46 protein-coding genes and 1 pseudogene (2 of these 47 cut by a window edge) are annotated in these 57,671 nt (G+C 65.2%); 22 read left to right on the plus strand and 25 right to left on the minus strand.

Features of this window, described 5'->3' with window-relative positions; genetic code table 11:
- Positions 1–2,950, plus strand: partial view of a type I restriction endonuclease subunit R gene (locus BLIN9172_RS08965; protein ID WP_101554761.1) — the 3' portion only. It extends 272 nt beyond the left edge of the window; the window shows 2,950 of its 3,222 coding nt (coding positions 273–3,222); its start codon lies beyond the left edge, outside the window; it ends in the stop codon at positions 2,948–2,950.
- Positions 2,951–2,966: 16 nt separating this feature from the next.
- Here the strand turns inward: BLIN9172_RS08965 and BLIN9172_RS17900 are convergent, their stop codons facing one another.
- Complete coding sequence (locus tag BLIN9172_RS17900) at positions 2,967–4,190, minus strand: hypothetical protein (RefSeq protein ID WP_145997943.1); 1,224 nt, start codon at positions 4,188–4,190, stop codon at positions 2,967–2,969.
- Positions 4,191–4,497: 307 nt separating this feature from the next.
- On the opposite strand from BLIN9172_RS17900, the gene BLIN9172_RS08980 reads away from it, so the two are divergent.
- Positions 4,498–4,914 (plus strand): VOC family protein, encoded by a 417-nt coding sequence (locus BLIN9172_RS08980; RefSeq protein ID WP_101554829.1) that lies wholly within the window; start codon positions 4,498–4,500, stop codon positions 4,912–4,914.
- Here BLIN9172_RS08980 and BLIN9172_RS08985 read toward each other — a convergent pair.
- From BLIN9172_RS08985 to BLIN9172_RS09020, 7 genes and pseudogenes are all read right to left on the minus strand, one after another.
- Positions 4,892–5,801 (minus strand): IS5 family transposase gene (locus BLIN9172_RS08985; RefSeq protein ID WP_205751037.1). Its coding sequence is split into 2 segments (ribosomal slippage): positions 4,892–5,428 and positions 5,430–5,801, totalling 909 coding nucleotides; the frame shifts between segments, so codons are not numbered across the junction. The genes BLIN9172_RS08980 and BLIN9172_RS08985 overlap by 23 nt on opposite strands.
- Before the next feature lie 484 nt (positions 5,802–6,285).
- Positions 6,286–7,086, minus strand: a pseudogene (gene erm / locus BLIN9172_RS08990) (23S ribosomal RNA methyltransferase Erm); the annotation flags it as partial.
- Positions 7,087–7,555: 469 nt separating this feature from the next.
- The gene (locus BLIN9172_RS09000; protein WP_101554766.1) at positions 7,556–9,058 is read right to left on the minus strand and encodes an inorganic phosphate transporter; all 1,503 of its coding nucleotides are present in this window, start codon (positions 9,056–9,058) and stop codon (positions 7,556–7,558) included.
- Between the two features lie 356 nt (positions 9,059–9,414).
- Entirely contained in the window at positions 9,415–10,011 is a 597-nt protein-coding gene (locus tag BLIN9172_RS09005) for an HdeD family acid-resistance protein (RefSeq protein ID WP_101554767.1), read from the minus strand.
- A gap of 65 nt (positions 10,012–10,076) precedes the next feature.
- Complete coding sequence (locus BLIN9172_RS09010; protein ID WP_101554768.1) at positions 10,077–11,006, minus strand: slipin family protein; 930 nt, start codon at positions 11,004–11,006, stop codon at positions 10,077–10,079.
- A 96-nt stretch (positions 11,007–11,102) separates the two neighbouring features.
- The gene (locus tag BLIN9172_RS09015) at positions 11,103–11,885 is read right to left on the minus strand and encodes a glutamate racemase (RefSeq protein ID WP_101554769.1); all 783 of its coding nucleotides are present in this window, start codon (positions 11,883–11,885) and stop codon (positions 11,103–11,105) included.
- Entirely contained in the window at positions 11,882–12,559 is a 678-nt protein-coding gene (locus tag BLIN9172_RS09020; protein ID WP_170286873.1) for an HAD domain-containing protein, read from the minus strand. The genes BLIN9172_RS09015 and BLIN9172_RS09020 overlap by 4 nt, the downstream gene beginning before the upstream one ends.
- A 133-nt stretch (positions 12,560–12,692) precedes the next feature.
- Here BLIN9172_RS09020 and BLIN9172_RS09025 point away from each other — a divergent pair, with 133 nt between their 5' ends.
- Positions 12,693–13,454: a helix-turn-helix domain-containing protein gene (locus BLIN9172_RS09025; protein ID WP_101554770.1), complete on the plus strand. Its 762-nt coding sequence runs from the start codon at positions 12,693–12,695 to the stop codon at positions 13,452–13,454.
- Positions 13,455–13,558: 104 nt separating this feature from the next.
- On the opposite strand, the gene BLIN9172_RS09030 is transcribed toward BLIN9172_RS09025, so the two are convergent.
- From BLIN9172_RS09030 to BLIN9172_RS09055, 6 genes are all read right to left on the minus strand, one after another.
- Entirely contained in the window at positions 13,559–13,966 is a 408-nt protein-coding gene (locus BLIN9172_RS09030) for a VOC family protein (RefSeq protein WP_101554771.1), read from the minus strand.
- Between the two features lie 181 nt (positions 13,967–14,147).
- Entirely contained in the window at positions 14,148–14,543 is a 396-nt protein-coding gene (locus BLIN9172_RS09035; protein WP_101554772.1) for an acyl-CoA thioesterase, read from the minus strand.
- 137 nt (positions 14,544–14,680) lie between these two features.
- Complete coding sequence (locus BLIN9172_RS09040) at positions 14,681–15,685, minus strand: electron transfer flavoprotein subunit alpha/FixB family protein (protein ID WP_101554773.1); 1,005 nt, start codon at positions 15,683–15,685, stop codon at positions 14,681–14,683.
- Complete coding sequence (locus BLIN9172_RS09045) at positions 15,682–16,494, minus strand: electron transfer flavoprotein subunit beta/FixA family protein (RefSeq protein ID WP_101554774.1); 813 nt, start codon at positions 16,492–16,494, stop codon at positions 15,682–15,684. The genes BLIN9172_RS09040 and BLIN9172_RS09045 overlap by 4 nt, the downstream gene beginning before the upstream one ends.
- 1 nt (position 16,495) lies before the next feature.
- On the minus strand, positions 16,496–19,009 hold the full coding sequence (locus tag BLIN9172_RS09050; protein WP_101554775.1) for a GcvT family protein: 2,514 nt from the start codon (positions 19,007–19,009) through the stop codon (positions 16,496–16,498).
- A gap of 238 nt (positions 19,010–19,247) precedes the next feature.
- The gene (locus tag BLIN9172_RS09055) at positions 19,248–20,024 is read right to left on the minus strand and encodes an IclR family transcriptional regulator (RefSeq protein ID WP_101554776.1); all 777 of its coding nucleotides are present in this window, start codon (positions 20,022–20,024) and stop codon (positions 19,248–19,250) included.
- 118 nt (positions 20,025–20,142) lie between these two features.
- On the opposite strand from BLIN9172_RS09055, the gene BLIN9172_RS09060 reads away from it, so the two are divergent.
- The gene (locus BLIN9172_RS09060) at positions 20,143–20,892 is read left to right on the plus strand and encodes an IclR family transcriptional regulator (RefSeq protein WP_101554830.1); all 750 of its coding nucleotides are present in this window, start codon (positions 20,143–20,145) and stop codon (positions 20,890–20,892) included.
- 115 nt (positions 20,893–21,007) lie between these two features.
- Here the strand turns inward: BLIN9172_RS09060 and BLIN9172_RS09065 are convergent, their stop codons facing one another.
- Entirely contained in the window at positions 21,008–21,868 is an 861-nt protein-coding gene (locus BLIN9172_RS09065) for a methylenetetrahydrofolate reductase (RefSeq protein WP_101554777.1), read from the minus strand.
- Positions 21,869–22,012: 144 nt separating this feature from the next.
- Between BLIN9172_RS09065 and BLIN9172_RS09070 the strand changes: the two genes are divergently transcribed.
- Entirely contained in the window at positions 22,013–23,317 is a 1,305-nt protein-coding gene (locus BLIN9172_RS09070; RefSeq protein WP_180956959.1) for a glycine cleavage T C-terminal barrel domain-containing protein, read from the plus strand.
- Between the two features lie 234 nt (positions 23,318–23,551).
- Here the strand turns inward: BLIN9172_RS09070 and BLIN9172_RS09075 are convergent, their stop codons facing one another.
- Positions 23,552–25,006: an APC family permease gene (locus BLIN9172_RS09075; protein ID WP_101554779.1), complete on the minus strand. Its 1,455-nt coding sequence runs from the start codon at positions 25,004–25,006 to the stop codon at positions 23,552–23,554.
- 169 nt (positions 25,007–25,175) lie between these two features.
- Between BLIN9172_RS09075 and BLIN9172_RS09080 the strand changes: the two genes are divergently transcribed.
- Positions 25,176–26,510, plus strand: a complete 1,335-nt coding sequence (locus BLIN9172_RS09080) for a TrkH family potassium uptake protein (protein WP_170286874.1) — start codon at positions 25,176–25,178, stop codon at positions 26,508–26,510.
- Positions 26,511–26,537: 27 nt separating this feature from the next.
- Entirely contained in the window at positions 26,538–27,275 is a 738-nt protein-coding gene (locus BLIN9172_RS09085) for a potassium channel family protein (RefSeq protein ID WP_101554780.1), read from the plus strand.
- Positions 27,276–27,392: 117 nt separating this feature from the next.
- On the opposite strand, the gene BLIN9172_RS09090 is transcribed toward BLIN9172_RS09085, so the two are convergent.
- Positions 27,393–27,689, minus strand: a complete 297-nt coding sequence (locus BLIN9172_RS09090; RefSeq protein ID WP_101554781.1) for an antibiotic biosynthesis monooxygenase family protein — start codon at positions 27,687–27,689, stop codon at positions 27,393–27,395.
- Positions 27,690–28,009: 320 nt separating this feature from the next.
- Positions 28,010–29,362, minus strand: coding sequence for a site-specific DNA-methyltransferase (locus BLIN9172_RS09095; protein ID WP_101554782.1), 1,353 nt, complete (start codon positions 29,360–29,362; stop codon positions 28,010–28,012).
- Between the two features lie 37 nt (positions 29,363–29,399).
- Between BLIN9172_RS09095 and BLIN9172_RS09100 the strand changes: the two genes are divergently transcribed.
- Together BLIN9172_RS09100 and BLIN9172_RS09105 are read left to right on the plus strand one after the other, a co-directional pair.
- Positions 29,400–31,052 (plus strand): FAD-dependent oxidoreductase, encoded by a 1,653-nt coding sequence (locus BLIN9172_RS09100; protein WP_240812002.1) that lies wholly within the window; start codon positions 29,400–29,402, stop codon positions 31,050–31,052.
- 35 nt (positions 31,053–31,087) lie between these two features.
- Entirely contained in the window at positions 31,088–32,341 is a 1,254-nt protein-coding gene (locus BLIN9172_RS09105; protein WP_145997944.1) for an alpha/beta hydrolase, read from the plus strand.
- A gap of 93 nt (positions 32,342–32,434) precedes the next feature.
- On the opposite strand, the gene BLIN9172_RS09110 is transcribed toward BLIN9172_RS09105, so the two are convergent.
- Positions 32,435–33,790 carry an ImmA/IrrE family metallo-endopeptidase gene (locus BLIN9172_RS09110; protein WP_308297806.1) on the minus strand — a complete coding sequence of 452 codons (1,356 nt, stop codon included), beginning with the start codon at positions 33,788–33,790 and terminating at the stop codon, positions 32,435–32,437.
- On the opposite strand from BLIN9172_RS09110, the gene BLIN9172_RS18100 reads away from it, so the two are divergent.
- The 4 genes from BLIN9172_RS18100 (at position 33,767) to BLIN9172_RS09125 (ending at position 37,763) form a co-directional block, all read left to right on the plus strand.
- Positions 33,767–34,075, plus strand: coding sequence for a hypothetical protein (locus tag BLIN9172_RS18100; protein ID WP_170286870.1), 309 nt, complete (start codon positions 33,767–33,769; stop codon positions 34,073–34,075). The two genes, BLIN9172_RS09110 and BLIN9172_RS18100, sit on opposite strands and share 24 nt — an antisense overlap.
- Positions 34,068–35,378, plus strand: coding sequence for an isocitrate lyase (gene aceA / locus BLIN9172_RS09115; RefSeq protein WP_101554785.1), 1,311 nt, complete (start codon positions 34,068–34,070; stop codon positions 35,376–35,378). The genes BLIN9172_RS18100 and aceA overlap by 8 nt, the downstream gene beginning before the upstream one ends.
- A gap of 242 nt (positions 35,379–35,620) precedes the next feature.
- The gene (gene aceB / locus BLIN9172_RS09120; protein WP_101554786.1) at positions 35,621–37,228 is read left to right on the plus strand and encodes a malate synthase A; all 1,608 of its coding nucleotides are present in this window, start codon (positions 35,621–35,623) and stop codon (positions 37,226–37,228) included.
- A gap of 145 nt (positions 37,229–37,373) precedes the next feature.
- Positions 37,374–37,763 carry a universal stress protein gene (locus tag BLIN9172_RS09125; protein WP_101554787.1) on the plus strand — a complete coding sequence of 130 codons (390 nt, stop codon included), beginning with the start codon at positions 37,374–37,376 and terminating at the stop codon, positions 37,761–37,763.
- 87 nt (positions 37,764–37,850) lie between these two features.
- Here the strand turns inward: BLIN9172_RS09125 and BLIN9172_RS09130 are convergent, their stop codons facing one another.
- A complete protein-coding gene (locus BLIN9172_RS09130) occupies positions 37,851–40,973 on the minus strand; it encodes an FAD-binding and (Fe-S)-binding domain-containing protein (protein WP_240812004.1) in 3,123 nt (1,040 codons plus the stop codon).
- A 227-nt stretch (positions 40,974–41,200) separates the two neighbouring features.
- On the opposite strand from BLIN9172_RS09130, the gene BLIN9172_RS09135 reads away from it, so the two are divergent.
- The 7 genes from BLIN9172_RS09135 (at position 41,201) to BLIN9172_RS09165 (ending at position 48,987) form a co-directional block, all read left to right on the plus strand.
- Positions 41,201–41,476 (plus strand): hypothetical protein, encoded by a 276-nt coding sequence (locus tag BLIN9172_RS09135; RefSeq protein ID WP_145998890.1) that lies wholly within the window; start codon positions 41,201–41,203, stop codon positions 41,474–41,476.
- 526 nt (positions 41,477–42,002) lie between these two features.
- Positions 42,003–42,968: an inositol monophosphatase family protein gene (locus BLIN9172_RS09140; RefSeq protein ID WP_101554790.1), complete on the plus strand. Its 966-nt coding sequence runs from the start codon at positions 42,003–42,005 to the stop codon at positions 42,966–42,968.
- 197 nt (positions 42,969–43,165) lie between these two features.
- Positions 43,166–44,155 carry a siderophore ABC transporter substrate-binding protein gene (locus BLIN9172_RS09145; protein ID WP_101554791.1) on the plus strand — a complete coding sequence of 330 codons (990 nt, stop codon included), beginning with the start codon at positions 43,166–43,168 and terminating at the stop codon, positions 44,153–44,155.
- Positions 44,155–45,261 (plus strand): ABC transporter permease, encoded by a 1,107-nt coding sequence (locus tag BLIN9172_RS09150; protein WP_101554792.1) that lies wholly within the window; start codon positions 44,155–44,157, stop codon positions 45,259–45,261. The genes BLIN9172_RS09145 and BLIN9172_RS09150 overlap by 1 nt, the downstream gene beginning before the upstream one ends.
- Entirely contained in the window at positions 45,262–46,476 is a 1,215-nt protein-coding gene (locus tag BLIN9172_RS09155) for an iron chelate uptake ABC transporter family permease subunit (protein WP_240812005.1), read from the plus strand.
- Complete coding sequence (locus BLIN9172_RS09160; protein ID WP_101554793.1) at positions 46,473–47,228, plus strand: iron ABC transporter ATP-binding protein; 756 nt, start codon at positions 46,473–46,475, stop codon at positions 47,226–47,228. Before BLIN9172_RS09155 ends, BLIN9172_RS09160 begins: the two co-directional genes overlap by 4 nt.
- Before the next feature lie 700 nt (positions 47,229–47,928).
- Positions 47,929–48,987: an RAP domain-containing protein gene (locus BLIN9172_RS09165; protein ID WP_101554794.1), complete on the plus strand. Its 1,059-nt coding sequence runs from the start codon at positions 47,929–47,931 to the stop codon at positions 48,985–48,987.
- A 325-nt stretch (positions 48,988–49,312) separates the two neighbouring features.
- Here the strand turns inward: BLIN9172_RS09165 and BLIN9172_RS09170 are convergent, their stop codons facing one another.
- Positions 49,313–49,804 carry a hypothetical protein gene (locus tag BLIN9172_RS09170; RefSeq protein ID WP_101554795.1) on the minus strand — a complete coding sequence of 164 codons (492 nt, stop codon included), beginning with the start codon at positions 49,802–49,804 and terminating at the stop codon, positions 49,313–49,315.
- A 180-nt stretch (positions 49,805–49,984) separates the two neighbouring features.
- Here BLIN9172_RS09170 and BLIN9172_RS09175 point away from each other — a divergent pair, with 180 nt between their 5' ends.
- Positions 49,985–51,937 (plus strand): amidohydrolase, encoded by a 1,953-nt coding sequence (locus BLIN9172_RS09175; RefSeq protein ID WP_101554796.1) that lies wholly within the window; start codon positions 49,985–49,987, stop codon positions 51,935–51,937.
- Between the two features lie 100 nt (positions 51,938–52,037).
- A complete protein-coding gene (locus tag BLIN9172_RS09180; RefSeq protein ID WP_101554797.1) occupies positions 52,038–53,351 on the plus strand; it encodes an acyltransferase family protein in 1,314 nt (437 codons plus the stop codon).
- Positions 53,352–53,460: 109 nt separating this feature from the next.
- On the opposite strand, the gene fabG is transcribed toward BLIN9172_RS09180, so the two are convergent.
- The 4 genes from fabG to BLIN9172_RS09200 all read right to left on the minus strand — a co-directional run.
- Positions 53,461–54,270, minus strand: a complete 810-nt coding sequence (gene fabG, locus BLIN9172_RS09185; protein ID WP_101554798.1) for a 3-oxoacyl-ACP reductase FabG — start codon at positions 54,268–54,270, stop codon at positions 53,461–53,463.
- Positions 54,271–54,416: 146 nt separating this feature from the next.
- Positions 54,417–55,580: an acyl-CoA dehydrogenase family protein gene (locus BLIN9172_RS09190; protein ID WP_101554799.1), complete on the minus strand. Its 1,164-nt coding sequence runs from the start codon at positions 55,578–55,580 to the stop codon at positions 54,417–54,419.
- A gap of 152 nt (positions 55,581–55,732) precedes the next feature.
- Positions 55,733–56,968 carry a CaiB/BaiF CoA transferase family protein gene (locus BLIN9172_RS09195; protein WP_101554800.1) on the minus strand — a complete coding sequence of 412 codons (1,236 nt, stop codon included), beginning with the start codon at positions 56,966–56,968 and terminating at the stop codon, positions 55,733–55,735.
- A 273-nt stretch (positions 56,969–57,241) separates the two neighbouring features.
- Positions 57,242–57,671 carry the 3' portion of a DUF1990 domain-containing protein gene (locus tag BLIN9172_RS09200; RefSeq protein WP_101554801.1) on the minus strand. The gene runs 260 nt beyond the window's last position, so 430 of the gene's 690 nt are visible here — the last part of the coding sequence; its start codon lies off the right edge, out of view; its stop codon occupies positions 57,242–57,244.

Below are 57,671 nucleotides of genomic sequence, written 5' to 3' on the forward strand. Positions count from 1 at the left end.
CCATGGCTATCGCGGCATCTCCTACATCGATGCCGACGGAACCGAACAGAACCCGACGATCCGCCTCTTCAGCCACCGTCCCGAGGACAACTCCTACCTGGCGATCAACCAGGTGACGATCCGCAACCGTGAGATCGAACGACGCTTCGACATCGTTCTCTACGTCAACGGGTTCCCGCTGGTGATCATGGAGATCAAACGGGCCGGCGACGCGAACACAGGCGAACGAGAGGCCTACGCGCAACTGCAGACGTACCTGCGGGAATTCCCCGACGCTTTCTCCTGCTGCGCCCTCACCGTCGTCAGCGACGGAGTGAACGCGAAATATGGGACCCCATTCACCCCCTTCAACCACTACTCACCATGGAATGTCGACGACGACGGCGCGGTGGTTGCACTCGGCCGCGACCACACGGATACGGGAGCGAGCCTCGGCAGCGAAGTGCTCATCGACGGGGTGTTCAATCAGGAGCGATTCGGACAGATCATCCGCAACTTCGTGGCCTTCGACGAAGGCGCGGACGGTCTGGCCAAACGGGTCGCCAAACCGCACCAGTACTTCGCGGTCACCAAGGCGGTCGGCACTACCGTCGAGGCGGTGCGCAGCGACGGTCGTGCGGGGGTCGTGTGGCATACGCAGGGATCGGGCAAGTCCATGGAGATGGAACTGTACGCCCATCTCGTCGCGATCCGACCCGAACTGAAGAATCCGACGATCGTCGTCGTCACGGACCGAACCGAACTCGACTCCCAGCTGTTCGAAACCTTCGACCGCTCCCAACTTCTAGCCGAAAATCCGGTCAAGATCTCCTCCCGGCGGGAACTCCGGGAGGCGCTGACCCATAAGGCCACGGGTGGGATCTATTTCAGCACGCTGCAGAAGTTCGGTCGCACCGACAGCGAACGCGCCGACGGGCTCGACCACCCGGAACTGAGCAATCGCCGGAACATCATCGTCATTGTCGATGAAGCACATCGGTCCCACTATGACGAGCTCGACGGCTTCGCCCGACACATTCGCGACGCCCTGCCCAGAGCCTCATTCATCGCATTCACCGGCACCCCGATCTCCTTCGCCGACCGCAACACCCAAGAGGTGTTCGGCGATGTCATCGACACCTATGACCTCTCCCGGGCCGTCAGCGACGGCGCCACGGTCCCGGTCGTCTACGAGCCGCGCCTGATCGAGATGGGACTGGGGCAAGAGGTCTCCGAAGACGACCTCAACACCTCGGCCGACGAGGCGACCGCGGGCCTCGACGATGTCGAACGCACCCGCGTGGAGCAGTCGGTCGCCGTGATCAACTCCGTCTACGGCAACCACGAACGGCTGCAGCTGCTGGCCGCCGATATCGTCGAGCACTGGGAACAGCGTTCGGAATCGATGCGGCCATTCATCGCCGCACCCGGCAAGGCGATGATCGTCTGCGCCACGCGTGAGATCTGCGCCCGACTCTATGAAGAGATCATCGAATTGCGCCCGGACTGGCACAGCGACGACGTCGACGCCGGCAGGATCAAGGTCGTCTACTCATCGAATTCGTCGGATTCCGGACTCATCGCGAAGCATCGCCGGCGGCAGGGGCAGAACAAGACGATTCAGAAGCGCATCAAAGACGTCGACGACGAACTCGAACTCGTCATCGTCAAGGACATGATGCTCACCGGCTTCGACGCCCCACAGCTGCACACGCTGTATCTGGACAGGCCTCTGAAGAACGCGCTGCTCATGCAGACCCTGGCGAGAGTGAATCGCACCTATCGGGGCAAAACCGACGGACTCATGGTCGCCTATGCTCCGATCGCGAACAACCTGCGCAACGCGCTGGCCGAATACACGGCGCGTGATCAGGAAACCGAACCGATGGGGCGCAAATTCGACGATGCTGTGCGAGTTGTTCACGAGTTTCTTGATGCTTTGGACACTTTGTGCGCCGGATACGACTGGCGGGCGAAACTCGACGGACAGCCCGGCAGTCACATCAAGGCTGCACTGGGCCTGACGAACTATCTGCGCGATCCCGCGCATGCGGATGTGACGCTGGCACAACACCCTCGAGGGCTCGACGACGGCACCGAGAACTCTTCGGGCACGAATGCACCTGAGGGGTCGGGACTGGCTGAGAACTATCGGCGCCTGTCCGGAAGTCTGGCACGAGCGTGGGCACTGGCCCGCGGCGCCGACGAACTCAAAGACAGGCGAGCGGACGCGCAGTTCTACGAAGAGGTGCGCGTGTGGATGGCGAAGTTCGACGCGCAGGAGCGGCAGGCCTCGGGGCGCCCGGTATCCGAGGACGTCGAGCTGATGCTCGCGGGCCTGCTGGAGGAGTCGACCCATGCTGGGGAGATCGTTGACATCTATGAGGCCGCTGGGCTCTCGAAACCGTCGCTGCAGGACTTGACCCCGGATCTCACCCACCAAGCCCAGAAGTCTCCGACTCCCCACCTGGCCATCGAAGCACTCAGGGATGTCCTCACCGACCGGGCGACGCAGCTGACGAAGAGCAACCTCGTGCGGCAGAAGGCATTTGCCGAGCGGATCCGAGAGCTGATGAACAGGTATACGAATCAGCAGTTGACCTCGGCCGAGGTGATCGCAGAGCTCGTGGAGCTCGCGCGCGAGGTGGCCGACGAAGGCAACCGTGGTCAGCAGTTCGATCCGCCTCTGGATTGGAAGGAGCTGGCCTTCTATGATGCGGTGGCGGAGAACGAATCCGCAGTGCAGAGCCAGGGCGCGGACACATTGGCGCAGATCGCCCGGGAACTCGTGGGAATTATGCAGCGTGATGTCAAGACCGACTGGACTGTGCGCGACGACGTTCGTGCCAAGCTGCGGACATCGGTGAAGCTGCTGCTCATCCGGCACAAGTACCCGCCGGATCGGCGCAAAGAGGCGATCCAGCTCGTCATCGATCAGATGGAGGAGCTGGCGAAGGTGCAGGCGGCATGATCGCGATCGAACAAGATCACCCACCGCGCTGATGTGCTTTGACCCGATAGTCGACGCCGCGAACCCGCCGGGTGTGGCCCCGGACGTCGTGTCGTTTGGACTCCGAATGAGGGGAGTTTCCGCGAACCCTCGAGTGGACACCGATGTCAGCCATCGAGCTTGCCGTTTTGATTCGGTAGACGGAAGAGATCGCAAAGTGAGCTGACGAAACTGTGAATGCAAGACTTAGGTCTTCAGCGGAATGGGACTTCTTGAGCTTGCGATTGGCGTTGAAGATATAGAGAAGGATCAGGCCGACGCTCTGTTTCGGGCCGTCGGGGATAGGGGTCTGAGAACGAATCAGTGAACGTTGGAAGTTGATGCGATCGACAATCGCGGAACCGAGCCAAAGGTCCGCGACCAGCCCCTTCTCCTGCACGCGGATTCTGATGCTATCGACGACTGTCGAGGTGCTGACGCGAACCCGCTCTGGGAACCTGATGATCCATCGTTGGTGAACGCTCAGCGCTTCGGCAAGAAAATAGGTGTCAGCCGAGATGACACGCCAACTGCCTGTCTCCACGCGGTGTTTGATGTTCGCGAAGATCGAATCGTCGAATACAACCAGCGCTCCGCCCGATTCTCGGGCCGCTGGGGCAGGCGGTGGAGATTCCGGCTCTTGCCTTCGGGCTGGAACAGCCGTGCTCATCACTGTCTTCTCGGTGGTGAGGCGGTTGTTCTTCTTCCTCTTCGGCGAAGAGCGTTCGTCGATCCGCGGAAGGTTGAGGGCCTTAATCTGATCCGGAGAATACAAAGACTGCCCTCGTCCCTTTGACGCCGCGTACGGCAGCCCCTCAAGCCACTGCGACGTTTCCTTCCATCCGACACCTCTGAGTACGGCAAGCTGAAAAGGTCGGGCCTGCTTGGTCAAGCGAGCTTTTCGGACAAGCGCCTTCTGAGCATCCACGCGACGCTCACCAGGCGTGCATACCTTTGCTTGCCGCATCACCGCCTGAACCTGAGGGATCGCGAGGCTGTTGAAACCAAGAAGTCGTCTCGCGACGAAGTCGACTTGGTCGGGCCACGGAGACTCTCGAGCGTAAAGGGTCAGCCCCTTAAGTACGACTTTCTTAGCTTCAGGCGATTTCAGCTCCTCGGCTTCTTTCAGGGTTCGAAAGAACTGATCGTGGTGGAGCGCATATGCCACGAGGCGTGGCAAGCGGTCGACCAGATCAGCTCGGTGCCGAATGTCCGCAGCCATTCTCTTGACCTGAGGGCGGAAGAGACCTCGGTGCTCAAGGAACGTAGTCACGCTGGCAAAGAGATGCTGGTGATTTCCCTCGCGTTTGATCTTTCGCGGCAACCATGCCCCCCTTGCTCTGGAGTCAACCAACCATTCGAACTACCGATGTAACATATTCTGCTTCTTTTGGTGGAGGTGCACAAAGCATCGCTCTGTTCGGCTCAAGCTTTGAGACCCGAAGGTTCTGCGGAGAGAAAACTTAGCCAGGCGAGGCAACTAGGGCGTGTCTCCTATTTCCTCGGGATCTGTTTGCGAGACTTACATGATGGCTGGTTTTCATCACATCGAAGTCTGGGTCGCCGATATCGAGGAGGCTTCCGTTGAGTGGGGATGGCTACTGAGCCGCCTCGGGTTCACACTCACAAGCACCTGGACGCAGGGACAAACGTGGACAGGAGGTGGCGCGTACCTGACGTTGACAACGTCACCGAACACGACTGCAGAGACCCATGATCGGAGACGACCAGGGGTGAATCATCTCGCGTTCAAAGCCGGTAGTCCCGCCAGCGTCGATACGATCATGACAGACGCCGCAGAACACGGGTGGAGGCCCCTCTATCACGACCGATACCCCCACGCGGGCGGACCGGACCATTACGCCGGTTGGTTAGAGAACTCTGCAGGCTTCAAAGCTGAAGTCGTCGCAGAACTGTCTGCTGTTAACGCAGCCACGTCAGGATAGCGCTGATCACGACCGCTGCTCGATAGACGATCGCGAGTTTGTCATACCTGGTGGCCAGTCCTCTCCACTGCTTGGCATAGGCGAATGATCGCTCGACGACATTGCGATTCCGATAGGCAACGGCATTGAATGCTGGTCGACGTCCACCACAAGTCCCACGGTTTCTCCTGGCAGTGATTTGGGTGCTCTTCTCCGGGATCACCGCCTTGACCCTACGGGTCCGCAGATACTCTCGATTGGCTCTGGACCCATAAGCACGGTCAGCCAGAACCGAGTTCGGACGGGTCCGTGCACGGCCAGGACCGACTCGGGGAACTCGGATATCTGCCAACACTTCAGGCATTATCGCTCCGTCATGGCGCTGGCCGCCGGTGATCACGATCGCCAACGGTCGACCTTTACCGTCGACGGCGTGATGGATCTTCGTCGTCAGCCCGCCACGAGACCGTCCGATGCCATGCCCGGCTGGCTCAGTCTCCTGATCGGTCAGATTCTTGTAATTCGAGGTAGCCCCCTGTGTCTTGGTCAGGGCGGGACGTGTTCGTTGCGTGCTGGTGGGCACGATTGATCGTGCCATCGACGGAGACGTTCCAATCGATGTCGCCGGCAGCGTCGGCATCAGCGAGAATCTGGGCGAGGACGCGGTCCCAGGTGCCGTCGGAGGCGTAGCGGCGGTGTCGTTTCCACACTGTTTGCCAGGGGCCGAAGTGTTCTCGTGGAAGGTCGCGCCAGGCGATGCCGGCCCGGTATCGGTAGGCGATGCCCTCGACGATCCGACGGTTGTTTTCGAAGGGTCGAGCTCTTTTGCCCTCGTTGGAAGGTAGGAGTGGTTCGATGCGTGACCATTGTTCATCGGTGAATACGTGGTGTCTTTGATCTGTTGTCACACATTCACCGTGTCAGTGATGAAATCGTCAATAAAGGAGACACGCCCTAGATGCGGCGAACGTAGCCGTGAATTTCGCTCCATGAGCTCGTATTCGCCCGCGAGCTCACCGGTGGGCGATCAGGGACGACCACCTCGGCGATGTCGAAACAACATTCGCCGAGGCGGCCCTTCGCCCCGCTCGGATCTCACCTGCGCGGCAGATTCCACCTCGGCTGGGGCTGCTGCGGTTTCTGATGCTGATTCATGAAACCGCGTTCGGCCTGCAGATGGCCTTTGTCATGGCTCTTCGCCTTCGGACCTGTGCCCGGGATGGGTGCCTGCAGCTTCTCGGTCGCCGGTTGGGCGCCGACGATGGGCACCTCCCCGGTGATCAACGGTGTCTGCGGGGCCGCCTCGGTGATGGGGTTCTTCTTTCCTTTGTTGTTTCGCATGGTCGATCCCTTCTTCGCATTCGTCTGATCTGATTCGCCGGCCAGTTCGGTGAACAGTCCGGTCCACTGGTCGGGGGTGAGGTCTTTGGGCAAGGTGTCTCCTCTGATGTCGTTGCGGTCCATGGTCGATTGCAGGCTGCGGTGATCGGTGATGCTCATCTTCGAGAGGATTCCTTTCATTCCTCGCCCGCGACCGGTGAAGACCGCACGGACGAATTGCTGATAATCGGATCGAGCCTTGGCCGGTATCGATCCGGTGGGACAGCGATCGATGGTGAGGATGCCGCCATCGACGCTGGGCTTCGGGGTGAACGCATCGGCGGGGACGCGTGTGACGAGGCGGAAGTCGAACCACGGAGCCCATTGCGCGGTCATCATGGTCGATCCGCCGATTCCTGCGCGTTTGCGGGCGACCTCCCACTGCGTGAGCAGGATGGCCCGCTGCCAGCGTCCGGAGCGCAGCAGCCTGCGGAGGATGGCAGTGGTGAGGTGGAACGGCAGATTGCCGACGATGACCGGCCGGTCGAGCCGAGTGGTCAGGATGTCGGCGTGCCGGACCTCGGCCCGCGGGTACGTGTCTTCAAGGTGATCCAACCTCGTTTCGTCGAGTTCGATGAGCGTGAGCTCTCGCCCGAGCCGGTAGAGCTCGGCGGTGACTGCCCCATCACCCGGACCGATCTCCATGATCGGTCCGGAGGTGGAACGAGCCAGGCCCGCAATCGTTGAGATGGTGGTGGATGAGCGCAGAAAGTTCTGGCCGAGTTCATGCCGTCCGCCGTGCTGTGACCGCGGGGCCGAGTGCGAATGGGACTGTCTGCGTGTCGAATGGTGTCGTGGTGTGCGGGATCGCAATGGGATGTGCTCCAAGAATCAGATGGAGGCACCCGAGGCAGCGCAATGGTGGTGAGTCAGATCGATCCGGAATGACCTGGTCGATCACTGATGATCGCAGTGGTCAGGGGATCGGAATGGGATCAGCCGATTGCCGCATCGCCCGGATGCCGAGGGCTCTCCGGGAGGACAACGCGCTTGCAGAGGTGATCAGGGTGACCGTCGTCGGTCAGCCGATCGCAGAAGAATCCGTCCGGCGCGCTGTCAGGCGCTGCGGAGACGAATGAAGAAGCAAGGCGCAGTCATTGCGCTGCTGTTCAATGTTCCCATGCCGAACAAGATAGCACAGGGAGTTTTGCCGAGACCATGGTTCGGACGAAAAACGCCCCGCCGATTTCGCGTGGAAGCCGGCGGGGCGAGGAGCGGATCCGTTCGACATGATGTCTCGAACGCGGTCCGGCGGACGCGTGCGAGCGTTCGTGTCAGTGGGTCAGCCCATCATGGTGCGCAGGGTGATGACGCCGATCGAACCGATGGCCGCGGCGGCCGGAAGGGTGATGATCCATGCCAGCGCGATCGGCTTCATGAGCTTCCAGTTCGCCGAACGGTTGACCAGACCGACGCCGATGATCGCACCGATGAGGATATGCGTCGACGACACCGGCAGACCACTCACCGAGGCGGCCATGACGATTCCCGCGGCAGCGAGCTCCGCGGCGAATCCGGAGGCCGGGTGGATCTCGGTGAGTTTCGTGCCGACGGTGGCGATGACCTTGCGGCCGATGAACCAGAGACCGACGATGAGTGCGATGCCGCAGGTGAGCATGGCCGCGAACGGCACGGTCGTCTCGCCGCTGATGCTGTCGGTGCGGAGCACATCGAGGACGGCGGCGAAGGGGCCGACGGCGTTGGCGATGTCATTCGACCCGTGGCTGAAGGCGAATGCGGAGGCGGTGAACACCTGCATCCAGGAGAACAGGATGTAGGTGGCACGGGGAACCGTCTGCTTGCGCAGGGTCTTGGCGAAGACGAACACGGCCAGCCACACGGCCGCGCCGATCATCGCCATGATGAGCAGGCCGCCGACTGTGGTCACGCTCATGTCGAGGTTCTTCAGACCCTTGAACAGCAGCATCGCAGTGATGATGACCGCGCCGGCGGCGGCGATGAGGGGAACCCACCGCTGCAGAGCCGAATGGGTGCCGATCGATCCTTCGCCGGTGGGGGCATCCTCGGTGGCGGTGTCGATCTGTGCGTCGACGGATCCCTCAGCTGCGGAGACCGGGGCGAGCATGTGCGGCTTGAGCGTGTGCGACAGTGTCGTGCCGAGCACGTACTTCTTGATCAGCCCGTAGATGACGAACGCGGCGAGTCCGCCGAGGGCGGGGGAGAGCACCCAGGAGATCGCGATCTGACCGACCTCGGACCACTGCACCATGGCGAGTCCGCCGGTGCCGGTGACGAAGCCGATCGTCAGAGATGCGCCGATGATGCCGCCGATGATCGAGTGCGTCGTCGACACCGGCCAGCCCATCCGAGTCGCCACGAGCAGCCACACCGCGGCGCCGAGGAGGGCCGCCATCATGATGAAGGCGAAGTCCATCGGATTGATCGCCACCCCGCTGAGGTCGACGATGCCGCTCTTGACCGTGTCAGTGACATTCCCGCCGGCCAGCAGGGCGCCGCTGACCTCGAAGATCGCGGCCACGAGCAGTGCCTGCTTCATCGTCAGGGTGCCGGCGCCGACGGAGGTGCCGAAGGCGTTGGCGACATCGTTGCCGCCGATGTTGAACGCCATGAAGGCGCCGAAGATGACCGTGGTGACGAGCACCATGCGGGGAGCGTCCCGGCCCACGAAGTCGAAGGACCACAGGGTGAAGGCGATGAGGGTGATCGCCAGCAGCCCACCGAAGGCCAGATGCCAGAGGCGGTCGTTGCTGCGGCCGACGGCCGGCGGCGGAGTGTGGCGCTCCGGGGCCAGAACCTGGGTCATTCGTTCTCCTAGCGGGATTCAGTCGATGAGGCAGTGTCTGTCTGCCTCCATGATTCGCAGGTCGAATGACCGCCAGGTTACGGCGAAAGTGAACGGACGGTGAACACCGCGTCCGAGAGTCACGAAGTGCTCATGCACAGTCGGTAGGTTTTGCCGTGTGTTCACGTGATGTTCCAGGTCAGGTGCTATATCGGCGGGCCCTGTCGGAAGGTGGCACAGGGGTGTGCCGGGGACCAAGATTCGCTGTGTGACAATGACCACTGTAGCCCGAAACGCGGGTAAGACCGAGCCCGGATCCGCATCTGCGCGGACCCGGGCTCAAATGAAGTGGGAGAAGCTCGCCGAGGCGGCCGGAGTCAGTCGATGATCTCCCCGCGGATGACATCACCGCCGTCGTCGTCGGGACGGTTGCGGTGAGGGTCGGATTTCATCTGCCTGTCGACCTTGCGCAGGCGACGGCCGAGAGCGATGAGGGCGATGCCGACGAGGATGATGAACCCGGCGAGGGTGAAGATCAGCGCGGTCACTCCGGCGCCCGGTGCGAAGAGGAAGAAGCCGCCGAGGATGATGCCGAGGACGCCGATGACGGTGAGCGCCCACCAGGTCCTGACGCCCATCCGACGGATGAAGAAGGACATCGTGAGGGCGAGGAAGCTGAAGAAGATGATTGCGAATCCAGTCAGCACGGTGACCATGGAGGCGAACAGCATCGGGGTGAAGAAGATGAGCGCGGCGAGGAGGATGAGTAGGACCGCGCGTGTGACCATGCTGCCGGTGCGGCCTCCCGGCGGTGCGAAGACGAGGGAGGAGATGGCGATGACGGCGAGCCAGCAGGCGAAGATCCGCACGACCACCTCGGCGGAGGTGCCTGGCCAGACCATCATCAGCGCACCCATCACGAGGGCGATGACGCCGTTGACGATGACTGTTCTTCCAGTGCGCTTGAGGTCCATGCGCACAGCCTAGTCCTCGGGTTTGGACAGACGCTGAAGACGGCAGGCGAGGTCGGCGGGCAGGTTCAGGCGTGCCCGAAGTGCTCCTCCTGGTCGGCAGTGTCGGACCGTGCGGCCGAATCCGAGGTGGTCCGCTCCTGCTCCGGCATGTCCGAGGTGACGCGTTCCTGCTCGGGCATCAGCCCGGTGAGTTTGAGCGATTCGGACATGGCCTGGACGATGGCCTCGAGGTCGGCGGGGACGTTTGACTTCGTGTCCGATTCGGACTGGTCGGCCGCCTCGGCGGGGGTGTCCGTGGTGGGTGTGACTCCTGCTTCCGTGGTCGACTTCGCTCCCGCCTCGGTGGTGGGAGGAGCGGCCGGAGTGTGGGCCATGGCCTCGGACGCCTGGGCGAGCTTGTTCGATGCCTGCAGCTCGCCGTCGGCGATGATGACGCGGGAGCGACGTTCGCGTTCGGCTTCGGCCTGGCGCGACATCGAGCGTTTCATCGTCTCCGGCAGGGCAACGTCCTTGATCTCGACGCGGTCGATGTGGACGCCCCAGTCGACGGCGGGGCTGTCGATCATGCTCGCCAGACCCTGATTGAGGCGTTCGCGGTTGGTGAGCAGATCGTCGAGTTCGCTCTGGCCGATGATCGAACGCAGCGAGGTCTGGGCGACCTGACCGACGGCGAGCTGATAGTCCTCGACGTCGATGACTGCCTTGCACGGGTCGACGACCTTGAAATAGGTGACGGCGTCGACGCGGACGGTGACGTTGTCGCGGGTGATGCCCTCCTGCGCGGGGATCGGCATGGTCACGATCTGGAGGTTGACCTTCTCGAGTTTGTCGACGAAGGGGACGATCGCAGTCATCCCGGGCGGACGGGGCTCGGAATTGACTCTGCCGAGGCGGAAGACCACCCCGCGCTCATACTGCTTGACGATCTTCAGGCTGTTTCCCAGCGTGATTGCTCCGAGTGCGACAACTGCGGCGAGGATACTGAGCGCCAACATGTCGAATCGCCTCCTTTGACGATTGACTGTCCACCCCATTTTACGCCTGCGCGGCGTGGAAAGACCGGGCTCGGAGGGAACGCGGAGGCGGGGTGCTCAGGCCTCGCGGGCGAGCAGTCGTTTGCCGGCCGGGTAGGCCTCCAGCGCCTGGGGGAGGCTGACGCGTCGGCCGGAGGCGAAGGTCGCGAGCACGTGTCCGGTGTCCGAACGCTCCTCGCCGATTCCGGCGGGTTCGAGGCCGATGCGACGCAGCGTCTGTTTGGCCACCGGCATGGGGGAGTCGAAGACGGTCAGCGCTCCGGCGCGAGCGGCCATGATCCGGTCGGCGACGAGTCCGTAGTGGGTGCAGCCGAGCACCACGGTCTCCATTCCCGGTCCCATCTGGGTGAAGGCATCCTCGATGGCGGTGTCGATCTTGTTCAGATCGGCGGCGTTGATGGCCTCGGCCAAGCCGGGGCAGGCGACCTTGGCCACGTGCAGGTCGGCGGCGAAGGAGTCGATGAGGTTCTGCTGATACTCGCTGCCCGTGGTTGCTGGGGTCGCCCAGATCGCGAAGTCCTGCCCGGTGCCGGCGGCCATCTTCACCGCAGGGACGGTGCCGATGACGGGGATGGTCGGTTCGTAGCGGGCACGGACGGCTTCGAGGGCCTGCACCGAGGCGGTGTTGCAGGCGATGACGATGGCGTCGGGTTCCCATTCGGCGAGCACCCCGGCCGACTGCAGGGCCCGCTGTTCGAGGGTGTCGGTGCTCAGGCTGCCGTAGGGGGTGAAGTCCGGGTCCATCGCGAGGACGAGATCTGCGTCGGGAGCGAGGTTGAACAGTGCGTCGGCGGTGCCGAGGAGTCCGAGTCCGGAATCGAGCAGGCCGATGCGCGTCATGAAGTCCCCTTCAGGTCGGATGTCGTCGGAACGTCGGTCTTGGCTTCGCTGGTCTTCGAATCGCCGGCGTTCGGGCCGCCGGGCTTGGTGTCGCCGGTCTTCGGAACGCCAGTCCTCGGGTAGGCGAACTCCCGGATCTCCTTGAGATGGGCCTTCGTCAGGCCGTGGGAGAAGTCCGGGGCGATGAGTTTGAGGCGGTTGGACGAGTAGTTCTCGAGGAAGTACTTGCGGGTGGCAGGCCACGCCAGGTCGTCATCGATCCAGATCGCGCGCCCGTGTTCGTGCGTGGCCAGCCAGTCCTCCATGGCACGAGCTTTCCACCACTGCTGCGGATCGTGAGCGAAGCGATTGTGGGTCTTATCGGGCATTTCGATGACGTCGAAGGAATTGCGCAGACCGAACTTCGGTTCGAGTTCGGACTTGCACCGCTGCGACCAGGTCGACAGCCAGACGACATCGACCTCGTGGGTCTCGACGATGCGGTCGAAGAATTCGACGACGGACGGCCGGTAATGGAGTTCGTAGTGCCACGCGTGCAGCTTCTTCCGCCCCTCGGCCATGCCGCGCAGCTTTGGCACAGGATAGGAATTGAGGACGCCATCGACATCGAGGAAGACAGTGACATGGCGAGCCTGCCTGCGCGCCGATACCGGCGCCGAGGATGCTGCAGCCATCATTCCTTCCCGTGAGCTTGGGCGTTCGACCCTCTATCGGGCCATTCGCGCGTTATTCTGGGGGCAGATCGCGCCGCTCGCACCAGATGAACACAGACGAGTTTACCGCCGAGAGCGTCAGGAGGCCGAGTCCGTGTACCGCGAAACCCGGATCCCACGTCTGCGGGCGAGCCTGTGGGTCTCCGTTCCCGACAAGGCCGATTCCCTCACCGAGGCGGCAGACCCTGATCGTGGGAACACTGCCGCCGGTCTGGCTTCCGGGCCGACTGTCGCACCTGCCGCGGCTCCATCGCTCATCGTTCCCGACGGGTGCATGGATCTCATCGTCATCGATTCTCAGGTACTCATCGCCGGCGCCGATTCCACGGCACGGATGTTCCACGGTTCGGCTGCACCGACGGTGGGCCTGCGATTCGACTCCGGCGTGCTTGCGCAGCTGTTGACCACCTCGGCGGGGGAGCTTGCCGATCGGGTGACGCCCCTCGACGCTGTCATCGGCGGCAGCCATGCCAGTGGCGGGAAAGTCGGTGAGGGCGGGCCCGCTGCGGTGATGGGAGTTGCCCGGGTGCTGCTTGATACGGCCGGCGGTCTGACGGACCGAGCCATGCTGGATCCGCGTCCGATGGCCTTGGCCCGGGCCTTGGATGTGCGCTCGAATTCGCCGGCCCAGACCGTCACCGAGGCGGCCGCACAGTTCGCGTATTCACCGCGGCAGCTGCGCCGGCTGAGCGCGGAATGGTTCGGCTACGGGCCCAAGCATCTGGCGAAGATCCTGCGCTGGCAGGCCGCACGAGACCTCATTGATGCGGGCCGGTCGCGGACAGCGGCCGCGGCCGAAGTCGGGTACGCCGATGCTGCTCACCTGCGAAGGGACGAGCGCTCGCTCATCGGATGAGGGTGCGCTCTAGGCGTTCGTCCCACCAGTCCGCCCGCCCATTTACTACCTGACGGGGGCCCAGCAACCTCGCGCGAGGTTGCTGGGCCCCCGTCAGGTAGCAATTAGGAGTTGAGGGCGGCGAAGAGGTCGACCTTGTTGCCGTCGGGATCGGAGACCACGGCGTAGCGCTGCCCCCAGAATGCGTCCCAGGGTTCGTGGACGACTCCGGCCACGGGGGCGGAGTTCTCAGCGCCACGGCCGGTGAGCCGGGCGAATGTCGCATCGACCGCCTCGGCGGTGGAGCAGTCGAAGGCCAAGGACATCGTGTGTCCGCCCGTCGGCCGGGTCCATTCGGGATCGATGCCGAGGACGACCGCCTCGGTGTCGAGGAGGATCCGCAGGGATCCGGAGGAGAACTCGGTGTGTGGGGCGTCCGGGCCGCCGTCGGCGAGCTCGAGGCCGAGCGCGGAGTAGAAGGTGATGGCGGCGGGCATGTCTGAGGTGATGATCGAGATCGCGTCGAGTTTCATGACTTCAGACTATGTGGACGTGCAGGGAGTCGGCTTGAACGAATCGGCCATGATCGCGCGTCCCCCCGGGAGGTGCTCGCTGCTGTCGGGCGGGCGATAGGCTCATACTGGGTGAGCTGAATGGTCACGCCCGGAGCCGATTCTCGTGACTATTTCTCCCACCTACGCCAATGGTCGGGCCTCAGCCCTGCAGGTAGGGTTCGAAGACTGCGCGCAGCTCGGGCGTCAGCGGGGTGGGCTTCTGCGAGTCCCGATCGATGTGGACGAGCACGCAGTCGTGGTCGAAGACCTGCTGTCCGTCCTGGTCACCTCGGGTGTTGATGGTGAATGAGGAGTTGCCGAGCTTCTTCACCGTCACGGTCATCTTCAGTTCGGGGCCGTACATGACGGGCACGAGGTAGTCGATGGTCTGGCGGGCCACGAGCAGTCCGCCTCCGGTGATGTGTCCGGCCCGGATCTCGTGCATCCAGCGCACGCGGCATTCCTCGATGAGGGTAATCATCCGTGCGTTGTTGACGTGGCCGAGCAGGTCCTGATCCGACCAGCGCACTTCGGGTGAGAGTTCGAAAGTGGCCATGACTGCCTCCGGGAGCTGATTGGGAACGAGGTCTGAACGATCGTTCCATAGTTAATCAGGTGGCCCGCGCCAACGGAAATTCTCAGTGCTTTGTTACTCTCCGAAGTGGCCTTGGCGGAGCCCGGGCCCAACTGCGCTCAGCCGCGACGGCGGACGATCTCCTCGTTGACGGCTCCGACCACCTCGTGGAGGTCGCCGATGATCGCGTAGTCGGCCCGCTGGACCATCGTCGCTTCCTCGTCGGTGTTGATGGCCACGAGTGTCTTCGCGCCTTCGATCCCGGCCATGTGCTGGATCGCTCCGGAGATCCCGCAGGCGATGTAGACGTCAGGGGAGATGCGACTGCCGGTCTGACCGACCTGTTCGGCGTGCGGGCGCCAGCCCAGACCCGTGACCACGCGGGAGACGCCCAAGGCCCCGCCGAGGTGGTCGACGAGTTCGAGGACTTCTGCGAATCCGTTCTCCGACCCGACTCCGCGACCGGCCCCGACCACGGCCCTGGCCGAGGTCAGTCCGGCCGCATCATCGGCGGCCTCGACCTCGGTGCTCTGGGCACGGGTGGCCAGGTCCGCCTCGGCGACGGTGAGGTCGTAGTCGTAGACCTCCGGGGTCACCGGGGTCGTCTCTTCGGGAGTGCAGGCGTGGCCGGCGATCGTGAGCACCTGCAGATCCCCGTCGAGGCGGAGGCGTTCGAAGGCGGTGCCGCCGTGGACCTGACGCAGCAGACCATCCTCGTCGGCGGCCATGACATTGGCAGCCATGCGGGCGCCGGTGCGGACAGCGGCGTGGGCCATGAGCTCCATGCCGCGCGGGGTGCCCGAGGCCAACAGTGTGCCGGACTCCGGGGCGACGTCGACGATCGCCTGCGCCCAGGCCGCCGCGGAGTACTCGGCGAGATCCGGGTGGTCGAGATGGTGGATGACGCTGACCCCGAGTCGCCCGAGCGCCGCGATGGCGGCACCGCTGAGCGGGCCGATCACCACCCCTTCCGTGCTACCTGACGGGGGCCCAGATACCTCGCGCGAGGTTGCTGCGCCGCCGTCAGGTAGTAATTGGGGGGTTTTGCGGGCGAAGGTGAGGGCTTCGGCGGAGGTGAGTGTGACCTCGCCTGCCGGGTCCGTTTCGACGAAAACCATGGTCATGGCCGGATCACTCCGATCTCTTCGAGCACATCGACCAGGGCGGGAGCCGCGTCAGGCCCCTCGCCGAGGATGGTCACCGAACTCGCCTTCACCTCGGGCAGTTCGAGTCGGACGCGGAGGCTGCCCGTCCCGGGTTCGGGGGCGTCGTATTCGACGACCTGCGCCTTCTTCGCCTTCATCCGCCCGGTGATCGAGGGGTAGCGCGGGTCGACCCCGCCCTCATGGACGGCCACGACCGCGGGCAGACCGAGTGAGAAGATCTCCGTTCCCGCCGGCCCGATCCCGCGCGCCTCGATGCGACCGGAGCCGGGGTCGCCGCCGGGCCCGCCGCCCTCATCCGTCCCACCGACACTGATCGTCTGGATGTTCGTCAGCACCGGGTACTCGAGGTCGTAGGCCAGGCGGATCCCGACCTGGAAATCGCCGGTGTCGGCGGCATCGTCGCCGGTGAGGACGAGATCGAAGGTCTGTCCCGCCTCGGCGCGATCGCGGATGACATCGCCGATGATCTGCGCGATGTCCTCGGGTGCGAACACGGACGGGTCGGCCGCCTCGACGAGGATGCCGTCGTTCGCACCCACGGCCACGGCCGCTCGCAGCTGTTCGACCGCCTCGGCGGGACCGACCGTGAGCACCGTGACCGTCCCACCGGTGGCGGCCGCGGTCTGGATCGCGAGCTCGACGGCGCATTCCTCATGCGAGGACATGGTGTGGCCGAGCCCGGAGTCGTCGATCCCGGTGCCGGTGGCATCGACGGTGACGGAGCCGGCGATATCGGGGACGCGTTTGATGCACACGAGGATGTTCATCTCATCTCCTGATGCACTCGTTGTCGGGGTCGAACAGCGGCGTCGAATCGACCGATGCCACCGTGACGGGATAGAACTCCTCCATGTACACGACCTGCAGACGGTTGCCCAGCACCGCCTCGGCGGGTGGGAGGAACGCCATGAGCACGTGTCTGCCCAGGCTGGGAGCCGACCCCGCCGAGGTGACATAGGAGGTCCGGCCGTGCCCGTCGATCAGCGGATCGCCGTCGGCAGAGACGATGGGTTCCCCGCCGAGCATGTACCGCATCTGACCGCTGGCGCTCGTGTGGTCATCGACGGTGAGTGAGCACAGGACCGTCTTCGGCTCCTCCTCGCGGTGGCGCAGGTGTGCGGCCCTGCCGACGAAATCCTGGGACTTCACCTTCGGTCTGCTCATCCCGACCTCGACGACGCTGCGTTCGGAATCGAGCTCGGCCCCGAACGCGCGGTAGCCCTTTTCGATCCGACCGGTGGTGCCGTAGACGCCGAGACCGACGGGGAGGAGTCCGTGACCTCGGCCGACGTCCATGAGCGCATCCCAGAGCGTCAGCCCCGATTCCATCGGCACGTAGAGCTCCCAGCCGAGGTCGCCGACATAGGAGATGCGGGAGGCGAGCACCTCGAGCGAACCGATCTCGATGACCCGGGCGGTGCCGAACCCGAACCCCTCATGGGAGACATCGGCGCTGGTGAGCTCGCCGAGGATGTCGCGGGCTCGCGGTCCCCACAGCCCGATCGTCGTCCACGAACTCGTGAGATCGGCGATCTGCGCGCCCGTATCGGGCAGGCGATCGGCGAACCATTTGAGATCGACCATTCCGTGGGCGGCGCCCGTGACGACGCGGAAGCGGTCGTGTGCCAGTCGCATGATGGTCAGGTCGGAACGGAACCCGCCGTTCTCATCGAGGATCGGGGTGTAGACGACCCGACCGACGGCCACATCCATCTGCGCCAGGGCGATGTGCTGGACCGCGTCGAGGGCGGCGGGGCCGAACACGTCGAAGATGACGAAGCTCGAGAGGTCGACGAGTCCGGCGCGCCTGCGCATCGCCAGGTGCTCGGCATTGATGATCGGCGACCACCAACGGGAATCCCATTCGGCGCTGCGATCCATCACCGCGTCGCCGAACTCGTCGAGCAGTCCGGCATTCGACTCGAACCACTGCGGTCGCTCCCACCCGCCGGCTTCGAAGAACACCGCCCCGAGCTCGACCTCGCGCTGCCACATCGGTGAACGGCGGACGTCGCGATCGGAACTCCACTGCTCGCCGGGATGGACGATCCCATAGGTCTTGTTGAAGGCCTCCGAGGTGCGCGCCGTCACGTGGGCGCGGGTGCGCTGGTGAGAGTGGAAGCGTGCGATGTCGGCACCTTGCACGTCGATCTCGGGCAGGCCGTTCGTCATCCATTCGGCTACGGCCCGACCGACGCCCGACCCTTCCTTCACCCACACGGCCGCCGCCGACCACAGGCCTTTGACCTGGGGTGATTCGCCGAGGATGGGTGCCCCGTCCGGGGTCAGCGAGAGCAGACCGTTGATGGCATAGCGGATTTCGACGTCCGGATTCGACAGCACTTCGGGCATGAGTTCGACGGCCTGTTCGAGCTGCGGATCGAAATCCTCGTCCGTGAACGGCATCTCCGTGGGGGAGAGCTTCGCCGCCTCGATCGAGGGGATCTCATCCGGGTCGTGGAGGATCGGCCGGTGGGCGTAGGAGCCGATCTCCATGTCGGAGCCGTGTTGGCGCTCGTAGCAGAAGGTATCCATGTCCCGCACGATCGGAAACGAGATCTCACCGGGACGTTCGGCCAGCTGCGGGACGGGTCCGACGCTGATCATCTGGTGGACGGCCGGAGTCAGCGGGATCGCGGCACCGGCCATGGCCGCGATGCGCGGAGACCACACACCGCAGGCGACGAGGATGCGGTGCGTTGCGATCTCACCCTTCGTCGTGTGCACGGCCGTGATCTGCCCGTCTTCGACATCGATGCCGGTCACCTCGGTGTTGGGCGAGACCGTGAGCGCACCTGTCGATTCGGCGGATTCGCGCATCATCGTGCCCGCCCGCACCGAATCGACGACGCCGACGGTCGGAGTCCAGAACGCGCCGAGGATGACATCGGGATCGAGGAACGGCACCTTCTCGGCGACCTCGGCGGGGGTGACGAGGGAGGATTCGATGCCCCAGGCCCGTGCCGAGGCCATGCGCCGCCGCAGCTCTTCCATGCGCTCCTCGGTGCGGGCGACCTCGAAGCCGCCGGACTCGGTGAAGACGCCGAGCTCTTTGTACTGGCGCATGCTGTCGAGGGTGAGGTCGGTGATCTCACGCGAGTGATCGACGGGGAAGATGAAGTTCGAGGCGTGTCCGGTCGAGCCGCCCGGGTTCGGCAGCGGGCCCTTATCGACCTGGACGATATCGGTCCACCCGAGTTCGGCGAGATGATGGACGAGACTGTTGCCGACGATGCCGGCTCCGACAACGACGACGCTGGCCTGGGCGGGGACGGAAGCCATGAGCAGGCTCCTCTCTGAAGGCTTCGTCGCCTTCACCGGCATAGTTGCGAATTATGCAACGATGCGCGCTATGTGGAACTGCGTACGATGATCGTCCTCCGCCGAGGCGGGAGTGTCAAGAGGTTGTCTGTGCCGTCTTCGTCGGGTCGAGCGAGCGTGTTGAGAGCGGCTTCAGGGGTGACCGGCGAGGCTGCCGTCAGCGCGTCCGTGCCGAGCTCGCGTGGTTCAGCGTTGTGAATCAGTGTTCGCGCCACCCGAGGCGGGCGGAGATGTCGGCGGCGGCCTGAGCGAGCAGGTCTCTGGCCGAGGCGACCTTGTCCGTGGTGAAGCGGAAGCTCGGTCCCGATGCCGAGATCGAGGCGATGACGTCCCCGTGGGCGTTGCGCACGGGAGCGGATACCGCGGTCAGCCCGACCTCGAGCTCATCGATGACGAGCGAGGATCCGGTGGCGGCCACCTCGGCGATCTGGGTGAGCAGCTGGGGAACCGAGGTCACCGTGTGCGGGGTGTAGCGGGTCAGCTTCGCCCCCAGGGTCTCGCGGATGCCGTCCTCGCTCAGGCCCGAGAGCAGGACCTTGCCGTTGGAGGTTGCGTGCAGCGGAATGCGCTGACCGACCCAGTTGTGGCTCTGCACCGACGACGTCGACGAGGCCTGGTCGAGGTAGAGGGCTGCGCCGTCGGAGAGGACGGCGACATTGATCGTCTCACCGGTCGCCTCGGCGAGCATCTTGGTGATCGGGCGGGCCTCCTGAGCGATGTCGAGGCGCGCGGTCGTCGCCCCGGCCAGACGGAGGATGGACAGGCCCAAGCGGTATCGGCCGCGGTGGTGATCCTTTTCGACGAGTCCGCGGGCCTCCAGGGTGGAGACGATGCGCGACGCCGTCGATTTGTGCACCCCGAGCTCACCGGCGATCTCGGTGATCCCGGCGAGCCCGGTGCGGGCGATGATCTCGAGGATCGTCACGGCCCGATCCACGGATTGGACGCCTCCCGAGCCCGCTTCGCTGTTGCTCATTTCGAAACTGTAACTCACGACGCGCAACCCGGCCAGAGTCTCAGGGCGTGGGGTAGGGTGAGTGCGGTCGGTGGGCCTCGATTCCGCCGACCCCCTTTCCCCGACGGAGCTGAGCACGATGAGCAATGGGACCCAGTCGATCGACCGGGCGGCAGAGATCCTGTCGTTGGTCGTCAGATCCGACGAACCGATCTCCTACACCGAGGTGGTCGACGAGACCGAATTGGCTCGGTCGACGGTCTCACGCCTGCTCTCCGCACTCGAGCGCAACGGTCTCGTCGAACGCGACGGTGAGGGCCTCTATCGCGGCGGATCGCTGTTCGCGACCTATGCCTCCCGCTTTGACCGGGTGGAGAACCTGGTCTCCGCGGCCGATCCGACCCTGCAGCGCCTCAGCGAAGAGACCGGGGAGACCGTCAACCTCGCCATGCCGGGCCCCAAGGGAGTCGTCCAGGTCGCACAGGTCGACTCGACCTTCGTCCTCGGGGCCACGAACTGGGCCGACGTCGAGGTGCCGCCGCACTGCTCGGCTCTGGGCAAGGTCATGTTCGCCTACGACGTCATCCCGCTGCCGACAGGTCGGCTCGAACGGCGCACCGAGAAGACCCTGGGCTCACGCAAGGAGCTCACCGACGATCTCGACACGGTGCGCGAACGCGGATTCGCCATCGTCCACGAAGAATTCGAGATCGGCCTCGACGCTCTGGCGGCACCGGTGTTCGGCATCGACGGAGACGTCGTCGCCGCCGTGGGCATCTCCGGACCGACGATGCGCATCGCCGACCACCACGACCGCCTCGGCGCAATGCTCGTCGACGAGGCGGGACTGCTCTCGCGCACCCTCAAGCGCAAGGTCACCCACAGGTAGATAGAGCGAAAATAGGTCACTTTCGGATACTTTTCGGCGCTGAAAGTATCCGATGGTGACCTGGATTCGTGTGGCCGTGTCCGATTGCGACCTATTATCTGTCTGCGGTGGCTGCTCACCACGCCGTCGAGACCTCTTCGGCGCCGCCGAGGGCCGCGAGCTGCTTGCGGCGCCAGACCTCGGTGTCCTTGATCTGATTGAACGTATAGATGTGCAGGCCGGCCACGCCCATGTCCGGGTCGTCGAGCACCGGGCCGATCTTGTCGAGGAACTTCCGCGGGTTGTAGCCGCCGGGCTTGGCCATCCGCGTGAACGTCGCCGTGTTCTTGCGCAGGAATCGCGTGGACTCGCCCACCCCGATCTTCGTCGCGACGCGGGCGAGCTTCGCCAGCTCTACCTTCCCGGCGATGCCGAGGACCAGCGGCAGCTCGATGCTGCGCGAGCGCACCCGGGCCACCCACGCGGCGACGAGAGCCGGATCGAAGCACAGATTCGACACCAGGTGCGTGGCGTAGTCGCGTTTGTCCCACATCGCCTGGACGGTCACATCATCGGGGATGATCGGGTGCGATTCCGGATAGGCGCTGACGCCGATATGGCGGAACGGGGCGGCCATGGAAGAGAGATCGACGAGGAGGTCGTGGGCTCCGACGTACCCGCCGGCCGGGGGAGTGGCGTCCCCCGCGGGGACGAAGATCCGGTCCACAGCCGCCTCGGCGAGGCGATCGACGATCTCCGTGAGCTCGGGTCTGCCGTGGATCATCCGTGCGGCCAAGTGGGGCACGGCGCGGAATCCCAAAGCCTGGAGCTGTTCGGCCGTGGCCAGCGTCGCCTCAAGCGTCAGTCCCGTCGACGCGGTCACGGTGATTTCGCGCCCGGGTGCGACGTACTCCTCGATGCGTTCGACGATGCCGGCCGTGGGCAGAACTTCATAGCGGGCGGTGCTCAACAGCGTGCGCAGGGTTGACTGTGACATCCTCGTCTCCTTCTCGGAGGTCGATTCATGAAACTCGCAAGCGCGAGTCCCTTGCGTCCCGGTGCCTTCGATCCTACACTCATTGTACCCATGATATGGGAATTGAGTTCCATAATATAAAACTGTGCGAGCAGGGGGAACATCATGGACAACAACGTCCCCACAGTGGACCAAAGTGACAGGCAAGTCCCGATCAACCTACGTCAGTCCGGCCCGACCCCGGTCGAAATGCTCATCGACACCCGTGTCCGCAAGTCCCCGTACTGGGAACTGTCCATGCAGCAGGGTTGCTGGCGGGCGTCGATCTACAACCGGATGTACCACCCGCGTGGCTACATCACCCGCGATGAGGGCGGGATGATGGCCGAGTATCAGTCCCTCGTCAACGATGTGACCCTGTGGAACGTCGCCGTCGAACGGCAGATCCAGGTCAAGGGTCCCGACGCCGAGGCGTTCGTCAACTTCGTCATCACCCGTGACGCGACGAAGATCCCGGTGATGCGTGCCCGCTACGTCATCCTGTGCAACGAAGCCGGCGGCATCCTCAACGATCCGATCCTGCTGCGCGTCGGCATCGACGAGTTCTGGTTCAGCCTCTCCGACACCGACCTCATGCTCTGGCTGCAGGGGGTCAACGTCGGCGGCCGGTTCGACGTCACGATCGCTGAGATCGACGTCGCACCCGTGCAGGTCCAGGGCCCGAAATCCGTCGACGTCATCGCCGACCTCGTCGGGGAGGAGGGTCGCACGCTGCCGAGCTACGGACTCATGGAAGCCCAGGTCGGCGGCCGCGATGTCATCATCTCCCAGACCGGATTCACCGGGGAGAAGGGCTACGAGATCTACCTGAAGGATGCGACGAAGTACGCCGAGGATATGTGGAACGCCGTCCTCGACGCCGGCGCGCCGTACAACCTCAAGGTCGTCGCCCCCAGCCACCACCGCAGGATCGCCGCGGGCATCCTCTCGTGGGGACAGGACATGGACTTCGAGACACTCCCATTCCAGGTCAACCTGTCCTATCAGGTGCCGCGGAAGAAGGAGGCCGACTATATCGGCAAGGCCCGCCTCGAGGAGGTGCGCGATCTCATCGAGGCCGGTACCCCGCCGTATCGCACACAGCTGGTGGGTCTGCTGATCGGCGGCAAACCGATCACGGACTACGCGCCGGACTTCTGGCTCGTCTCCGCCGCGGCTGATGGCGAGGCCGTCGGGTATGTGACCTCGCCGTGGTGTTCGCCGGAACTCGAAGCAAATATCGCCATGGCGCACGTTCCGGTGTCGGCAACCGAGCTCGGCACCGAGTACTGGGTGCATCTGCCGGAGCCGTTCGCCGATGCTCCCGGAGTCCCGGTTCGCGCCGAGGTGGTCGAGATGCCGTTCCGCCCGAGCGTCAACCCCAACCAGCGTGAGCGTCTGAAGATGCGCGGCCTCGACGCCGCCGTCTGAGTCGACTCCCGCTCCCGAGACCGAGCGCGGTCGCCGTTGCTTCGAGCCGGCGGCCGCGTTCGCATCCCTCACCCGCAGCGGCTGTTCCTGCAGTCAGCAGAGCACCCCTCACCGTCAGTGACGGCTCGCCCCGATGCAAAGGGGTGATCTGTTGCTGACGGTGAGGGGTGCTCGCAATCGTGCGAAGTGCGACTGGCGGTGACGGATGCGCCTGGGCCAGCCGGACGCCCGCGATCACTTCCCGCGCAGCGCCTTGACCTTGGCGAGCAGTTCGTTCTCGGCGTTCGGGCCGGCCTTGACTCCGCGCGGCAGGCGGAACATGAAGACGATTCCGATGAGCAGCCACAGGCCGAACATCGCCCACGACTGCCAGGCGAGCTGCGCGGAGACCGGGGTGATCGGCAGGTAGAGAACGAAGAGGACGAGCGTGAGCACGGCCGCGATGACACCGATGGCGAAACCGGAGTTGCCCTTGCCTCCGATGCGCAGCGGTCGGTCCATCGCCGGTTCGCGCTTGCGCAGGACCAGGAAGGCGACGCTGACGAGGAAGTAGGCGATGACGATCGCAGGCGACCCCGCATCGACGATCCAGCCCAGCGCCGCCGAGCCGAGGAACGGCGCGAGGGCTGACAATGCCCCGATGAAGAGGATCGCGTTGACCGGAGTGCGGTAGCGCGGGTGGAGCTTGCCGAACCAGGCCGGGATCATGCCGGCCACGGCCATCGCCCACATCAGGCGAGACGAGCCCATGAGGAACGCGTTCCACGAGGTGATGATGCCTGCCAGGCCACCGGCGATGACGATCTTGCCCCAGACGGCGGAATTGAACATGGCCGCCAGCGCATCCGCAGTGACGAGGTCATGTGTGGCCAGGTCGGAGGCGGGCATCGCCAGAGACGTCATCCCGATGACGATGACGTAGAAGGTGATCGCCATGAGCACCGAGACGACGACGAGCTTGCCGATCTTCGCCGGCGGCAGGTTGATCTCCTCCGCCGACTGCGGGATGACATCGAAGCCGACGAAGAGGAACGGCACGACCGCGACGACGGCGATGAAGCCGGATCCGCCGCCGGTGAACAGCGGTTGGGTGTTCGCGGCCTCGCCGCCGGTGAAGCCACCGGCCAGGAGCATGAGGGCGACGATGATGAGGAAGGAGACGACGAAGGTCTGGGCGAGGGAGGCGATCTTCACGCCGCGGATGTTGATCCAGGAGATGATGATCGCAGTGACAGTGCCGACGAGCGCCCAGGTCAGGTACACATCGAAGTCGGCGATCGTCCACAGTTTGACGAACTCGAGGTTCGGGAAGAGGTAGAGGGCGGTCTTCGGTACGGCGACGGCTTCGAACATGACGACGCTGATGTAGCCGCCGGTGATCGCCCATGAACCGAAGAGGGACACCTGCGGTCCCAACGCCCGGATCAGGTAGTTGTGCTCACCGCCGGCGTGCGGCATGGCGGCCACGAGTTCGGAGTACACGGTGCCGACGAAACACATGATGATGCCGCCGACGACGAAGGCGAGGATGGCGCCCAAGGTGCCGGCGCCGGACAGCCATTCGCCGGTGAGCACGACCCAGCCGAAACCGATCATCGCGCCGAATCCGATGAAGAGCGCATCGAGCGAGCCGAGGGCTTTGACGAAGCCGTGGCCTCGATCCGTTGGTGCTGCCTGCGATTGACTCATGGGTACCTCGAGACTTCTGTGTGGACGGACGAACAGATACTGGGCCGTGCCGCCGGCGTGAGCCGAATCACGGCAGCTCCGATAAGGCAGAGTAGCAGGATTCTGACCGTTACCGGTGAGTTGTCTGCCCGGGACGCTGAACCGTTGCGATGGTGCTACATTTCGTCAGGTGCACAGCTCACATCGCGCGGCGATCGTCCGCGTCATCGCGGGCTACACGGCAGCACTGGTCACCGGAACCACTCTGCTCATGACCCCGGCGGCCACCGTCGCCGACGGCGGCATCTCACTGCTCAAGGCGCTCTTCACAGCCACCTCGGCGCTCAGCGTCACCGGACTCGTCGTCCTCGACACCGGTCAGGATTTCACGCTCTTCGGTCAGATCGTCATCGTCTGCCTCGTCCAGGCCGGCGGCCTCGGGGTGCTCCTGCTCACCGCACTGCTCGCCCTGCTGCTGGCCGGAAAAGCCGGCCTGCGGCTGCGCCAGTCCGTGGCCTCGGAGACGAAGAGCGACGCGATCGGCGGCGTCAAGCCGCTCGTCCTGCGCATCACGGCACTGACCGTCGGGACGGAGCTCGTGGTCGCCTCGGTGCTGTTCTGCCGGTTCTTCTTCCACTACGACGAACCCGTCACGGCGGCACTTTGGGACGCGATCTTCCATGCGATCTCCGCGTTCAACAACGCCGGATTCGGGCTGCGTCAGGACAACCTCGTCGACTATGTGGCCGACCCGTTCATCTGCGGTCCGATCGGGCTGGCGGTCATCCTCGGCGGGCTCGGCTATCCCGTCCTCATCGAACTCGTCCGGCGGTACCGAACCCCGCTGAAGTGGGGTCTGACCACGCGCATCATGGTCGTGCTCACCCCGGTTCTGCTCATCGGCGGAACCGTCTTCATCGCCGCGATCGAATGGAACAACTCAGCGACGATGGGCCACCTCGATTCCTGGGGGAAGATCCAGGCCGCGGCCTTCCAATCGACGATCACGCGCACCGCCGGGTTCAATTCCATCGACATCAGCCAGATGCACACGGTGTCGTGGTTCGGCACGGACATCCTCATGTTCATCGGCGGCGGACCGGCCGGCACCGCGGGCGGGGTCAAGATCACGACGATGGCGGTGCTCGCGGCCACGACGTGGACGGAGATCCGCGGCGGCCGCGCCGTCACCCTCTTCGGTCGCCGCATCTCCCGTGACGTACACCGACAGGCGACGACGGTCATCGTCCTGGCGCTCGGCTGGGTGCTCGCAGCGACGATGGTCATCCTGCTCGTCGACCCGAGGTTCGGACTCAGCCGGGTCCTCTTCGAAGTCATCTCCGGCTTCGGCGCCGTCGGACTGTCGACCGGGATCACCGCGGGCCTGTCGGGTCCCAGCCAGATCGTGCTCATCCTGACCATGGTGCTCGGCCGGCTCGGCCCGGTGACCGTCGCCTCCGGGCTGGCGCTGCGTGAGCGCCCCATCCGCTACGAACTGCCGAAGGAACGCCCGCTGATCGGCTGAGGCCGCCGCGCGAGAGAGGAAGAGACCATGAACGAGAAGAAGAACTGGATGGCGCGGTCCGCGTCGTTCTTCACCGGCGACCCTTCGCCGCTGGCGAGGGACGGTGCGGTGGCCGTGATCGGGCTCGGCCGCTTCGGCGGGTCACTGGCACGAGAACTCGCCGAGCATGGAGTCGAGGTCATCGGCGTCGACCGCGACGAATCGGTCGTGGCCGAGTTCGCCGACGTTCTCGCCCATGCCTCCCGCGCCGATGCCACCGACGAGGTGGTGCTGCGACAGCTGGGCATCGACGAGGTCTTCCGCGTCGTCATCGCCATCGGCAGCGACCTTGAGGCGAGCATCCTCGTGGCGTCGCGGATCCTCAAGCTCGGCAATCGGCACATCTGGGCGAAGGCGATCAGCGAAACGCATGCGGAGATCCTCCACCAGCTGGGCATCGGCAACGTCATCAGCCCCGAGAACGATATGGGTCGCCGGCTGGCCCACCTGATCAGCGGGCATATCTCGGACTTCCTGCCCATCGACGAGGATTTCGTCCTGGCGCGCACCACCCCGCCGGTGCGCACGACCGACGTGCCTTTGGCTTCGGTGGGGCTGCGCTCGGCGTATGACGTCACGATCGTCGCGTTCAAACGTCGCGGCGGCGGCCATTGGGACATTGCCGACCGGGATGTCACCCTCTACGCCGACGACGAGATCCTCGTGGCCGGCAGCCCGAAGAAGGTCGAAGCGTTCAGCGAATTGGACAAGGACGCCGACGCTTAGGCCGACGTCCTCGGGCAATCGGTATTACCGCGTCGAAGAGGCGCTTGAGGTTTCAAGGGTCCCTCGCCGAGGCGGCCCCGGAGTCGGGCCCGTCCGCTCCGGGCGCTGGTGCGGGCTTCAGTCGCCGAGGTCGACGACCTCGAACTCGAGGAGGTTCGCCTGCTCGGAGACAGGGGCTTTGCCGGTCGATTCGTGCGAGGACGAGCGGGCCTGCTTCCAGTTTTCGAAGTCCTCTTTCGTCGCCCACTGGGTGTAGACGAAGTACTGATCCCCGCCGGCGACCGGGCGCAGCAGTTGGAAGCCCTCGAAGCCGGGAGCCCCATCGACCGAATGCTTGCGCTGCGCGAAGCGCTTTTCCAGTTCCGCGCGAGCTGGTTCGGGAACGGAGAGCGCGTTGATGGCGACGACTGACATTGTTGCTCCTTCTCATCAGAGGCAGTGGTTGTCGGTGAGCGGCTGGCTCACCTCGAGCCTACGACTCCGACCCGAATGCTGTCTGCGAAGTCCGCTTGGTCGCTCGCAGAGTCTCAGAACCGATGTCGTGCAGGGGTCTAGTATCTGGGTATCTGGGCGCGCGAACCCTGCCTGTGCCTGTATCTGTGCCGAGTTTCGGACGATTCGTGCGGAGGCAGCGCCCGAAAACCGTCACGCATCGTCCGGAACTCGCGGTGCGAACGGTGCTCCTGCTGGCCTGAGTCGTGTTCAGGTGTCCGGCTGGTGGGTAGGGCGGCCCACTACTTGCCGTCGTCGACCTCGAGTTGGGTGAAGTCCAGCCCCGGGGAGTGGGCTGCGGCGGCACGGCGGATGCGTTCGGCGGTGAGTTCGCTGATCGTCGGGAACTCGGCGTCGCCGGTCCGGCCTGTTTCGTCACCAACTGCCGTCACCACGGCCTTCGCAGTCTTCGACCGCAGCGGCTCCGGGGTCTGCACGAGCACGAATGATCGCGTACCTGCGTCGCGCGAATTGGCCTCCATCACGGCCTGCGCCGTGGTCCCGGATCCGGCGAAGAAGTCGAGGACGATGGCATCGGGGTCGAAGAACGTCTGCGAGGCCACGAGCGCCTTGACCAGCTCGACCGGCTTCGGATAGCTGAACACCCCCGCCAGACCCAGCGGCTCCAGATCGTTCTGCCCGCCGAGCGCCTTGATGATCGAGTACATCTTCGAACTCGCCTTCTCCGCCGGCGTCACCCGCACCACCGCGTGCTTGCCGTCGGTTCCCCACGGCCGGAGGATGTACTCGCCCGATGCCAGCTTCGCGTCCACCTCGGCGAGTTTCCTCTCGCCTTTGACGGCGACGATGTCCTCATACATCAGCCGCCGCTCCGACCCGCGCGCATACCGGCCGAAACCGGCGCGCAGCACATCGGTTTCCACGAGCATCCGCCTGCCGTCGATGACCTCGAGCTTCGCCGGCGACTTCTTCTCCGTGAGGAACGGCCCGACCCGGCTTGCCTCGCGGGCCCAGACATGCACATAGTCGTGCCCGCGCACGAACGACCGCGCATTGCCCCCGCCCTTGGCCCGCTGATGGATGAGCGTGCCCAGCGAATTGTCCTCACCGAAGATCTCGTGCCCGAGCAGCTGCGCCCACGCGCTCTCCTTGTCGTCGAGATGGAGGAACAGCACCCCATCGTCGCGCATGAGCTCGCGCGCGAGCAGCAGCCGCGGAGTCATGAAGGACAGCCAACTGGCGTGATCGTGCCCGTGATCCTTGTAGGTGTGCGCGTTGCCCGTGTTGTACGGCGGATCGATGTAGACGACCTTGACCCGCCCGCGATGCGTGGCCAGCAGCGCCTGCAGAGCCGGCAGATTGTCCCCGACGATGAGCAGATTCTCCCGCGGATCGGGAGCGACGCTCGATCCGTCATCCTTGCGCAGGTGAGGACGGCGGGCGCCCTCGCCGAGGTGGTGCTCGGGTCCCTCGTCACCCTCGCCGAGGCGGGGCTCGCGTTCCGTATCACAGTCACCGAGGTGGTGCTCGGGTCCCCGTTCACCGGGCCCGGGCCCGGTGTCGGCATCCGCGATGAGGCGGTGGCCGAGGGCGAAGGCGGCGGCCTTGCCCGGCCACTCCAAGACGGTCGTCATCCTTCTCCTTCACCCCGAACGGTGCCAAGATTGCTGTATGAGTATTTCACGAGTGGCCGTCGTCGGTGCCGGCATCCTCGGTGTCGCCGCCGCCCGCGAAGTCACCATGAGGTTCCCCGCCGCCGAGGTCACCGTTTTCGACAAGGCCGATACCGTCGCCGCACATCAGAGCGGTCACACCTCCGGAATCGTCGACTCCGGACTCGATCAGACACCCGGCTCGACGGAGGCGAAGCTCACCCGACGGGGCCTCGAGCTGCTCATTCCCTATATGGCCGAAGCCGGCGTGCCCTACCGGGAATGCGGGCAGCTGCTCATCGCCCAGAACACCGACGAAGCCGAACGACTCGAAGAGATCTTCGCCCGTGCCAAGGACAATGAGGTCCCCGGAGCGCGACTGCTCGAACGCCACGAGATCGGAGCCGTCGAACCGGCGGTCAGGGGAGTCCTCGGACTCTTCTCACCCCATGCGGCCGTTGCTGACTTCTCGGCGCTCACCGCCGCGCTCGCCTCCGATGTGCGCGGCGCCGGAGGGACATTCCGCTTCGGCGCCGAGGTCACCGGCGTCGATGCCATGAGCAACGAAGTCCGACTGCGTGGGCGCCCGGTCCCGGCAGAAGACTTGCCGGCGGGGGATGCGGCTGCAGCCTCGGAATCCGGCGATAGCGCCCGGGGTGAAGGCACTGCCGACGAGCGGGATGAACACGATGGCGCGGCCGGCCCTGACGGCCGCGGCGCGGAGAATGCCGACGCTCATGACAGCCGCGACGAACAGGTCCGCGACCGGCCGCGCACCTACCGCGGGGAGGAAGGCCGCGAACCCGTCATCGGCATCGGCGACGAGCTGCGCGATCGCTTCGGTGGGCAGGACTGGTTCAGACAGGCCGAATCGACGATCGGCGAGTGGACGCAGAAGGTCTCCGACGCGTGGGCGAACCGCGACGGCTCGCGTACTGGTGGCGCAAGATCGCGCGCTGGTGACACACCCAGCAAGTCGCGCCGCGACGGCTCGGTCCGGGACGCTCCAGCCGAGGAAGTGCTCGGTGCCTTCGACATCGTCATCGTCTGCGCCGGCCTCCAGGCCGATCGCCTCGCGACCGCCGCGGGACTGAATGCCGAACCGAGGATCGTGCCTTTCACCAGCGACTTCTATCGGATCCCTGCTGCCGATACAGACGCCCCCACCGGCACCGAGGTGGTCCGCGGCATCATCGGCTCCGTTCCCGACCCGCAGGCCCCCTTCACCGAAACCTCGATCGTCCGCGGACTCGACGATGGGATCATCCTCGGACCGAACACCTTCGTGGCCCTCGGCCGCGAAACCTACGACCGCCACGGATTCGACCTCGCCGATATCAGCTCGACCGCCAGATCCAAGGGATTCTGGAAGTTCGCCGCCCAGACAGCGAAGACAGCGGCCCGCGGAGCCAGGCCGCTGGTGAGCAGGACCGCATTCGTCGACGGAATCCGCCGCTTCGTCCCCGAGCTCGACCCGACCACGGTGGTCCCCGGGACCCGCGGAGTCCGCGCTCAGGCGATGACCGCCGACGGCGGACTCGTCGACGAACTCACTGTGACCAGGCGCGGCAGGCTGACCATGGTCAGGTCCGTGCCGAAGTGGGCGGCCACCTCGGCGCTGGCGATCGCCGAGACGATCGTCGATCGGGCCTTCGAGAACTCGGCCCGTTGAGGCCAACCTGCCATCCTGTGAAAGGGATACTGCTCGTGAGCGAAAATCGGCAAGTCCCCGCGCTGTGTACGTGGATCGAAAACGGTCCTGACGAAAGCTGGACGCTGCAGGTGGATCTTCCGGCCTCATCCATTCCCGCCGAGGCGGCTCCCGAGGACGGACAGGAGATCTTCGTCGACCTCAACGGCGTCACGAACAGACGGAATGTGCCGGGCGGAATCATGGTCCGACGCCCGGCCGGGGACGAGGGCGGCGACAGTGTCGACGGTGCCGGCGCGACGCGGTATTCGATCGAACTGGCGGTTCCGCGGGGGTATCGCGGGGCGTTGCGCTTCCTGCCCGTGCCGCGAGGACTCCAGGTCGCCGACCGTCCGACCTGGCTCGATGTCCTCGCGAAGGGTTTCGTTCCCACCGGTGATCACGGCCTGCGCACGGTCACGGACATGCGTCGAAAACAGGTCCTCGAACTCGCCGCACCCGATGCCCGGCCCTTGAACTGGACCGGTGGAGCCAGAGCGGGCGCTGGCACGAGCGGAAGGGAGGAGGAAGGGCGGTCCGACGTCGACGAACAGGTCATCACCCTCGGTTCCTCACCGAGGTGGACCTGGATCCACCGACCGCAGCGAGGTCCCGCCTCGGCGCCGGTGCTCATCGTCTTCGACGGGGAGCGGTTCATCCGCGGGGGACTGCTCGAGGCGATCGACGAGCTGGTGTCCCCGCCGTCAGCGGTCATCGCCATCGACCACGCTCCCGTCGGGGAGGGCGGCCCCGATGAGGACGCGGCCGTCGGCCAGCGCGCCGACGACCTCGTGATGAATCCGCGGTTCTGCGACGATGTCCTCGCGCTCGTCCGTCGGACCGCGCCGGACGTCAAAGCGCGGACGATCGTCGCGGGCGCCTCATATGGCGGACTGGCCGCGGCCTTCTTCTCCCTGCGGCACCCGGAAGCATTCCGCGGGATCTGCCTCTCACCGTCGTTCTGGGAATCCGACGACCAGGGAAGCCGGATCTGGGACCTCGGGCCGAGCCGATCCGACGACAGATCTGACGGCACTGACGGGGAGTCGGAGTCCCACGAGTCGGAGCCCCTCGAGGCCGTCGCGCATCCGACATTCCGTGTCGACCACGGGACCCTGGAGACGGTCATTGCAGACTCGGTCGCCGAGGCCACCGAGGAGTTCGCCGCTCGCGGCATCGATATCGTGTCTCGACCGTTTGTGGGCGGGCACGAATACCTGTGGTGGCGCGAACTCATGCTCGTCCGCCTGGCCGAAGTCCTGGCGGAATGATCCGAACGCTCACCGGCCTCGGTCACGGGGCGCCCGGAGTGGGGGGGAGCCGTCTCGGCGTGGGATTCCTGTGCCGTCGATCTCTGTCGACGATCAGCCGGAATGGCGTTCGAGGAACTCGTAGACCTCGGTGTCGTCGACTCCGGGCACGGCACCGGGCGGAACCGCGGCCAGCAGCGAGGCGTGCATGCGGGCCGACGGCAGCGCCTGATCCTCCCATTTCTCGGCCAGATCGTCCGGGGCCTGCCGGCAGCAGGACGGATCCGGGCATCCGGACTGCGAGCGGATCGGTGACTCCCGACCCTCGAACCAGCGGACGTGGGAGAACGGGACGCCGACGCTGATGGCGAAGTCGCCGCCAGGCAGCACGCGGGCTGTGCACCAGAACGATCCGTGCGGGGTATCGGTGTACTGGTAGTACGGGCTGAAGCGGTCGGCGACGCGGAAGACGGTGCGCGAGGTGAAGCGCTTGCATGCGAACTGTCCCTCGATCGCACCGAGCGGATCGGTGGGGAACGGCAGTCCGTCGTTCGAGTACGCCTTGTGGATCGTGCCGGAATTGTGGACCTTCATGAAGTGCACGGGCAGGCCGAGGTGCTCGGTGGCGAGGTTCGTGAACCGGTGGGCAGCCATCTCGTAGCCGACGCCGAACATATCGCGCAGATGCTCGACGGAGAGCACCCGCTTCTTCTTCTCCTCCTCGAGCATCGGCACGGCCGCGGACTCGGGCAGCAGGATCGCGGCAGCCAGATAGTTGGCCTCGACGCGCTGCTGGAGGAACTCGTGGAAGTCCTTCGGGGAGTCATAGCCGAGGACATGCGGAGCCAGGCTCATGAGCAGGTGCGACCGCGGATCGAAAGCGGCATCGGCATTGGGCAGATACAGGCGCTTGTTCGCGGTGTCCGAGATCGACCGAGTCGATTCTGGCAGGTCGGAGACGTAATGGAGGCTGAAACCGAGCTTCTCGGCGATGAGCGCTGTCTGCCGCTGTGACACCGTTCCGGATTCGTAGCCGACGAGGTCGAGCAGTTCCGCGGCGGTGGCCTCGAGGTCGGCGAAGTAGTTGTTCTTCTCCCTCATCCGATCCCGCAGCTCCCGGTTGGCCCGCCGTGCCTCCTCCGGGGTGGCCGCACGCCGTTCCAGAGCCTCGCCGAGCTGCCGCTGAAGACCCACGATCGCCTCGAGGGCATCCGCCGGCAGGGACTTGATCCGCACCTGAGGCAGTCCGAGGGAGGAGTACATAGGGGAGGCCTGATTGCGTTCGGCTTCGAGCTCGAGCGCCTGGCGCTCGTCGATCGGAGCGGGGTCGATGAGCTCGGAGACATCCGTCTTCAGCGCCTTCGCAATCGCGGCCAAGAGCGTGACAGAAGTTTCTCGCTTGCCGTTCTCGATCGTCGAGATCTGGGACGCCGCACGCCCCACTTCGTGCCCCAGCTCGTTGAGGGTCAAACCGCGCTTCTTGCGAAAAAATCGGATTCTTCTGCCGATGCTGAGCGGGTCGGTCTGCTGCTCTTCGCTCTCAACTTCCGCGCCAACGCTGTTCAAAGTGCCTCCCTTGGATTCTGTGGGCTGGTTCACACGATTGAGAAACAGTATGACAGAACCGCGAAATTTCTGAAACCGGAAATATCGAGATTATTCATCCGAAAAAACAATGCGAGAGCGCTTGCGGCCCCCGCAGACTGGATACATCAACAACCCCGAGAGATCGAGAAAGAGAAGGACAATGACTGAGAACACCACGCAGAACAGCTTGCACGATGCTGAAGCCATCCGCCGCGAATGGGCCACCAACGCCCGCTGGTCGGGAATCGCTCGCGACTACGAGCCCGAGGATGTCGTCAAACTGCGCGGTTCGCTGATCGAGGAGCACACGCTGGCCCGTCACGGAGCCGAGCGCCTCTGGAACCAGATCACCGCCGGCGACATCCACTCCGGTGACTACGTCAACGCCCTCGGCGCGCTGACCGGCAACCAGGCAGTCGAGCAGGTCAAGGCCGGCCTCAACGCCATCTACCTCTCCGGCTGGCAGGTCGCCGCCGACGCGAACGCCGCCGGCCAGACCTACCCCGACCAGTCCATCTACCCGGCCAACTCGGTGCCGCAGGTCGTCCGCCGCATCAACAACGCTCTGATGCGCGCCGACCAGATCGAGACCTCGGAAGGCAACAAGCAGGTCGACGACTGGTTCGCTCCGATCGTCGCCGACGCGGAAGCGGGCTTCGGCGGCTCGATCAACGTCTACGAACTCATGCGGTCGATGATCGCAGCCGGCGCTGCCGGTGTGCACTTCGAGGATCAGCTCGGTTCCGAGAAGAAGTGCGGCCACCTCGGCGGCAAGGTCCTCGTCCCGACCTCGCAGCACATCCGCACGCTCAACGCCGCCCGCCTCGCGGCCGACGTCGAGAACGTGCCCAGCCTCGTCATCGCCCGCACCGACGCCGAGGCAGCCACGCTGATGACCTCGGACATCGACGAGCGCGACCAGCAGTTCGTCACCGGTGAGCGCACCGCCGAAGGCTTCTACAAGGTTCGCAACGGCATCGAAGCAGGCATCGCACGCGGACTGTCGTTCGCTCCCTACGCGGACATGCTGTGGATGGAGACCTCCACACCTGACCTCGAAGCAGCCAAGCAGTTCGCCGAGGCGATCCACGCCGAGTACCCGGACCAGATGCTGTCCTACAACTGCTCGCCGTCGTTCAACTGGCGCAAGCACCTCGACGATGCCACCATCGCGAAGTTCCAGCGCGAGCTCGGAGCCATGGGCTACAAGTTCCAGTTCATCACCCTGGCCGGCTTCCACGCTCTGAACTACTCGATGTTCGATCTGGCCCACGGCTACGCCCGCGAGCAGATGAAGGCCTACGTCGACCTGCAGGAGCGCGAGTTCGCTGCCGAGGAGCGCGGATACACCGCGACCCGCCACCAGCGTGAGGTGGGCACCGGCTACTTCGATCTGGTGTCGACTGCACTCAACCCCGAGTCGTCGACCACCGCGCTGGCCGGCTCCACCGAAACCGCTCAGTTCCAGTGAGCCGCACCGGGTTTTCGCCCCGCTGACCAGCGGGGATGAACCCACCCAGAACCCGGGGCGGATCGGCAGTGTTTTCACGGGGTTCACATTGTCGATCCGCTCCGTCACACCACAGACGCATCGAAACCCCGCCACGATCCCACGGGAACGCTCACGAACACGGGGCAGCCGCCTCGGCGAGGATCCCCCACAGCACCAGCCGCACATTCCAGGCACACACTACGACGGGTGAGGAGAAGCCCATGTCTTACATCAAGATCAACGCGCCGCTCGAAACCGGCTTCGGCACCGTCCTTTCGGAGCCTGCTCTGACGTTCATCGCCAAGCTGCACGACGAGTTCGCCGGCACCATCTGCGACGTGCTGCGCACGCGCCGGGCCCGCGCGGCCGAGATGAACGGCGGAACCCTCCCCCGCTTCAAGCCCGAGACCGCACGCATCCGCGCCGACCGCTCCTGGTCGGTCGCCGGATCCGCCGGAGCACCCGGCCTCGAAGACCGCCGCGTGGAACTCACCGGGCCGGTCACCGAGGATGAGGTCGTGGCGGCACTGAACTCGCAGGCGAAGGTGTGGCTGGCCGATCTCGAAGACGCCACGAGCCCCACCTGGGCCAACGTCATCGGCGGACAGGTCAACCTCTTCCGCGCCATCCGCGGTCAGCTGCCCGGCGTCAACAACGACAACCAGCCGACGATCGGGCTGCGCCCCCGCGGTTGGCACCTGCCCGAGAAGCACCTGATCTACGTCGATGACAACGGAGCCGAGTTCTCGACCTCCGCAGCGCTGGTCGACTTCGGTCTCTACTTCTTCCACAATGCTCGGTACCTCATCGACAATGGTTCCGGCCCGTACTTCTACCTGCCGAAGCTCGAGTCCTCGCAGGAAGCACGCCTGTGGAACAAGGTGTTCGTCCTGGCACAGAACATGCTCGGCATCGAACGGGGCACCATCCGGGCCACCGCTCATATCGAGACGATCACCGCAGTGTTCCAGATGGAAGAGATCCTCTTCGAGCTGCGCGAGCACTGTGCAGGTCTCGAGGCCGCCGGTTGGGACTACCTGTTCTCCGTGGTGAAGAACCTGCGCAACACCACCGACTACGTTCTGCCCGACCGCGAACGTCTGACGATGGATCTGCCGCTGATGAAGGCCTTCACTGACCGGCTCGTGGCCACTTGCCACCGTCGCGGCGCACACGCGATCGGCACGATGTCCAACCTCATGGCCGATCATCCGGACCAGGAGTTCGTGGCCGCCGAGTTCGAGCGCATGCGTGAGGACAAGGCCCGCGAGGCCTGGCAGGGCTTCGACGGCACCTGGGTGGCCGACCCGGCACTGGTTCCGGCAGCGCTGGCCGTGTTCGACGCCGCTCTGGGATCAGCTCCGCACCAGCTGGAGAACAAGCGCCCCGATGTGCAGGTGACCAGCGAGAACATCCTCGACCGCACCGGCCTCGAGCCGGTCGTGACCGAAGAGGGCGTGCGGGTGAACATCCGCGTGGCCATCGGATACATGAACGAATGGCTCGGCGGCAATGGGCACGTGGCTCTGGAGAACCAGCTCGAAGACGTGTCGACGGCCGAGATCTGCCGCTCGCAGATCTGGCAGTGGATCCGCCACGAGGTGACTCTGGACAACGGTCAGCAGCTGACCACGCGTCTGGTGGAGCGTTACCTCGGAGAGGAGCTGGCTCTGATGCAGCGCCGTGCCGATGACCACTTCGATGAGGCCGTGGAGATCTTCCGTGAGACGGCGCTGGGTGAGGAGTTCGCCGAGTTCCTCACCATGCCGGCCTACACCGACCACCTGGTCGACCGGGTGTCCAAGGCCAGCGAAGCCTTCGTCGCCTAACAATTACTACCTGACGGCGGCCCAGCAACCTCGCGCGAGGTTGTTGGGCCGCCGTCAGGTAGTTCTGGGGGTGGGGTGGCGGTTACGTGACCGAAGCGTGATCCCGACGTCAACGAACCAAAGATGAGTCCATATACTGGGGGGCATGACGATTCTCATTGGCTACCTACCCGCTCCCGAGGGTGAGGCTGCTCTGCGTGCGGGTTTCGCAGAGGCCGAACTGCGGTCGAGCGCTGCCGTCGTGATCAACTCACAGCGACGAGGTGCGAGTGGGGCTCCGACCGAGATCGGTGAGGACGAGATCAAGCGGATCGTCGACCTCGGCAAGGAATCGGATGTCGACGTCGAGGTGCTCCAGCCCGATCACGAAGACGATCTGCCCGGCACGCTCAACGACCTCGCCGAGGAATACGGAGCCCAACTCATCGTCATCGGTCTGCGCAAACGCTCGGCGATCGGGAAGTTCATCCTCGGCTCGCAGGCCCAGCGCATCCTCCTCGAAGCCGAGGTCCCGGTGCTGACGGCCAAGGCCTGAGGCGACGGCCAGGGCCTGAGGCGAGGGCCTAGGCCTGAGGCGACGGCCAAGGCCGGAATCCTCGCCGAGGCGGCCCGGACCTCGGACTCAGCGCCGCGGTCCCAGCCCCCACCCCCACGCGAGGAGCTCGGCCAGCGACACCCCCGCGGCGTCGCTGAGATCCGTGATCTGCGTGCGGCACGAGTACCCGTCGGCAAGAACGACCTGCAGCCGCCCGTCCGCGCCGGATCCCGTGGCACGAGCGCGCGAAGCATCTGAGACAGCCTCCGGCGCACGATGAGCTGAAGCGCCGGTATCGGTATCGGCAACGGTGACGCTATCGGAATCGGCCCGAGCCTCCACCCCGGTGGCCCGTCCGCGTCTGCGCAGAGCCGGCAGCAGGGCCACCTCGGCGACGGCGACCGAGGTCTCGAAATGACCGTCTTCGACGCCGAAGTTCCCGGCCAGACCGCAGCACCCGCCGAGGAACTCCGTATCCGCTCCGGCCCTGGCCAACAGCTCCTTATCTGCCGCGTTGCCGAAGATCGCCGACTGGTGACAATGCGGCTGCACGAGCGCTTCGATCCCGGACAGGTCCGGCAGTTCGGCGCCGATGCTCAGCAGATACTGGGCGAGAGTCTGCACCCGGTTCGCCACCCGGTGCGAGGCCTCATCGGCGACGAGTTTGAGCGAATCATCCTTGAGCGTCGCCAAGCACGAAGGCTCGACGCCGATGATCGGCACATCCCCGGTGGCATCGAGAGCCGTGATCGTCTCCGAGAGATTCGCCTTCGCGGCATCGAGCTGACCGGTGGAGATGAGCGGCAGTCCGCAGCACACCGTCTGATCGATCACCCGCACATGCACCCCGGCCTGCTCGAGCACGGCGACGGCCGCGGCGAGGATGCGCGGAGCGAAATGGTTCGACCAGGAGTCGGCGAACAGCACGACCTCAGCGTTCGGCCGCAGCGAATCCGAGGCCGGTGACGAATCCGCGCCCGGTGACTCGGCGCTCGAGCGGGACTCGGCTTTCGAGCGGGGCTCAGCTTGGGAGTGCACCTTCGGTGCCGCCTCGGCGGTGGTGGCCCACCATTTCCTGAACGTCGTGGCCGTGAACTGCGGAATCGACCGGCGGACGTCGATGCCGGCCATCTTCTTCGCCAGCGTCGTCAGCCCCGTCAGCCCCGAGACCCGGTTGACCGCGGGTGCGAGAGGAGTGATGAGACGGGCGAGCTGCGGAAGGAACCCGAGCGAATAGTGCTTCATCGGCCGCAGCTTGCCCTTGTACGACTGGTAGAGCACCTCGGCCTTGTACGTGGACATGTCCGTGCCGGTCGGGCATTCGGTCCCGCAGGCCTTGCATGACAGGCACAGGTCAAGGGCCTCGTGCACCTCGGGGGAGTCCCAGCGAGGCTCGAGAAGATCCCCGGACACCATCTCCTGCAGCACTCGCGCACGCCCCCGCGTCGAATGCCGCTCATCCCGTGTGGCCTGGTACGACGGGCACATGATGCCGCCGCCGGCCGCCGAATCCGCACGGCACTTGCCGACCCCGGTGCACCGGTGCACCGCCGACGCGAAACCGGCGGACTCGCCTTCGTAGGCCATCGCGAGGGTTCCGGGCAGCTCCTGACGCAGCGGCAGCTGAGTGAGACGGACCGACTCGTCGAGGGCGTCCGGGTCGACGATGACACCGGGATTGAGCAGATGCTGAGGATCGAAGAGCCGCTTGACCTGGGAAAACAGGTCGAGCGCCGCCGGGGTGTACATGAGGCGCAGCAGTTCGGAGCGGGCCCGACCGTCCCCGTGCTCCCCGGAGACCGACCCGCCGTAGCGCGCGACGAGCTTCGTGGCCGCAACCATGAAATCGCGCATCACCTGCCCGCCGTTCGGATCCTCGAGCGGGAAGTCCACGCGCATGTGCAGGCAGCCGTCGCCGAAGTGCCCGTAGGGAATCGCCCACAGCCCGTGCTCCTCGAGCAGCTCCATGAGGTCATGCAGATAATCGCCGAGGTGGTCCACCGGAACCGCCGAATCCTCCCAGCCGGCGTGGGCGTCGCGCCCATCGGGGGTGCGCGAGACGAGACCTGCGCCATCGGCGCGGATCGCCCACACCTCGGCCGCGGCCCGGGCGTCGAGGACTGCGGAGTCGCGTGACGTCGATTCGGAGATGAGGCGCTGAGTCTCGGTCTCGAGCGCGGCCTCGTCCTCACCGGTGAGTTCGACGACGAGCCAGCCCGCACCCTCGGGAAGGGGCGGGACCGCCTCGGCGCCCTTGGTGTCGATGACCCGGTCGAGCATGCGCGAATCGAGGCCCTCGCAGGCGGCGACGGGGAAGTCCTTCAGCAGCGGCGCATCGTGGGCGGCGGCGACCATGTCCGCATAGCCGAGCACCACCGCCGAGGTGAAACTCGGATCCTTGACCAGGCGCATCTTCGCCGCGAGGATGACTCCCCAGGTGCCCTCGGTGCCGGCGAAGGCGCGGCGGACGTCGAAGCCGTTCTCCGGAAGGAGGGCTTCGAGTCCGTACCCGGAGACCTGGCGGGAGAATGTGCCGAAGTTCGTACGGATGGTGCCGAGGTTCTGTGCCACGAGTTCATGCAGCCGCGGGAACGTGGTGGAGGCGTCCGCGTCATCGAGGATGACGACGGTGCCGTCGATGAGCATGATCTTCAGCGCGAGAATGTTGTCGCCCGTGCGTCCGTAGCCCAGCGCCCGGGGCCCGCAGGCATTGTTGCCGATCATCCCGCCGATCGTGCAGCGGGTGTGGGTGGACGGGTCCGGGCCGAAACGCAGACCGTGCGGTTTGGCCTGTTTCTGCAGGTGGGCGTGGACGCAGCCGGACTGCACCCAGGCCGCCTGCTCATCCGGATCGAGGTCGAGGACCGCGTTCATATGGAGAGAGAAGTCGAGGACGATGCCGCGGCCGATGGCGTTGCCGGCGATCGATGTGCCGGCACCGCGGCTGGTGATGGGCACACCGAGGCGGCGCGCAACAGACAGGGCACGAGCCACCTCGCCCTCGTCGTGAGGGAAGACGATGGCGGCAGGGACTAGTCGGAAGAGCGAGGCATCGGAGGAGTACGCGGCGCGGTCGGTATCGTCGATGCTGAAATCACGGATGCCCGCGGCGCGGAACTGTTCGGCGAGTGCGGTGGGAAGCGGCGTCTGGGACTCGTCTTCGTCGACGGTCGCCCGATTCGCTCCAGTGGGATCGGCCATAGTCGTCATGTCCGCATTGTGCCACTTGGGTTGCCGGAACATCGATACCGTCCATGCCGGAACATTGCGAGCGACGGTCATCGTTGAAACCCAAGTAATGTTATATATTCGTTATCTTACGTGCTCAGAACGGTGCTGCACAGTAGCCCGAGTTCCTATATTCGGGAATTCTTGGTGTCTTGACATATTCGTGGTATCTAATGGGACTACACCAATTCGTGGCAACGGGCCACACCATGAATGCAGGGGAAGAAACCATGTCTCGTCGAGCTCGTGAATTGACAGTTGATCAGGCGGCATTAGTCGGTGCGGTCCGAAAGGTCGCACGGCAGCGCTCCAAAATCAACACCGACTATGTGATGGCGATTCTGCGCGCCCGCGAAGAAGGTGCGACCTTCGGTGCGATCGCCGAGGCGGCGGGTACCTCTTCGCAGGCCGTTCAGGAGATCGTGCGCAGGCACGGACCGGTCAAGCGCAGTGAGCCGAAGGCCGGGGTCGCTGACCCCGCCTGACCTCAGGAGCCACAGGGGAAGAACGGCATTCGCCTGCCCCCTCTGTGTCCGCACTTCCCGCGCAGAAACCAGGGCGGTGATCCTTAATCGGTATGGATCACCGCCCTTGTGTGATTCATGGACGGTCTCTGACGGTTGCGTGACCGATTCATCGAGGTGCCGGAAGCGGGAATTCTCGTTCCGGGGACAATGGCCCTGTTGGGTGAACACATTTCCGAAGTGAAATTCTGCTCGAGGCATGGAAATCGCTTCAGGATTCGACACTTCCTCTGTTTGTGAAATCACCTGGATCGAAGTGCGGTGACGGCAACCGCAGGTGCGTTTCCGGGAGGCGAGAATAGCTGTGCGATCGGAGTTCCTGAGGCCCCGGGGCGGATTAGATACAAGAAGTACATAGTCGCCGGTGTATTGCAGTCTTGTTACACAGGGGCGGACTGCGGCCGTGGGAAACGGACTGCGCGGACGGGCAGGATTCTGCCGGCGGACGCTCGGGCGAGGAGCGCGGCGGGGTGTCTAGAGTGGCCGTATGAACTCCGAGCTCGAATCCCTGCCCGCTGAGATCGTCGACCACTGTCTGCTCCGCATCGCTTCCGACCTCTCACTCATGGCGTGGGAGCAGATGCTCGCCTGGAGGCCGCTGCTCGGCGCGCGCCTCGACGCCAATGTCGTCGACACGAAGACCTCGCCGAACGACCTCGTCACTCGCGCCGACGCGCAGATCGAGGCGCTCGTGCGCGGCTACCTCAACCAAGTCAGGCCCCACGACCTCATGGTCGGCGAAGAGGGTTCGGAAGCCCTCGACCCGGTCGCATTCTTCCCTGCGGACTTCCTGCTGGGACTCAACGCATTCGATCCGGAGACCGGTGCACTCAACGAGATCGCTGACGACGGTCCGCGGCTGGAATGGCATATCGACCCGATCGACGGCACCGTCAACTATGTCCGCAGCATCGAACACCATGCCTTCTCCGTCGGCGTCTGCGCGGTGGCAGATGAGAAGGACGCCGGCCTCGGACTCGGCGACTGGCAGATCGGACTCGTCGCCTCGCCCGGGCTGGACGCTACATGGCTGGCGGCCGCGGGCCTGGGTGCCTTTCGGATCGACGGACGTCTGGCCGACCACCGCGAGACCGGTGCCGCCATACCGGCACGACGACTGCGCGGGACTCCGCCCGGGCTGTCCGGCAGGCTCCTGGCCACCGGTTTCGCCTATGCCCTGAGCAACCGCGGAGTCCAACTGTCCAAGCTCGAGAACCTCATGACCGGATACGACGACATCCGTCGCTGCGGCTCGGCCGCACTCGACCTGTGCATGGTCGCCGAGGGCCGAGTCAACGGCTACGCCGAACGCGGCCTGGGCATCTACGACTACGCAGGTGGGGCGGTCATCGTCGAAGAGGCCGGACTCAAGGTCAGTCGCGGAGGATCCGGCGGCCCGACAGCCGCCGCCGACACCCAAGACGAGGTCGACAGGCTCATCGCCGCCATCTGACCGGGGCGCAGCGGAGCCCGCCATCTGACCGGGGCGCAGCGGAGCCCACCGCCCGCCCGCACGCCCATCCGGCCCCACTTCAGGTGTGATGCAGATAACGTCACACTTCTTTGACTTTATTTTTGAAGCATAGGCTAAGCTTACTTTCAGTGTGTGCACACGCTCGACCTATTCGTTCATTCCTGAAAGTGGGACCCATGGTTTCGACTCGCCTTCAACTGAGCGCCCTGGCAGGCGTTGTCGCTCTCACCCTGGCAGGCTGCGGCTCTGCCGACTCGGATTCGGCGCAGGCCGATGACTCCGGCTCGACGATCGAGGTCGAGGACAACAACGGCAAGCAGACCGTCGCCTCCCCGCCGAAGTCCGTCGTCGCCACCGACAACCGCACGTTCCAGACCCTCAGCGACTGGGGCATCGAACTCAGCGGCGGCGCCGTCGCCCTGATGAGCGACGACCTCGACTACACTCAGGACGACTCGATCCTCGACCTCGGCAACCACCGCGAACCCGACCTCGAGAAGGTCGTCGAAGCGGGGCCCGATCTCATCGTCAACGGCCAGCGATTCGCCCAGTTCCACGACGACCTGGCCAAGCTCGCTCCCGACGCGACGGTGCTCGAACTCGATCCCCGCGACGGTGAGGACTTCGACGCCGAACTGCGCCGCCAGACCGAGGTGCTCGGCGAGGTCTTCGGCAAGCAGGACGAGGCGAAGGCGCTCGTCGACGACTTCGACGCCTCCATCGAACGTGCTCAGTCCGCCTACGACGACAGCGACAAGGTGATGGGCCTGATCACCTCGGCCGGCGACATCGGCTACGCCGCACCATCGGTCGGCCGCACCGTCGGTCCCGTCTTCGACATCCTCGATCTCGACCCGGCCCTCGAGGTCGACGAGGGCAGTGAAGACCACCAGGGCGACGACATCTCCGTCGAAGCCATCGCGAAGTCGCAGCCCGACCTCATGATCGTCCTCGACCGCGATGCCTCCTTCGCCCCAGAGGACCGCGACGAAGGTTCGGCCCCGGCCGCCGAAGTTCTCGAAGACTCCGAAGCGCTGAAGGATGTCCCTGCGATCAAGGACGACGCGATCGTCTACTTCCCCGAGGACACCTACCTCAACGAAGGCATCCAGACGTACACCGAGTTCTTCAACGACTTCGCCGACAAGCTCGAAGACCAGAAGTGATGACCCTCGCCGAGGCGGCCCGCCGTCGGAACGAAGCCCGACGCAACCGGACGGCTGAGTCCCCACAGGGAACGGCCGACCCGTCCCCAGACGGGACGGCGGTTCTGTCCCCCAGCGGGACGGCAGCCTCGCCCCCACGTGGGGCCGCCTCGGCGAATACACCCCTGTTCGGATGGCCGCTTGTGCTGGGCATCCTCGGGGTCGCCATCCTCCTCGCGATCTCGCTGCTCACCGGCGTCTATGACGTCTTCGGCGGCGACGGCGGGGCAGAGATGTTCCAGATCACGCGGATCCCGCGCACGATCGCCCTCGTCCTGGCCGGTGCCGCCATGGCGATGTGCGGACTGGTCATGCAGCTGCTGACCCAGAACCGCTTCGTCGAACCGACGACGACCGGCACCACCGAATGGGCGGGACTGGGGCTCATGCTCACCGTCATCATCTACCCCGATGCCTCGATCGTGGCGCGGATGGTCGGGGCGATCATCGCCGCGTTCATCGGCACCCTCGTCTTCTTCGTCTTTCTCCGCCGCGTGTCCCTGAAGTCCTCGCTCATCGTGCCCATCGTCGGCATCATGCTCGGCGCCGTCGTCGGCGCCGTCTCGACATTCATCGCGGTGCAGACGGACATGCTCCAATCCCTGGGCATCTGGTTCGCCGGCAGCTTCACCTCGATCCTGCGGGGCCAGTACGAGACCCTGTGGATCGTCGCGGCCGTCGTCGTCGCCATCTTCGTTCTCGCCGACCGCTTCACCGTGGCAGGTCTCGGCAAGGAGATCGCCACCAACGTCGGCCTCAACTACAACCAGATCCTGCTGCTGGGCACCGTGTTCGTGGCGATTGCGACCGGAGTGGTCACCGTCGTCGTCGGCAACCTGCCGTTCCTCGGCCTCATCGTGCCCAACATCGTCTCGCTCATCCGCGGCGACGACCTGCGCTCGAATCTGCCGTGGGTGTGCCTGCTCGGCATCGCGATCGTCACCATCTGCGACCTCATCGGCCGCATCATCGTCATGCCCTTCGAAGTGCCCGTGTCCCTCATCCTCGGCGTCGTCGGAGCGGCCGTGTTCGTCGCCCTGCTGCTGCGTCAGCGGAAGGTCGGGTGAGTGCCGATGCGAGCGAAGGACGAATCCCCGGTCGACACCGGCACCGAGGCGGCCGACCCGACCGCGGCCACCGTCGTGAACGGCGGGGATCGGTCCACCGGCACCGAGGCGGTCGACCGAGATCGTCCCGCTGTCATTGACCCGACCGGCACGGATCGTTCCGGTGCGGGCGCACGGGTCGTTCGGCCGCCTCGGCGAGGGTCTTCGCCCGCTCAGCGGTCGTCGGGTCCGCTGCCGACGGCGAAGTCCGTGCGGCGGTACTGGACGATGATCATCGTGCTGTCGGTCGCCTCGGCGGGGATCGCTCTGGGCATCCTGGCCTGGGACAACCCGATGCCGATCACGGACCCGGGGTTCTGGCTGATCGCGGAGCTGCGGCTGACGAACCTCGTCGTCATCGCCCTGGTCGCGCTGTGCCAGTCGTTCGGCACGGTCGCCTTCCAGACGGTGACGAACAACCGGATCATCACGCCCTCGATCATGGGATTCGAGTCCCTCTACGTCGCGATCCAGACCTCGGCGATGTACTTCTTCGGGGTCACGGCGATCGTCGAGCTCAAGGGACTCGTGCCCTTCGTCGTCCAACTCATTCTCATGGTCGGGCTGTCGCTGGCGCTCTACGGGTGGCTGCTGTCGGGGCGGCATTCCTCGGTGGCGCTCATGCTGCTCATCGGCGTGGTCATCGGCGGCGGACTCGGATCGGTGGCGACATTCATGCAGCGGACGCTGACTCCGAGCGAATTCGACATCCTCTCCGCCCGCCTGTTCGGGTCGATCTCGAATTCGGATTCGAGCTACCTGCCGGTGTCGATCCCGCTGTGTGTGCTGGCCTGCCTCGGACTCTACCTCTGCTCCTCACGCCTGAATGTGGTGGCCCTGGGGCGGGACATGACGAGCAACCTGGGACTCAACTTCAAGGGCGAACTCATCAGAGTCCTCTTCTTCGTCTCCATCCTCATGGCGGTGTCCGTGTCGATGATCGGACCGATGGTCTTCCTCGGCTTCCTCGTCGCGATGCTCGCCTACCAGTTCGCCGACACCTATGACCACAAGCGTCTCTTCCCGATGGCCGCCCTCCTCGGGTTCGTCGTCCTCGGTGGGGCGTACTTCGTCATGAAGAACATCTTCTACGCCGAGGGGGTCGTGTCGATCATCATCGAGATCGTCGGCGGCGGCGCCTTCCTGCTCGTCATCCTGCGAAAGGGGCGCCTGTGATCACGCTCGAATCGGTCCGCAAATCCTACGACGACGAGGTCTCGATCGGACCCGTCGACCTGCAGATCCCGGCCGGGGGAGTCACCGCCCTGGTCGGGCCGAACGGTGCGGGGAAGTCGACGCTGCTGACGATGATCGGGCGGCTGCTCGGGCTCGATTCCGGAGCGATCTCGGTGGCCGGTTTCGATGTGTCGTCGACGAAGTCGAAGGACCTGGCGAAGATCGTATCCATCCTGCGGCAGGAGAACCACTTCATCACTCGGCTGACGATTCGGCAGCTCGTCGGCTTCGGTCGCTTCCCGCATTCGAAGGGACGCCTGACGGCTGCCGATGAGGAAGTCATCTCGCAGGCGATCGACTTCCTCGAGCTCGGTGAGCTGGAGAACCGATTCATCGACGAGCTCTCCGGCGGGCAGCGGCAGCGTGCCTATGTGGCGATGGTGCTGGCACAGGACACCGACTACGTGCTGCTCGATGAGCCGCTGAACAATCTCGACATGAAGCGATCGGTGCAGATGATGCAGCACCTGCGCCGGGCGGCGGCCGAGATGGGCAGGACTATCGTCATCGTCCTCCACGACATCAACTTCGCCGGTCACTACGCCGACCACATCTGTGCGGTCAAAGACGGTGCGGTGGTCGAGTTCGGCACGCCCGAGGAGATCATGACCGGTGAGGTGCTGTCCCGGGTGTTCGACACCCCGGTCGACGTCGTCGACGGCCCTCGAGGCCCGCTGGCGGTGTATTTCTGAGTCCGGGCCGGGTGATGGGGACTTCTGATGCATCTGGTTGTGTGCTGCGGAGCATCGTCCGCGCGTGTGACTCTGCCCGTGTGGTTGCCGGGGTGGTCGGCAGCTGCGAACGTCCGGTGCCCTGCCCTGGCCGCCCTGGCGAGGGCGGTGCCGTGCCCTGGCCGCTCTGGCGAGGGCGGTCGCTGCGACAAGGCGCGGTAGGAGCAGACTTTCTGCGCCGAAAGAGCGTCGAAAGAGCACCGATCAGCGTCTCGATTGCACGCTCATCGCCCATTGAGGCAACTTTCGGGCGCTCATCGCCTTTTGACCGAATCATCGAGTTCGAACCCGATGCATCGATCAAAAGGCGATGACGGTTCGGACGAAAGTCGATCACGGATGGCGCAAAAGGCGATTACTGGACTAGCGCTTACGTGGACTGAGTTCTCACCCGCGCACCAGACACTGTGGAAGACCTGCTCGTCCGGCGACTTGCGAGAATCCAGACAGCCGGTGCGAGCTTCGGTTCCGACGGACGGAACCCATCGCAGCGGTGCTCAGCAGGTGCGTGATCTCAGAAATTCTTGAGCCAAGACGGTTCTCAGCGGCCTGTGGAGAAGAACTCGACTCGTCCGTCGTTGACTTGTGGACGACGAAACGTTGTCCACGACCCTGGCGCAGGGGCTTCTGAACTCGGGCCGCTGATGCCGATACTCGCCAGATGAAGAACACGATCTATCGCGAAGAATTCAGTGCCGCCGGCATCTCTTCCAACACGATCAAGAGTGCGTTGGACTGTTGTCTTATTCGACTCTGCCGCGGAGTGTACTCGGTGATCCGCGAGTGCCGAGTGAAAGACCACAGCCGAATTGCGGCATTGATCAGCGACATCGACTGGATCAGCTTCCATGTCGACAGAACTCCGGCCGACTTGAAGCATGATTTCAGGTACCAGACTCAGCTCCGTGCCCTTCGGATTCGCAGCTATCGCTGGTATCGACCAGAGGATGTGATCGTTGGCAAGTCGGCAGCGGTCCTCCACGGAATCCCTCTGTACAAGGACACATCGAAAGCGATCACGGTCAGACACCCGCGGAGCAATTCGCACACGAAGGAGATCATCCGTGTACGGGGCGAGGTTCCCGCAGAGGATCAGGTCCGATTCGGTCATCTGACGGCCACCTCGGCGGTCAGGACGGCCTTGGACCTCATTCGGATTTCGGGACAACGTGAAGCTTTTGCAGCCATGGAATGGGTGCTGCGTCAGATGACGACCGCTCAATTCCCTGGCGTCAATCCCAAATTCGGGTATACGGAGAAGTTTCAGGCCGAGGCACGTCGAATTGTCGCGACGGCGTTTTGCCCTGCGGTTGCTCGCATGCGGTCGGGCCAGGTCACCGCGCAGCGGATGGTTGATGCGATCGATCCGTTCTCAGAGAGTCCTGCCGAGAGCAACTGCCGATTCAACCTCATCGCCTTGAATCTGACGGGGTTCGAACAGCAGATCGAAGTCCGAGACAGCAAAGGCTTCATAGCGCGAGTGGATTTTCTCAACGAACAGGCGCGAACGATCCTCGCGGTCGACGGAAGTGAGAAATACGCTCTGGTGGGACCCTCGCTGATCCGGAGAGAAGGCGAACAGCACAACCGGCTTCTCAGTCTGGGGTATAAGGTCATCCATCTGAGTTTCGACGACGTATTCAGGCTCAACGACTTCCGGGACAAGATCTTCACACAAGTGCCGGAGCTGAAGCAGATGGTCGGGAGTCCCCACGGATGATGCAGAGCTCGCGCATCGACTTTTGTGCCGCTGAGCATCGAGTTTTGTACGGTCGGGTATCGAGTTTTGTGTGGTGCATCGAGTTTTTTTACCGATGATCTGATCAGAAAGCGATTATTCGCCGAGGAGGCCGCTGAGTGACGACGCCTCGGCACTCGGTGAGGGCGCCGTTCAGTGCCAATTCCTGCGTCGGCCTCCATTGGCCACTCGAAGAGAACGGCGCTGATGTTCGTGACCGCCGGATCCTTTTCGCGGCCTTCCTCAACCAAAGTGAGGACGCGGAAGGCGGCTGCGCTTTCGGTCTGAGCAGACCCGGCGGCCTCCTCTATTTGTCGTCTGCCTCGACGGCCGGCCGGATCGTCACCCAACGGCGCACTGCCAGCACGAGTGCGGCGATGAGCCCCACGATGAGCAGTCCGTCAGCAACGATGTAGAGCAGATGCAAGGACGACCCACCCTCGTCGACGCCGGCGAGAACCGCATCCGTGCGCTGATTGAGCAGCGGCCGAATGACGATGACCTTGACGATGAGCACTCCGATGAGCCCGCATGCCACACTGCGGTAGACACGATCGACACCCGACTTCAGCAGCGCCCACAGCAGGATCACGGCGATGACGAGCTCGACCCAGTTCATCACTCCGAACACCAGCCGACCGATGCCCAGCCCCAGCGGGATCGTGATGCCGGGGGCTGTGAACTTCAGCGGCGCTTCGATGAGCGAGATGCCGATGATGAGCCCGAGCCAGACGGCGGGCAAGATGATCCGAGCGCTCGCCGCCAGCCGCGAGTCATCGGTGCTGAAGAAGTGAGTCATGTCTTTAATTCTACTCCTCGTAGAAAAGACGGGCTGCGCCCTCACCTTCGCCCACCAATTACTACCTGACGGCGGCGCAGCAACCTCGCGCGAGGTATCTGGGCCGCCGTCAGGTAGCAAGGGAGGGGTGGTGATCGGACCACTCAGCGACTTCGCCGCACCCGCTCTAAACTGGTGTCCATGCGTCTGTTCTCCAACGCCGTGGTGCGCACTTTCGCACCCCGAGCCGCCTCGAGTGCCCCCGCCTTGAGTACCCCCGACTCGAACACCCCTGCGTCGATCGCATCCGACCCGAGCGAATCGAACACAGACAAGGCCCCCGCCCCGACCTCCGCCCCGACCTTCGACCTCACACAGGCGGCCCCGGATGCGATCCTCGTCGATGGGGAGACCATCGTGGCCATCGGCACCCGGGCCGAACTTCTCGACATCGCCGCCGCGGAATCGTCGACGACGGCGGCGCTCGCCTCGGCGGGTGGAGTCGGTGCCACTACGGTCATCCCCGGCCTCGAGATCGACGAGATCGACTGCGGCGGGCAGGTCATTCTGCCCGGATTCGTCGACGGCCACATCCACTCGATCATGTACGCCGATTCGCTCACCGACCTCGACCTGTCCCAGACGAAATCGCTCGCCGAGGCGGTCGAGGCCATCCGCGAACGCGCCGATTCGCTTCCGGTGGGCACCTGGGTGGTCGGCTCCGGCTGGGACCTCAACAAGTGGGAGGACCCGTCCTATCCGGACCGGGAACTCCTCGACGCCGAGGTTCCCGACCACCCCGTGGCGATGTGGTCACTCGACCTGCACACCCTGTGGGTCAACGCCCACGCCCTCGAGATCGCCGGCATCGACTCCACGACCGATGACCCCTCGGGCGGCAGCTTCGTCCACGACGACGACGGCCAGCTCACCGGTCTGGTGCGCGAAGACGCCACTGACCTCGTCGCCCGCTTCATCCCCGAACCCAGCCGCGAGGACCAGGTCGAACGGCTGGCCACCACCCAGGAACTCTTCTTGTCCCAGGGCCTGACCGGGATCCATGACTTCGACGGCATCTCCGCGACACTGGGGTGGAACGACCTGCACGAAGCCGGTCGACAGGACATGCGGGTCACGCTGTTCCTCCGCTCACCCGAGGTGCCGTGGGCGATCGAAACCGGGTGGCACACCGGCGACGGCGACGACTGGCTGCAGTGCGGCGGACTGAAGCTGTTCTCCGACGGGGCACTCGGCTCGCACACCTCGCACATGTCCTCACCGTTCCCCGAAACCGACGGCGAGACCGAGAACTTCGGCATCGCGCAGATGACCGAGGACGAACTCTTCGAGCAGGCGCACATCGCCACCGAGGCGGGCATCTCCGTGGCCATCCACGCCATCGGCGACCAGGCGAACCACCATGTGCTCGCCGTCTACGACCGCCTGCGGGAAACGACGAAGGCCGCGGAGGAGAAGTTCGGCCGACCCCTGCGTCACCGCGTCGAACACGCCCAGTTCATCCAACCGTCCGACGTCGCCCGATTCGCCGAGCTCGGGGTGCTCGCGTCCATGCAGCCACGCCACTGCATCTCCGATCTGCACCTGCTCCACCTCATCGACGAGTCCGCGCAGCTGGCCGCCTATGCCTGGCCGGACCTGCTCAAGGCGGGCGCGCACGTCGTCTTCGGCTCCGACGGACCCGTCGAACCCGCCAACCCCTTCGCCGCGATCTATGCGGCGATGACCAGGGCGGACATCTCCGGTGACGCGTCGACGACCTTCCAGCCGCACCGCCGCCTGAGTGCCGTCGAGGCCATCCGTCTGCACACTCAGGGACCGGCCTTCGCCGCCGGCCTCGAGGACCGGCGCGGATATCTGGCACCGGGCATGGACGCCGACTTCATCCTCGTCGACACCGACCCATGCGTGGCCGAAGGTCTCAGCGTTGACCACCCGAGTGTCGCCGCGCGCGCCGCTGCCGGTGTGACCGCCGAGGCGGCCCCGCAGTCGAGCGACCCTACCCTCTCACAATCGTCGGCCGACGGGCTCCTCGGCTACGCTTCCGAGGAAGCCCTGTTCGCCCACGCCGAGGCGATCCGCGACACCCGAGTCGCGCTCACCGTCGTCGGCGGCGAAATCAGATACCGCGCCTGACCTCGCCGAGGCGGCCGGCCGCCTCGGCGATGGGCGGGGCCCGCACTGCCCGCCCCCTCGACCGACCGCTCCCTCGACCAACCGACAAGGACGTCCCCGCATGCCCCGCTCGTTCCTGGCCCAGGCTCGCAAGGTCGATGAGGCGACCCCGGATTCTCGCAGCCGCGAGGTCGACTTCCTCCGCGCCGCGGCGATCACCGTCGTCGTGCTCGGCCACTGGACGATCATCGCCGTCAGCGCCACCGACGGCATCGAACCTCACGGATTGCTCGACCAGGCCAGGTGGACGCACCCTCTGACCTGGGTGTTCCAGGTGATGCCGATCTTCTTCCTCGTCGGCGGCTACTCCAACGCCCTGTCGTGGCGTTCGGCCAGGCGGCGACAGACCGGCTACGCCGAGTGGCTGCGGGCACGCCTGCGGCGCCTCGGGCTTCCGCTCATCCCGCTGCTGCTCGTCTGGCTGGCCACCTGCGTCATCGCCCTGGCCGCCGGCGCCGAACCCGCCTCGGTCCAGCTGGCCTCCCAGATGGCACTCGTGCCGACCTGGTTCCTCGCCGCGTACCTGCTCGTCGTCATCGTCGCCCCACCATGTCTGATCCTGTGGGAGCGATGGGGCTGGTGGTCGATCATCGCCGGCATCGGCTTGGCCGGCATCATCGACCTCATCAGCATTGTCACCGAGAGCACTCTCGCCGGCTATCCGAACTATCTGCTCGTCTGGGCGAGCTTCCACCAGTTCGGCTACGCCTGGCTCGACGGCCGACTCTCCAGCATCAAGCGCTGCCTGCTGCTCTTCGTCATCGGCGCCGCCGGGCTCGGGCTCCTCGTCGGCTTCGGCCCGTACCCGGTGTCGATGATCACCGCAGGCACCGACACGATCTCGAATTCCGCCCCGACCCGAGTGACGATGGCCTTCCTCGGGATGGCTCAGGCCGGAATCGTGCTCATGCTTAGGCGTCCGCTGGCCGCACTGCTGCGCAGCCCCGGACTGTGGTTCCTCACGGTGCTCGTCAATCAGCGCATCATGACCTGGTTCCTCTGGCACCTGACGGCACTGACGGCCCTGGCCAACGTCCTCATCGGCCTCGACGCGAATGCCCTGCTGCCGACTCCGCTGTCCGGAATCTGGTGGCTCACCCGTCCGCTGTGGGCACTCGTTCTGCTGGCGATCACCGGGGTGCTCGTGGCGATCTTCGGCCGGTTCGAAACGCCTGCGCCCGACGAGCGTCCCGCACCGCCCGTGTGGATGCCGATCGCCGCCTCGGCCGCTATCTGTGCGGGCCTGGCGATCATGGCCGACACCGGAATGGTCGACGGCCACGGGGTCACCTGGATCTGGCCGCTGCTGCCGCTCATCGGCATGGTCGCCTTCGGCGTCGTCCGCCTGCCCGGACGGCGATCCGCGAAGAGCTGACATTCGCCGAGGCGGCCCATCCGCTGCACGAGGAATTCGGAGGGAGAGAAGTGTTGATTTCCTCGTCCGAAATCATCATTCTTCTCCCTCCGAATCGACGTGCCCAGGATCAGATGTTGCGGCCGCCGGAGATCTCGGTGACGGTGCCGGTGGGGTAGCTCGACAGGCCGGAGGCCAGGAACAGCACCACGGAGGCGACCTCTTCGGGTTCGCCGGGACGTCCGAGCGGGATCTCGGCGAGCTTCGAGTCGATCGCGTGCTGCGGCATGGCCGCGGTCATGGCGGTGTTGATGAAGCCGGGCTGGATCGCGTTGATGCGGATGTTCTTGAACGCGACCTCCTTAGCTACGGCCTTCGTCATGCCGACGATGCCGGCCTTCGCCGCGGAGTAGTTCGACTGTCCGGGGTTGCCGACCTTCCCGCTGATCGACGACACGTTGATGATCGAGCCGCCGCGATCCTGCTCGCGCATGAGCGCGGTCGCGACCTTGAGCCCGTTCCATGTGCCGCGCAGGTGGACGGAGATGACGTCGTCGAACTGCTGCTCGGTCATCTTCCGGATCGTCGCATCGCGGGTGATGCCGGCGTTGTTGACCCAGATGTCGATACCGCCGAATGCGGTCGTGGCCGCCTCGGCGAGCTTTTCGACGGCCTGGAGGTCGGAGACGTTGCACACGGCGCCGGTGGCGACGCCGTCTCCGCCGAGTTCGACCACGGCCGCCTGCAGGCTCTCCTCATTCGTATCGGCGAGAACGACCTTCGCTCCGGAGTCGACGAGGCTGCGGGCCATCGCCAGGCCGAGGCCCTGGGCTCCGCCGGTGACGACGGCGACCTTGCCGGCAAGCAGGCCGGGGACGGCGGTGACTCCGCCGGTGTCGGTGACGGTGATGCCGGTGTTCGCTGCGATGGTGTCGGTCATGGTGATTCCTTTCGTTCGTGGATGACCAGGCGGTCGTGGGTGACCGGCGGTCGTGGGTGACTAGGCGGTCGTGGGTGACCAGGGCGGGGCCGGACCTCGCCGAGGCGGCCCGTGCCATTGGTCGTGAAGAATACGGTACGTGCAGCTCAGAGGTTGAACTGCGGTTTGTGTGCGCCACCCAGCAGCTGCTTGGCGACGACGACGCGCTGGACCTCGGAGGTTCCTTCGTAGATGCGGAAGAGGCGGGCGTGGCGGTAGAAGCGTTCGACCGCGGACTCGCGCATATAGCCCATGCCGCCCTGGATCTGCACGCCCTTGTCGGCGACGCGGGCCAGTGCTTCGGAGGCGAAGAGCTTCGCCGAGGAGGGGCCGAGCTTGCGATCGGCCTCGGCGTCCCAGCGCCCAGCGGCCGCGAGGACGAGGGCCTTGGCGGCGGCGACGTCGGTGTAGATATCGGCGAGCATTGCCTGGACGAGCTGGAACCGGGCGATCGGCTCGCCGCCCTGTTTCGCCTCGGCGGCGAAGCGCACGGATTCGTCGAGGATGCGGATCGACTGTCCGACGCAGATCGCGGCGATGTGCAGGCGGCCCTTGTTGAGCGAGGCCATGGCCGCGTAGAAGCCCTTCTCCTCCTCGCCGCCGATGAGGTTGGCGGCAGGCACGCGCACGTCGTCGAAGAAGATCTCCGAGGTCCAGGCGCCGGCCTGACCCATCTTGTGATCGTGTGGGCCGACGGTCACGCCTTCGGACTTCGTGGGCACGAGGAAGACCGAGATGCCCTTCGAACCGGTGGCGTTCGGATCGGTGCGGGCGAAGACCATGAGCACATCGGAGGCCTCGGCGTTGGTGATGAACCGCTTGGAGCCGTTGATGATGTAGTCGTCGCCGACGCGTTCGGCCTTCGTCCGCAGACCCGAGGGGTCGGAGCCGGCCTCGGATTCGGTCAGCGCAAAGGAGGCGACGAGCTCTCCGGAGGCCAGACGAGGCAGCCACTCGGACTTCTGCTCAACGGTGCCGTAGTTGACGAGCACCTGCCCGGCGATGCCGTTGTTCGTGCCGAACAGGGACCGGAAGGACGGGGTCGTGTAGCCGAGTTCCATGGCGAGCAGCGCGTCCTGTTCGGCGCCCAGTCCGAGGCCGCCGTACTCCTCGGGCAGGGCCCAGCCGAAGAGCCCCATCTCCGCGGATTCCCTGATGATCGCCTCGGGGAAGGCGTCGGTCTCCTCGACCTGGGTTTCGAGGGGAACGACCTTCTCACGGACGAACTCGCGGACGGCTGACAGGATGTCGTCGAGTTCTGAGTTGTCCATTGCTGTGTCTCCTTCACATGGTGGACGGATAGGAATGGTGCAGATCATCGCCGAGGTGGCGCTGCAGTCGGGCTGTGCTGTGCGGTTGGGCAGGTGTGCGGTGCGCGGTTGGCTGGGTGGTGCAGTGCGGTTGGGCAGGTGTGCGGTGCGGTCTAGAGGCTGTCGAGCCAGGCACGGACCCGATCGGAGTCGGCTCCGAGCTCCGGGGGAGCGAGGTCGTAGGCGACCTGCGACCTCGACAAGGTGATCGGGTTGCGGATGGTCGAAATGATGCGCTCGCCGCTGCCGGTGTCCACGACCGGTGACAGGCCGAGGCTCGTGGCGTGTTCGACGCCTTCGGCGATCGTGTTGATCGGAGCACAGGGCAGGCCGGCGGCCGAGAGCTTGTCGAACCATTCCTGGGCGGTGTGGGCCTGCAGGGCCTCGAGAAGTTCGGACTCCAGGGCGTCGCGGTTGGCGTTGCGGTTCTTTGCCTGGGCGAATCGTTCGTCGTCGCACCAATCGGGTCGTCCGACCACCTCGGCGAGGATCCGGAACTGGCCGTCATTGGCGGCGGCGATGATGATCTCGCCGGACTTCGCGGCCATCGGCTGGTAGGGGTAGAGGCTCGGGTGGGCGTTGCCCATCCGGGTCGGATTCACGCCTGCGGCGGCGTAGGCGCCGGACTGGTTGGCCAGGCCGGACATCGCCGAGGACATGAGGTTGGTTTCGACGAGCTGGCCCTCACCGGTGAGCGTGCGGTGCTGGACCGCGGCGAGGACGCCGATCGTGGTGTGCAGACCGGTCATGACGTCGAAGACGGCGACGCCGGCGCGGTACGGCGAGCCGTCGGGGCTGCCGGTGACCGACATGAACCCGGACAGCGCCTGCACGAGGAGGTCGTATCCGGGCAACGGGTTCTCACGCCCGAATCCGGTCACCGAGGCATAGATGACTGCCGGGTTGGTCGCGGCGACGCTGTCGTAGTCGAGGTCGTACTTCGCCAGCCCGCCCGGTTTGAAGTTCTCGACGACGATATCGGCCTGCGCCGCGAGCTTCTGCGCGGTGGCGAGGTCATCGGGGTCGGTGAAGTCGAGGACGAGGTCGTATTTGTTGCGGTTGATCGACAGATAGTAGGTGGCGTCGTCCTCGCGCACCGGTGGAGCCCAATGTCGGGTGTCATCGCCCTTCGGTCCTTCGACCTTGATGACGGTAGCCCCGAGATCGGCGAGCATCATCGTCGAGTATGGGCCGGCGAGGACGCGGGAGAAGTCGACGACGATCTGCCCCGACAGCGGACCTGAACCCGCGCGCGGGAGGAACTCCTCGAGGCGGTCGTGGGCAGGCGACCGGCTGGGGTCGTGGCCAGGGCCGCTGTCGTGGTGTTCAGAAGTGGTCGACTGCTTCATCGTCGAATGTCTCCCTCTCGTCGGGCCGGGGCGCTGCTGTGTGCTCCCGGGCTCGGAGCTCCCTGCTCGTGCACCCTGTGTTGAGCACGCTGTCTCGAGCACGCAGGGTGCGCATATGGTCCATCCCACCATATATCGAATCAGTCAATAATGAACATGCATTCATGACTGCTGAGGTATCGGATCGCTGCTGGACGCATGGCCGGCGGGTGCTGCGGCCAGATGCTGCCGCCGTTCAGTTCGACTTCGGACGCCGGCGACTGCCGGACGTGCTCACAGCTGGGCGTTCCATTCGTCGAGGCGGTGGCCGCCTCGGGGGAGCCGAGCTGCACGAGACCTGACGGCACCAGGCGAGGTCGACTCCCCGTGGTCCCCGGCTCGCGGGTTGGGCGATGGCCGAGTTGTACAGGTGCGCGGTGTGGGCGATGAGGCGGGGGACGAGATGGCCGAGGCCGAGGCGAGGGCGCGGCCGTGACGTCTGCTGCCGGCGGCGCTGAGCTGCCGTTTCAGGCCCTCGGCATACCGCCTGGCCATCATCTCCTGTCCGGCCACCGTCACCGGAGCGCCCAGGCGAAGCAGCGGATGCGCGGGAACGGAGTCAGCGGTGATGGTCACGGCCAGTCGACCGTCGGTGCCGATGGAGACGAGGAAGGTCTCCTCTCCGTCCTCGAGGTGACCCGGCAGGGTGCGATAGGTGAATCCG

This window comes from Brevibacterium linens ATCC 9172 (assembly GCF_900169165.1).
Lineage (GTDB): Bacteria > Actinomycetota > Actinomycetes > Actinomycetales > Brevibacteriaceae > Brevibacterium > Brevibacterium linens.

Excerpts from the sequence above, each read along its gene's own strand:
- BLIN9172_RS09075 (WP_101554779.1), bottom strand. The coding sequence starts at position 25,006 with ATGAGTCAATCGCAGGCAGCACCAACGGATCGAGGCCACGGCTTCGTC.
- BLIN9172_RS09020 (WP_170286873.1), bottom strand. The coding sequence starts at position 12,559 with ATGGCTGCAGCATCCTCGGCGCCGGTATCGGCGCGCAGGCAGGCTCGC.
- BLIN9172_RS09150 (WP_101554792.1), top strand. The coding sequence starts at position 44,155 with ATGACCCTCGCCGAGGCGGCCCGCCGTCGGAACGAAGCCCGACGCAAC.
- BLIN9172_RS09030 (WP_101554771.1), bottom strand. The coding sequence starts at position 13,966 with ATGAAACTCGACGCGATCTCGATCATCACCTCAGACATGCCCGCCGCC.
- BLIN9172_RS09165 (WP_101554794.1), top strand. The coding sequence starts at position 47,929 with ATGAAGAACACGATCTATCGCGAAGAATTCAGTGCCGCCGGCATCTCT.
- BLIN9172_RS08980 (WP_101554829.1), top strand. The coding sequence starts at position 4,498 with ATGGCTGGTTTTCATCACATCGAAGTCTGGGTCGCCGATATCGAGGAG.
- BLIN9172_RS09035 (WP_101554772.1), bottom strand. The coding sequence starts at position 14,543 with ATGGCCACTTTCGAACTCTCACCCGAAGTGCGCTGGTCGGATCAGGAC.
- BLIN9172_RS09095 (WP_101554782.1), bottom strand. The coding sequence starts at position 29,362 with ATGACGACCGTCTTGGAGTGGCCGGGCAAGGCCGCCGCCTTCGCCCTC.
- BLIN9172_RS09050 (WP_101554775.1), bottom strand. The coding sequence starts at position 19,009 with ATGGCTTCCGTCCCCGCCCAGGCCAGCGTCGTCGTTGTCGGAGCCGGC.
- BLIN9172_RS09140 (WP_101554790.1), top strand. The coding sequence starts at position 42,003 with ATGAACTCCGAGCTCGAATCCCTGCCCGCTGAGATCGTCGACCACTGT.
- aceA (WP_101554785.1), top strand. The coding sequence starts at position 34,068 with ATGACTGAGAACACCACGCAGAACAGCTTGCACGATGCTGAAGCCATC.
- BLIN9172_RS09070 (WP_180956959.1), top strand. The coding sequence starts at position 22,013 with ATGGACAACAACGTCCCCACAGTGGACCAAAGTGACAGGCAAGTCCCG.
- BLIN9172_RS09005 (WP_101554767.1), bottom strand. The coding sequence starts at position 10,011 with ATGGACCTCAAGCGCACTGGAAGAACAGTCATCGTCAACGGCGTCATC.
- BLIN9172_RS09010 (WP_101554768.1), bottom strand. The coding sequence starts at position 11,006 with ATGTTGGCGCTCAGTATCCTCGCCGCAGTTGTCGCACTCGGAGCAATC.
- BLIN9172_RS09195 (WP_101554800.1), bottom strand. The coding sequence starts at position 56,968 with ATGAAGCAGTCGACCACTTCTGAACACCACGACAGCGGCCCTGGCCAC.
- BLIN9172_RS17900 (WP_145997943.1), bottom strand. The coding sequence starts at position 4,190 with ATGGCTGCGGACATTCGGCACCGAGCTGATCTGGTCGACCGCTTGCCA.
- fabG (WP_101554798.1), bottom strand. The coding sequence starts at position 54,270 with ATGACCGACACCATCGCAGCGAACACCGGCATCACCGTCACCGACACC.
- BLIN9172_RS09180 (WP_101554797.1), top strand. The coding sequence starts at position 52,038 with ATGCCCCGCTCGTTCCTGGCCCAGGCTCGCAAGGTCGATGAGGCGACC.
- BLIN9172_RS09065 (WP_101554777.1), bottom strand. The coding sequence starts at position 21,868 with ATGTCACAGTCAACCCTGCGCACGCTGTTGAGCACCGCCCGCTATGAA.
- aceB (WP_101554786.1), top strand. The coding sequence starts at position 35,621 with ATGTCTTACATCAAGATCAACGCGCCGCTCGAAACCGGCTTCGGCACC.
- BLIN9172_RS09145 (WP_101554791.1), top strand. The coding sequence starts at position 43,166 with ATGGTTTCGACTCGCCTTCAACTGAGCGCCCTGGCAGGCGTTGTCGCT.
- BLIN9172_RS09175 (WP_101554796.1), top strand. The coding sequence starts at position 49,985 with ATGCGTCTGTTCTCCAACGCCGTGGTGCGCACTTTCGCACCCCGAGCC.
- BLIN9172_RS09060 (WP_101554830.1), top strand. The coding sequence starts at position 20,143 with ATGAGCAATGGGACCCAGTCGATCGACCGGGCGGCAGAGATCCTGTCG.
- BLIN9172_RS09045 (WP_101554774.1), bottom strand. The coding sequence starts at position 16,494 with ATGAACATCCTCGTGTGCATCAAACGCGTCCCCGATATCGCCGGCTCC.
- BLIN9172_RS09170 (WP_101554795.1), bottom strand. The coding sequence starts at position 49,804 with ATGACTCACTTCTTCAGCACCGATGACTCGCGGCTGGCGGCGAGCGCT.
- BLIN9172_RS09125 (WP_101554787.1), top strand. The coding sequence starts at position 37,374 with ATGACGATTCTCATTGGCTACCTACCCGCTCCCGAGGGTGAGGCTGCT.
- BLIN9172_RS09015 (WP_101554769.1), bottom strand. The coding sequence starts at position 11,885 with ATGACGCGCATCGGCCTGCTCGATTCCGGACTCGGACTCCTCGGCACC.
- BLIN9172_RS09085 (WP_101554780.1), top strand. The coding sequence starts at position 26,538 with ATGAACGAGAAGAAGAACTGGATGGCGCGGTCCGCGTCGTTCTTCACC.
- BLIN9172_RS09090 (WP_101554781.1), bottom strand. The coding sequence starts at position 27,689 with ATGTCAGTCGTCGCCATCAACGCGCTCTCCGTTCCCGAACCAGCTCGC.
- BLIN9172_RS09135 (WP_145998890.1), top strand. The coding sequence starts at position 41,201 with ATGAATGCAGGGGAAGAAACCATGTCTCGTCGAGCTCGTGAATTGACA.
- BLIN9172_RS09000 (WP_101554766.1), bottom strand. The coding sequence starts at position 9,058 with ATGACCCAGGTTCTGGCCCCGGAGCGCCACACTCCGCCGCCGGCCGTC.
- BLIN9172_RS09055 (WP_101554776.1), bottom strand. The coding sequence starts at position 20,024 with ATGAGCAACAGCGAAGCGGGCTCGGGAGGCGTCCAATCCGTGGATCGG.
- BLIN9172_RS09130 (WP_240812004.1), bottom strand. The coding sequence starts at position 40,973 with ATGACGACTATGGCCGATCCCACTGGAGCGAATCGGGCGACCGTCGAC.
- BLIN9172_RS09040 (WP_101554773.1), bottom strand. The coding sequence starts at position 15,685 with ATGACCATGGTTTTCGTCGAAACGGACCCGGCAGGCGAGGTCACACTC.
- BLIN9172_RS09100 (WP_240812002.1), top strand. The coding sequence starts at position 29,400 with ATGAGTATTTCACGAGTGGCCGTCGTCGGTGCCGGCATCCTCGGTGTC.
- BLIN9172_RS09190 (WP_101554799.1), bottom strand. The coding sequence starts at position 55,580 with ATGGACAACTCAGAACTCGACGACATCCTGTCAGCCGTCCGCGAGTTC.